Consider the following 57,671-nt stretch of genomic DNA (forward strand, 5'->3'; position numbering starts at 1 on the left):
ATGACTCCTTTCTAAATGATACCAAGCAATTGCAAATTGTTCCATTTTCAAATTATTGCGGTACAACTCTAATTCTTTACTATATGCCTGTCTTAGATGTCTTGGTATTTTAATATTGAACCTCATATCCATTGATTTTGAATAAAAGTAGTTTAATAACTAGTGCAACAGAAGTGCATTTATTGACCACTACATTTATCACATATTCCTTTTACGACCAGATTCACATTTTCTGAAACAAACCCATCAGGCACTTTTATTTGAGGGATTTTATGTTCCGTAAGACACACCGTTTCATTGCAATTATTACAATGAAAATGCAAGTGTAAATCTTGGTCAATCTCACAGTTGCAACCACTTTCGCATAGCGCATATTTTGAAATGCCAGTACCATCATCTATTTGATGAACAATTTTCTTTTCTTCAAAGGTTTTGAGTGTACGATATAGTGTGGTGCGTTCCGCTTTCGCGAAAGCGGACTCAATATCTGTTAGTGCTACTGCAATTTCCTTTTCTGCCAAATATTTATAAATCAAAATGCGCATCGCTGTAGGACGTACTTGATGATTTTCTAATGTTTTTTCTATTTCGGTCATTGTTATTTCAGATTACTTTTTATTTTTTTTGCCTTCGATAAAGCTTCCCATCCTTCTTTTGCTGCGTATGGAACAATCAGCAGCGCAGCAATTGGGTCTGCCCACCACCAGCCTAACCAATTCACAAGTAGTAATCCTAATAAAACTACTACCGTTTGATAAAGGCAAATAAATGTATCCTTTGCATCAGCTTTTAGAGCTGGACTGTCCAATCTGTTACCATATTTCCTTTTGTAATAAATCAAAATGGGATTTACGATTAAGGATATTACTAATATCACAACCCCAATAGTTGACCAAGATGCGGTTTCTTGACTTATTAATTTAGATATGGAATCATAGGATATAAAGGCACAGATGAGCGCAAAAGAGATTGCAATGACATAAAGCGTTATCATTTTTCGCGTTTCTACACGTTTCTCATCTATTCCTTTGATTTCGCCGTGCAACCGCCAGCCCAATGTTCCAGCACTTATTACCTCGATGGTGCTGTCAAGTCCCCAGCCAATTAAGGCAGAGCTGTTTGATGTAAATCCTGCGATAAGCGATACGACCACTTCAATGATGTCATAGATGACGTTCCATATCTGTAGGGTTCTGGCTTCTTTTAAATTTCTCTTCCTCGTTTTTTTCATATCTCCTAATGTGAGTGTTCTGTATCGCCTTTGTTCATTTCTGCCATAAGGTAATAGGAATTATTAAATGCAAAACGTGTTTTTGGACTTGGGGTTTCAAAAAAACGTATCGCTATCCAGTCACCATCTTTTTCGCCAGTCATAACTTCTATGGGTGTAAAACTCCACGCATCGCCTTCCCTTTGCGCTGTAAATACATACGTCTTTCCAGCTTCTGTAACTACGGCACTTTCTGGTAGTGCTATAGTCTGCTGGTTGTCAACTTCAATTTTACCTTTTATATACATTCCAGGTATAAGACCGCCTTCTTTGTTCTCAATTTCAGCGTGAACGTGCACTGCTTTGGGATCTTGTTCGAAGGTCTGGCTGACTGAATAAATTTCGGCTTCCAGTTCTTTTCCTGGACGCGATTGAATACTAAAGCGCACTTTTTGTCCTTTCTTTACTTTATCTACATCTTTTTCAAAAACCATTAAATCTGCGTGTACGTGGTCTGTGTCTACTATTTCCATCAGATTGGTCTGTGGCTCTACATACTGCCCAGTTTTTATAAATACCTTTTCTACAACACCTGCAATGGGACTGCGTAATGCCACACGCTGGTAAATCGTACCATTGCGCACGCCACTTGCATTGATGTTGTACTGTCGCAATTGCGCTTCAAGGCCTTTTACCATTGCCGTAGATGCCTGATAGTCTGCGGTGGCCTTTTGATAATTCATACCAGATGCCACGCCAGCTTCATAAAGTCTTTTTTGACGTTCGTATTCTTGTTTTAAAAAAAGACTGTTGCTGTATGCATTTAGGTAATCACTCTGTATCTGTATAATACTGGGATGTGAGAGGTATGCTACCGCTTGATTTTTTTTAACCTCGTCGCCTTCAATTACTTCTATGGAAGCCACATTTGCTCCCGCAAGCGTGGTAATATTAGCTTCGTTTTGTGGTGGCACTTCAAGCGTTCCGTTTGCTTCTACGTAACCGCTCATATTGCGCTGCGCAAGAGTGTCAATTTCCATTTGTAAGGCTACAAACTGTTCTTGCGTAAGCATTACTTCTTTAGCCTCGCCTTCGGTATGGTTTTCTTCATCAGTTTCACCTTCAGAATGGTTTTTTTCTGTTTCAGAATGGGTGGCTTCATCGTGGCCATCTTCAGTTTTTGAGTCGCCACAACTGGTCAATAATAATGCTAGTAGCATCGTTTTAACAGGTATATATTTTATCGTTTTCATCTTTTTAGTTTTGGAAATATTGTAGTTCAAACAAGGCTTTTAAATAATTATCGAGTGCATCTAGCGCATCCATTTCAGTCTGGATGGCATCCCTGATGATTTGTGTGAATGCCGCATAGTCCAGCGCTCCTTCTTTATATGCCAGCAACGCACCCTTTCGCTGGTCTATGGCAAGCGGCAGCGCTTCGGTTTTATAGAAAAACCAAGTGTCCCGCCATCGCACATAATTTTGCATCGCTTGTGTATATTGAGATTGTAACTCACGCTGTTTATAGGCTGCATCGGTTTCTGCAATCTGTGTATCCAGTTTTGCAGCTTTTGCGCGGCTGCGGTCTGGGCCAGAAAACAGCGGAACGGTAATACCCACTTGATAGGTGTAGAAACCGCTATCGCCATTTACTCGTTGCAGACCACCTTGCAGATTGAACTTGGGCAATAGATTTACCCTTGCTGCATCATAGCTTGCCTGTGCTTCGTCTATACGCTTTCGCGAAAGCGATAATTCGGGATGATCATTCAATATTTCAACTGTCTCTGAAATCGAAATTTCATCAGCTTCCAATTCATCAGTAACGGTGTACATCGTATCTGGTGTCAACCATAGGTTGAGTTTTTGAAGAGCGATCAAATAGTCTGTTTCTGCCTGTTGAAATTTATTATTGACCCGCAAAGCTTGATTGCGCGCAGCATCATATTCCAGCCTTGAAATGGCTTCCACTTCATAATTGAGTTCTACAGATTGTGCAAACTGATTGTAAATACTGTCCAATTCTCGGTACAAGAGGAACTTCTTTTTTGCCTGAAAACCTTCTGACCAGGCTTTTTTAACTTCCCGTTCTACCAGGATTTTAGAAAGGTCAAATGCCGTTTGTGCCAACTCGATCCGTTGTTGTTGTAAACGTTCCTTGGCACCTATTCCCAGTAGATCAATATTCTGCTGTCCGATGCCTATCAAGGTATAAATGCCCTGACCATTGGCTACTTCCTCACCACCAGTAAATACCTGTGTATTTCCGAAATCATAAGCATTGCCTGTGAGTGCATTCTGTCTTTCAATTTCGAGTTGGCTCGTTTTAAGTACAGGGTAATTCTCTTTGGCAATTTCAACCGCTCGTGATAGTGTGATGGGTATGATACTGTCCTGAACAATACTATCCTGCAAAGGTGCTTGTGATTGTTTCGCTTTTTCTTCGACTGCTCTCTGGGCAGATGCCCAAGAGGTACCACCTAACATAAAACCAAGTATCAAAATTGTAGTCAACGCTTGCGTATTAAACGAACCAATCTTTTTCTGGTCTTTGCGCTCGCGTCTCTTTTCTATAAACGTATAGAGCACGGGAAGAACGACCAACGTGAGTAGCGTCGCTGTAAGCATACCACCGATAACCACTGTAGCTAGTGGTTGCTGCACCTCTGCACCAGCAGATGTGGAAAACGCCATAGGTAAAAAGCCAAAGATATCTGTAGTAGCCGTGAGCATAATGGGACGAATACGTTCTTTAGTCCCTTTAAATATTCTATCCTTTATACTTACGACACCTTCTTCTTTTAAAGAATTGAATCGGTTAATAAGTACCAGCCCGTTGAGAACTGCGACACCGAATAGCACAATAAATCCTACACCCGCCGAAATACTAAAAGGCATATCTCTCAACCATAAGGCAAACACACCACCGATGGCCGCCAAGGGTATCGCGATGTAAATCATTAAAGATTGTGAAAAGGATTTTAGAGCAAAGTACAGCAGTATGAATATTAAAAACAGAGCGATAGGCACAACGATTATCAAACGATCCTTTGCACTTTGCAGATTCTCAAATTCGCCACCATAGGTAATATAATAGCCCGATGGCAGATCCAGTTCTTCATCTAATCTTTTCTGAATGTCTTTTACTACAGATTCCACATCCCTTCCTCGAGCATTTACACCTACATAGGTTCTTCTATACGTATTATCACGTGAGATTTGCATAGGTCCAGGCACGTATTCAATCTCGGCTATTTCGATAATGGGCACCTGATTTCCATCCTTAAGATCGATATACATATTGCGCAGGTCATCAATACTTTTTCTATGGCTTTCATCAAATCGTACCACGAGGTCAAATCGTTTCTCGCCCTCAAAAATGACACCAGCCGTACCACCTGCAAATGCAGTACTTATGTAATCATTGACTTTTTGAATATCCAGTCCATATTGCGCCATTTTATCTCGCCTAAATTTTACGGTCATCTGTGGTAATCCAGCTGTACGTTCTGCACTCACATCGCCAGCACCAGGAACAGTCTGTATAATAGCTGCCATTTCCTGAACCTTTTTTGACAATACCTCTAAATCTTCGCCATAAAGCTTTACCGCAATGTCTTCTCTCACACCTTCTAAAAGCTCGTTAAACCGCAGCTCTACAGGTTGAGTAAATACTAAATTCACACCCACGAGTTCTTCATTCAATTTATCTCTAATGGCATCTATCAAACCTTCTTTAGTAGAGGCGGTTGTCCAGTCATCCATATCCTTATTAAGGATGATGTACATATCTGCAATGTCCATAGGCATAGGATCTGTAGGAATATCTGCTACACCTATACGTGCTGTGACTGTTTTAATTTCAGGGAAATTATCTAATAGAATGTTTTCTATTTTTTTGGAAACTTCAATGGATTCTGACAGCGAACTTCCTGGTCTTATGAGGGCCTGCATTGCTAGATCTCCTTCATCGAGCTGCGGCACAAATTCTCCACCCATATTAGAAAAGATAAAACCTGCGATGACAAGTAAAACTGCCGCGGCTGATAAAACGATTAGTTTCAGCTTAAGTGCTCCCTTTAACAATGGCATATATGCACTATGAACAGCACCTATTATTTTATCACTTATTTTTTCGAGCCAGCGCTCAAACCTACCGAACCAGTTTTTGGTATTTTGTACTGGTTTCATAAAAAGCGCAGACATCATAGGCACATAAGTAAGACAAAGAATAATGGCACCTATCATTGCAAACCCAAAGGTGTATGCCATAGGTTTGAACATTTTACCTTCTACACCTGTAAGAAAAAGTATGGGTGTAAAAACTATGAGAATAATGATTTGTCCAAAAAAAGCAGAACCCATCATTGTGCTTCCCGCTTCATAGGCTACTTTATCCATTATGTCTTGATTGAATTTTAACTTGCCAGACCTAATTCGTTTTTGGATCTCATACACCGTTCCTTCTATAATAATCACTGCACCATCTATGATGATTCCAAAATCAATAGCTCCCAAACTCATTAAGTTTGCCCATACATTAAACTGCTTCATCAGGATAAAGGCAAAAAGTAAGGACAGTGGTATGGTCGTGGCTGTTATGATTCCGCCTCTTAAACTACCCAGCAATAAAACAAGGGCAAAAATCACAATCAAGGCACCTTCTAGTAAATTGGTTTTAACCGTATCTGTAGTTCGCGCAATTAGCTCGCTACGATCAATTATTGGGACGATGCTTAGTCCTTCTGGCAGGGATTTTTCAATTTCTGCCATACGATTCTTCACATTTTGAATGACTGCATTAGGATTAGAACCCTTAAGCATCATTATAATACCACCAACAGCTTCCTTACCGTCCTGTGTAAATGCACCATAACGCACTTGATTCCCAAAATGGACACGCGTTGCCACATCTCCAATAGTTATAGGAACATTACCTTCATTAGTAATCGAGATATTCTTAATGTCCTCCAAAGAGCGAATTAGACCTTCGCCTCTTATGAAATTTGACATTTTATTTTTTTCTATATAGGCGCCACCAGTATTGACATTGTTCATAGCAAGAGATTCATACACTTGTGAAATGCTGATGCCCATACTGTTTAACTTCTCTGGATCTACAGCAACCTCGTACTGTTTAATACTACCGCCATAAGAGTTAACTTCTACCACACCTTCCAGCAAAGTAAGTTGTCTTTTGATAACCCAGTCCTGCACGGTGCGCAGTTCCATAGGCGAATACTTAGTTTCAAAACCTTCTTCTGGTTTTATGGTGTATTCATAAATTTGACCTAACCCAGTGGAAATAGGACCCATAGACGGACTTCCAAATTTTTCAGGAATGGATTCGCCCAATTCATTAAGTTTTTCCCCTACCAGCTGTCGAGGAAGATAAGTCCCCATATCGTCTTCAAAAACGATGGTTACTACAGAGAGTCCAAAACGTGAGATAGATCGTATTTCGGTAACGCCTGGCAAATTACCCATAGATAATTCTACCGGATAGGTTACAAACTGCTCGATATCTTCCGTTCCCAGATTGGGCGATTGTGTGATGACCTGTACCTGGTTATTGGTAATATCTGGCACAGATCCAAGATTTACTGTTGCCATAGACCAAATACCGACTCCTATAAGAGTTAAGGTAAACAAGCCAATAATAAATTTATTATTGATTGAAAAATCAATGATTTTATTAATCATTTAATTGTGGTATTAATTCAGTTAATAAATGGGTGTACGCTTTCGCGAAAGCGAAAACAAATAATATCTCCCAAAGGGAAACATTACAACAGGATATAGCTATCCTATAAAAACTGAATTATGCCCGTGGTGGTTGTAATAGGGAAAGGGAAATATCCTTGCCTATACTGTCAAAATAAACCGTAGAAAGTTTATAGTCTGCTGGATGGTAAAGGTCTAAGATATTTAACCCAAAATCCAACGTGTGAACGTGACAGCAGTGACAATGACAAAAAGGAGAACACATATCAAGTAGATTGTGGTCGTGATCGCCTGTATCACTTTGTGAAAATTCTATTTGCGTGCTATCCTCAGAAGAGTCAACATTTGCATCACTGCAAGGCGCAAAATTAAGCGCAAGCAGATAAAATGAGAATATGAGCGTAAAGATTTTCACAATACAAAGATAACAGAATTATAATGCAACTGGTGTGCAAAGGTTTTTATTTGATTTCCTCAATCACACTACCACAAGTAAGCATTGCATCGCCATAATAGGGATTGCGTATATCCTTCTCAGCACTTAGCCAAACTGCGCCTTTATTATTATTTGCCATTGGGCATTTCTGAACATATAGCATCGCATCAGTTCCATTTATATTCATCGCAATGGGCACCATATTTTCATTTAATATCACAAAATGGTCACGTTGATTTTCCAGATTGTCATTCGCTGAAATGGCATCGAGCATTTCGACACTTTTCTTGATATGTGATTGTTCCATACTACCGAGACTTTTAATATCTGCGGACTTTAAGGATACTGATGTCGCTTTCGCGAAAGCGGAAACCTGATTTGCATCGCTCGCTACCAAAGCATCTTTCATCTGTAAATAAGGCTTGAGCGCTTGTTTAAATTGCCTTTGAAAATTCTCTGAAAATTCCATTTCCATTTCAGACATTGGCATCATAGCATCCTCTTTCTTTCCCTGATTCATCATAGAGTTTTTGCCTTGTAGCTGTGCTGCTGCGTCTACCGTAAAGGTTCCGTTGGTCACAATCTCATCGCCATTTTGTAAGCCCTCTGTTACAGCATAATTTTCGCCATTACGATTTCCGATGGTTACTTCACGCATTTCAAAAACGGGTTCGTTGGGATTGGTTTTTATATAGACCAATGAGCGTTCGCCTGTCCACATTACGGCACTTGCAGGAACTGTTATCACTTCGTTAGTCATCATCATTTCCCCTTTGAGCTTACCCGTTACAAACATTCCTGGTTTAAAGAGGTCATCTGTATTTTTTAGTGTTGCTCTTACGGTAACCGTTCTCGTTGCATTGTTTAGTATGGGGTCAATAAAAGAAACCGTGGCGTCAAATTCTTTATTGGCGTAGGCATTGGTTACTACCTTTATTTTCTGACCTACTTTTAAATCTGAAATTTGATTTTCATAGGCATCAAATTCTGCCCAGACCGAATTCAAATTGCTTACTTTCAAAATGGGCTGACCTTGTTTTACATAGTCGCCTTCACGTGCCATCACTTCTGAAACAGTACCTGAAACGCTCGCATAGACAGGAAAGTTATCGCGTACTTTTCCTGAAGTTTCAATCGCATTAATTTGGGCTTCTGAAAGTTTCCATAGTTTCAATTTGTTGCGTACAGCTTTATACAATTCAGGCTGCGATTCTTTCAATGAAGCTGTTGTGAGCAATTCTTGTTGTGCAGCGACCAGATTTGGCGCATAAATGGTGGCTAGCAATTGACCACGATTTACTTTTTGACCTTCATAATTGACATTCAGACGCTCGATACGCCCATCAAAATAGCTTGCTTGTACGGCATTGTTTTCTTCGTTGGTGGCGATTTTGCCAGAAAGCGAAATCATTCCATCGTCTTCAGACATAGTGCCATTACCCACAATAGTAGTTTGAATGTTGGCCAGTGCCATTGCGTTCTCTGTCATTTTAATCTCATTAACTGCAAGACCATCTGCACCAGATTCAGCAGGTATCAAGTCCATTCCACATATAGGGCAGTCGCCTGGTTCGGGCTGCATAATCTGTGGGTGCATTGAGCAGGTCCACATTTGGTTTGGCGACTCGCCAGAATGGTCGTGGGTATCTGACATTTCAGAAACGTCCTTGTTTGCATTTGCTTCACTACCGGAATTACCAAAAATAAGCCAGCCTGCCAGTAGTCCCACGATTACTGCAATTCCTATATATAAAATGTTCTTATTCATACTATTTTTTGTTTTGTAAACGTTCAATCATTGCATTCATCTCTTCAATCTCCTTACGTTGTGCTTTGATAATCTCCTCTGCAAGTTTTTTTACTTCTGGATCTTGTATATCTGCACGCTCACTTGTCAGTATTGCTATTGAATGGTGTGGTATCATTGCTTTCATCCAGAGTATATCGCCTACGGTAGATTTTTGCTCACGCACTAATCCTAAAGCTCCAAGAAACAACACAACACTACCTACTAGAATAGCTATATTCTTCTTCTTATTTTTATACATATTAAGCATAAATAATAGCATTATTACAGCCATAGTAGAAATACCTAAACAGACCATATAAAATCGAGTAAGACTAAATCTTACGTGATCAAATTCATAAGTATTTAAATACATTGTAATGTACATTGCTATAAATGATGCTCCCAGCATCAAGAAAAACTTAGTGTACTGGCTCATTCCTTCTTTGTTGTTGTGTTCGTTTGAATTCATAATAGTTTATTTTAAAGTAATTATTTACGTTTTGTTTTAATGATTTTTTTAATTGTGGGTGAACTTGTGTACCAAAGTAGAAATCCACTTAACACCGTTATCAAGCCTAAAAGCGAAAAAGCCCTTAGCACAATTGTATTAAAATTGTCTCGACCTTGATAGTCCATAGTATGCGTCATCCAAAGAAAATCGAACCAACGCCAATCGCGATGACGTACGGTTTGAAAAGCTCCATTCTCAATCGCCACATAGGCTTTTAAATTTTCATCGGTTTTATATGAAATCTCATAAGCCGGTAATGGTCTTCCACGGTACTCGTGGTGGTCGCCTACAGATTCAATCCGTTGTATTTGGTCAAATTCTAAATCGGCCAACATATAGCGTTCTGCTACTTTGATTGCTTCTTGTTCTGTGAGTTCCTTTTTCTTTGTTCCTGTAAGTGCATTGTAAAGCACAGTCTCATTAATCCAATAATAGGGCGCATCCGCTATTTCAAGTAATTCTAATGATTGAATCGGTTCCTGAATATTTAGTTGAGAACTTCCCAGTAAATCTGAAAATGCAGTTTGTTCAGGAATCTCTTTTTTGAAATGGTCGCCGTGAATCTCATCAATATCTGTCCAGCTGAAATACATTCCACTAATTGTCCACATCAAGAACTGAATACCTAAAAAGATACCCAGATAGCGATGCGCTTTTCTTATTTTAAGTACTGTTTTTCTTTTGACCATTTTATTATACTTCAAAAGGAAATTCAACAAGAACCTTTTCCCAACTCAAGCTAATTGTTCCTGAATCATTGGTAGTCTTTGTTACCTTGTATTCTAAATGTTCCTTGATTTCTTCGGAAATTTTTGGGGTTACTTTAAATCTCATCACATCATCTTTCTCATTATATTCATCTTTACCGTGCTGGTTCCAGTTGGAATTAAAAATAATTGTCCATTCCTCTTGATTCGGAATAACAAAGAACCCGTATTTCCCTGCCTTCAACTCTTTACCATCAATGGTCAAATCCTTATTGGTTTCTATCCAAGTGGCCATATGTGCGCCCGCTTGCCAAACGGTATTATAAGGAAGTAAACCGCCAAAAATGATACGTTTACGAACTCCTGGGGATGAATAATCAATATGAATATGCGCATCGCCCACCATCGCCATTGCGCTTGTATGCGGACTCAATGGTTTTTTCTTAGCAGGTTCTGCACTTGTTGAATTTTGCTCTGTTTTTTCGGTAATGGGCAATTCTTGTGCTTCCTTTGAAGTTTCTTTACAAGAAGCTAAAAGGATAATACATAATAGAATAATACTGTTTTTCATTATATAGGATGGTTTAGTTAATTGATTTTGTTCTGAGTCTAAGTGCGTTTGCTATTACAGAAACTGAACTAAAACTCATTGCCAAAGCCGCAATCATAGGCGATAATAGAATTCCGAAAATTGGGAATAATACACCTGCCGCAATCGGTACACCCAGCGTGTTGTATATCATAGCAAAAAATAGATTTTGTTTTATGTTACGCATAACTTTGTGGCTAAGGTTTCTTGCTTTCACGATACCGTGCAAATCGCCTTTTACAAGCGTAATCATCGCACTTTCAATAGCGACATCGGTTCCTGTACCCATTGCGATACCTACATCACTTTTTGCGAGTGCTGGTGCGTCATTGATACCATCGCCCGCCATTGCGACCACTTTACCCTGTTCCTGTAATTTTTTGACTTCTTCTAACTTGTTTTCCGGTAACATTCCCGCTTTGAAGTCGGCGAGATTGAGTTCGCTGGCTACTGCTTGGGCGGTGTCGTGATTATCTCCAGTGAGCATTATTACTTCAATGCCCTTATCCTGTAACTCTTTGATTGCCTTGGCACTCGTTTCTTTTATTTTATCGCCAATAACCACATAGCCTGAAACTTCGCCATCAATGGATAAATACGAAACCGTTTTTCCCTGTTTCTGAAAAGACTGTGCTTCGCTCTCCATTTCAGATGATAGCTTGGCATTGGCGTACTCCATCATTTTGGCATTTCCTAAATCGAGCTTCTTGCCATCAACTGTTCCTTCCACACCTTTTCCTGTAATTGCACTAAAGTTTTCGGTTTTTGATATTTCGACATTCTGCTCTTTTCCATATTTCACGGTAGCTTCGGCAAGGGGATGCTCACTGGAACTGTTTAGGGATGCGATAAGATGTAGAATTTCGCTTTCGCGAAAGCGAGATTCATCAAACGACCCAACTTTCTCAACCGTAGGTTTTCCTTCGGTAATGGTTCCGGTCTTATCTACGATAAGGGTGTCCACTTTGTCCATTTTCTCTAAGGCTTCGGCATTTTTAATCAAGACACCATTTTGTGCTCCTTTACCAACACCTACCATAACGGACATAGGCGTTGCCAATCCCAATGCGCAAGGACAGGCAATAATCAATACGGCAATGGCATTTACCAACGCATAAACATAAGCTGGCTCTGGACCCCATATTGCCCAGACAATGAAAGTGATGACCGCAATGATAACCACTACAGGTACAAAATATCCTGAAACGGTATCTGCCAATTTCTGGATAGGGGCGCGACTGCGACTGGCATCGTTTACCATATGTATGATTTGGGAAAGCAAGGTGTCGCTACCTACTTTTTCGGCTTCCATCAAGAAAGACTGGTTCCCGTTAATGGTACCGCTACTCACTTTATCATTTACATATTTATTAACTGGAATAGGCTCTCCCGAAATCATTGATTCATCTACTGTAGTTTCTCCTTCGATAATTTTGCCATCCACAGGAATTTTATCTCCTGGCTTCACACGTAGTATATCTCCTTTTTCAATCTGGTCTATGGAAACTTCTTCTTCATTTCCATCAACTACGCGTACAGCTTTGTTGGGTGCAAGTTTTAATAATTCTTTGACTGCTGAATTAGTTTTGCTATGCGCACGGGCTTCCAAAACTTGACCCATCAATACCAGCGTTAGAATAACAGTAGCGGCTTCAAAATACACGTGAACCGCACCAGATTCTGTTTTAAACTGTTCTGGAAAAAAGTCTGGAAACAGCATCCCAAAAACACTAAAGAGCCACGCCACGCCTGCACCTATACCGATTAAGGTGAACATATTGAGATTCCACGTTTTGATACTTCGGTAGGCACGTTCAAAGAACATCCAAGTGGCATAAAACACTACTGGAATGGAAAGGCCAAATTGAATCCAGTTCCACCATTTCTGTTCCATTACATCGTATAGCGGATTGTTTGGAATCATCTCACTCATAGCGATTAAGAAAATAGGAAGCGTAAAAGCTACCGCTATCCAAAATTTCTTAATCAACTTATTATATGTTTTCTCTTCGGCAGATAAATCAGGTTCCATCGGCACTAAATCCATTCCGCAAATTGGACAAGCTCCAGATTCATCCTTGATGACTTCTGGATGCATAGGGCACGTCCATTGCTCTGAAGTCGTTGCTGACAAATTTTGCTCTTCGACTAAATCCATTCCGCAGACTGGGCAGTCGCCTGGCTTGTCGTAGGTTTTATCTCCTTCACAATGCATTGGGCAATAGAAAGTTCCTCTAACTTTCCCATTAGGTTTTTGCATTTTCGCGGAAGCGGAATCATCTTTATGATGATGCTCGCCTGATTTGTGAATACTGTACGTACCGCCATCTTCTTTCAATGCTTTCTGAAATGTTTCGATAGAAATATGAGATTCCATTTCGATGGTCGCCTCTTCTTTTTCTAAATTAACCGAAGCATTGGTCACACCTTTCACTTTTGAAAGTGTCTGCTCAACGTGATTTCGGCAACCGTTGCAGGTCATTCCTTGTATTTGATAGGTGTGTTTCATTTTATCTTAATTTTTTTCGCATTGATTCGGAAATATTTTCTGCATAGACGCCATAGGCATCGACCAATAATCCCTTCATCCCATTTTTTGATGAAATAGCATACAGAACGCTGTTGTCATCAGTACTGCTCATTCCTTCAAAGCGATGCATCTCATCTACATCAAAATCTTCTGGATGTAATTTTAGCTTTAGCGCATTACATTCAATGTGTCCCGAACATAAATTAAAATCATTTGTATAACCTTGCTCTTGCAAATAAGTCATTGTTTCAGAAAGCGTATCAAAAGTTTGCATAAATGCTTTAGAGTTTTAGGGATTTATTAATGCTATATTTAATTCTCAATTCATATAATCATAACAAAAGAGCATTATACTATTGGTTCAATTTTTTAAATGAAGTATGAGAGTGTATGATTTTCCATTCACCATCTATTTTTTCTAAAATAGAAGTCGCAGCTCCTTTACTTCTAATGGTTCGTTCCTTAGTTCCTTTACCTTCGTCTGTTTTTAAAACTATGGTATACAGGTAATTTTCAGTTGTATAAGCATAGGGTAAATTCACATTTACATCAATATTATAATCTGAAAATGTAAAACTTTTAAAGTGACTCAATTCTGGACCCAAATGACCATTTATATACTCTGTATAAGTCCCTTCCACTTTACCTTGTTCAAAAATAGTAGCGTCCTGAGTAAAAAGCTCGAACGTCCCGTCGGTAGTTAGATTATGAATGGCATCTTTATACGATTTCATAACTTTTAAAATCGCTTCCTTTTCTGTATCCGCATTTGTATTTTGACTATAGACTTGACTACTTGCAAATAGCAATAGGGTTAAAAATGTTGTAAGTTTCAATATTTTCATACTTTTAGTTTTTAAGGGTTATTTATTTACTCTTATTCTATTCACATTTGCAATTCCAAATACCAACACGAAAAATCTAAGTAATATCTCAAGCGTTACTAAAATTTTTGCTGGAATCGTAATTGGAACTATATCTCCAAAGCCCACAGATGAAAATGTGACAAGACTGAAATAGGATAAATCGAAAAATTTCGAGAGTCCATTTTCACCGACACTATTATTTATTTTGAAATGTGTAGCATCCAAAAATTGCAATGCTGTAAAATCTATTGCAAACGACAAAATAACTAACAAAATCAAATATCCAAACAAGACCAGTACGTGGCTCAATAGATGGCTCTGACCAATTATCTTCATTAGTTGGCTAAGGGATAAGGCTATAATGAATCCTATCTTTAGTAATGTTAATGACAGAAGGATAATTATAGCATAAGACTCTTCCATAGTAGGTAGCGCATACAGTTTGATTATTGAAGCAATAACAAGCACCAATAGAACATACCTTGAGCTATTGAAAAGCTGCCGATAAAACGCTCCTGTGGTTTCTATGTCTTTTTTTTTATCCATACATTTTCACGTAACTCTAAGTTTTCATTGTAGGTCTCTGCTTCAATAGCATTTTACTATTTCTTTAAGCATATATATTGTGCCTGAAAAGGGAAGGGTTCTAACTAACCAACCATCAATGAAAAAATTCCCTTCCCGTATCAGGACTTTACTCTAAATCATCTTTTAAAGTTTTCATATAGTTCAATACTGTTTCCTTTTCCTCTTTTGAGAAAATAGCGTCCCTATGAATGAGCGTGTAGCTATCTAAGGGCATCTCGCCGTTTTCTATCTGCTTAATGATAGAGCGCAGTTTACTCTTCTTTCTTCTGTCTGAATAGTTGTCCCATTCGTTAAAATTTAATTCTGCTTTTCCTTCTTTAATATGGTCTTCCAAAAACCAAGCTGCTGGCTGAATTTTGCTGTACCAAGGATAAACTGTGTTATTGCTATGGCAATCATAGCAGGACTGCATTAATTGATTCTCAATTTCAGACGGCACTTTATTTACCAAGACAAAATCAGTTTCAGGTGTCGTATAGCTTTCATTTTTATCCGTCGGAAAAAACTGAATTACAACAAGAGCACCTAATGCTATCCACGCTATGATTTTTAAAACTTTCAATTAGTTTATTTCTCGTTGTACTTTACCGCATTTTAACATCTGGCTACCATAATAGGGATTACGCACTTCCTCTTTTGTACTCAACCAAGCTGTACCACCATCATACATTGGGCAAAATTGTTCGTAGAGCTTTTTATCCGTTCCGGTAATGGCTACCATATCGGTAACGTCCTTACTCAAAATCTTAAAATGCTCTCGTTGATGCTTGATATCGCTTTCGCCAATATGCTCTGCGTGCTCTGTGGCATCTTCAATAATGTCTTTCAATTCACTTTGTTCATTATCAGAATAGTTGGATGCATCAAAAGCTTTCAGTGATTTCGCTAATGTGTTACCAAGCTCTTTTGCTTTGCCATTGTCATCGTTTACAAGCGCATCTTTTAAGTTGAAATAATCATTCAGGATTGCTTCTGCTTTTGCGTCTTGGTTGTCACTCATCGCCATATCGTCCTTGTCATCCATAGATTCTTGGTGCATCTCATTGCTCATCGGCGCAGCAGCCTCTTCTTTGTTTCCGTCTTTACAGGAAGCTGTTAAAATCATTGTGACAGCCAGTGCCATTGTACTCATTGTTCTTTTTACTGTTTTCATTTTCTTTGTTTTAAATTATTACTTTTTAAAATCGGGCTAAAAGGCCGCCACCCCAGCCATATCGGTTATTGTAATTTGCCTGTAACGAAAAGTTTCGGGATACGATATATGAGGCTCCCACCAGCCATTGCGTTTCCCCCTGATAGGATGTGTCTCCAATATCGTTCACCCAACCAAAGTCAGCTCGGTATTCGTATTCGCCTTCCAGAAAAATTCTCGGAAAAATCAAGAATTCCCTGTCCAGACGAATTCTTGGCCTTAGTTGGTGGTCCATACTGACATCCACATTAAAACGGTACGGTGTAAAATATTTTACACCCACCAAACCTACTGTATTGAAGGTATCATAAGAATCGGGTGTTGAAGTTTCTGTATTTACCCCTACATACAGGCGCACCCAATCATTCAGGTATCTGTTATAGTTTACTTCTGCTTCAAGATTTTTGTCATAATCAAACTCTGCCCTTAAACCAAAGCCATTTCGGATATTGCTTGACATCAAAAAGAGTTCATTAAAATTTGAGCCTGCACGCAACAATCCCCAAGAATAATAATGGTCTGTCTCATTGATAAGTTTCTGCATTGGATAATCTCTCATTCTTTCGTCCCTTGGTGTATCGTAACTAAACACACGGGCCATACCACCCATCATATGATATAATACGTGGCAATGAAAGAACCAATCGCCATATTCTTCGTTATAGAATTCTATGACCACCTTCTGCATTGGTGGTACATTGACGGTATGTTTTAATGGGGAACGTTCGCCATTTTCATTGATGACTCTAAAGTAATGTCCGTGCAAGTGCATTGGATGGTGCATCATCGTGAGGTTATTAAGTGTAATTCTGGTTACCTCGCCACCTTTTATATTTATCTTGTCGGTTTCTGATAATGGCACGCCGTTCATACTCCAAACATAGCGTTGCATATTGCCGGTTAGATTCAACAGGATGTCGTTTACTGGCAAATCATCTTTATAAGTAGTATTCTCTTTTGCTTTTAAAAAATCATAATTAAAATAGGTTTTACGAGTTTCGTAATCAAATGAGGAAGAATCCTTCTGCATCTTTGACATATCGTGCTGCATATGGTCTTTCATTTTATCTGAATCTCCTCTGTGATTCATTGCCATTGAGTCTTTTTTCATTCCCTTCGTATCATCCATCTTCATCTGATCGTTCATTTTGCTGTCTTTCATTGACATCTTATCTTGCATCCCCATTTTCATCTCGCCGTCTTTCATATTCATCTTCATTCCATACTTCTGCATTAAAACTTCAGGTGTATTCTTTTTTTTGTTTCCTACCATTGCAGGTGCACCCATTTTCATATCCATTTTGGCCATTTGCTTCATCATCGCTACCTTATCAGGTCTATCAATTCTTTTGGCTGGATAGAGAGTGCCATTACCTAATTGTATAGAAGTATGACCAGAGCCATCTTGAGCCGTAGCGGTAACCTCTAAAGTACCTTCGGGAATAGTAACGATAACATCATACGTCTCAGCTATACCAAAGAGAAATCTGCTTTTAGAAACGGGCTGCACATCAACACCGTCACTTGCAACTAACAATGGATTACCACCACCGAAATCTACCCAGTAGTAAGTAGAAGCCGAGGCATTGATAAAGCGAAGACGTACTTTTTCTCCTGGTTTAAATTCTGGATATTCGGCAAGTGATTTACCATTGCTCAAGAATGCGGGATAATAAATGTCTGCTATATCAGCACCTTCCATTCTATCGCGCCAGAACTTAAATTGTGCTCCCAAGGCACCTTCTTTGATGACTCTACTTAATGGAACTGCTGTTCCTTTTTTAACTTGATACCACTCATTCCCCCTTTTAAGGTTTCGCAATACATTCATTGGGTCCTCGTTGGTCCAATCAGATAGAACAACTACCAAATCTTTGTCATAATCCAATGTTTTTTCTTTAGGTTGAATGACTATTGAACCATAAACACCGCTTTGCTCCTGTAGCATCGTATGGGAATGGTACCAATAGGTTCCTGATTGATTAATAGGAATTCTATATTGAAATGTTGTACCGGGCTTTATTGGCGGTGTTGTTAAATACGGTACGCCATCATAAAAGTTGGGAAGTATCAACCCGTGCCAGTGTACTGAGGTTTCTTCATCCATTTTATTGGTTACATTAATGATGGCAAGGTCGCCTTCGTTAAATTCCAAAACCGGTCCAGGAATACTACCATTGATAGTCATTCCTTTAGCGGTTACACCTGCGAGTGTCATTTCATTTTCTTCAATGGTAAGGTTGTACTCTTTAACAGATCTTCCTTCTTCTTTTCTGTCTTGTCCGTTAGTTCCCACTTGGGCAAATACTGTTGAAGAAAATAGCAGTAGTGAAATAATTCTTAGCATTTTCATAGTTTTCTTAATGTTTTTGTTTAACAAAAATATTATTGATATTCAATTTGCTGTGTTATAATTCTGGTTCATATCTATATAATCTTGTCTAAAGGATTTCTAAAATTTTTATGACCATCCTTATATTCGCTTAGGCTCATCCCTGTCTCACCCTTAAATTGTTTGCTTAGATGATTGACGTTGCTGTAATCGAGCAATTGGCTTATTTCTGTGAAATTATAATGGGGTGTTTGGATAAGTTCCTTGACCTTTTCTATCTTCAGTTTGATAAAATATTTTTCAATAGTGATGCCCTCGGTAATGGAAAACACCTTGCTGATTTTTGAATAGTCCTTTTGTAATTTATCCGCAAGAAAATCGGATAGCTTACCATCAATTTCAAGGGGCATTACATTCAATAACTTTATCAACTCAATTTTTACTTGCTCGGTCAATTTATCCTCAGTAGAAGCGATGAGTGCAAATCCATTTCTTTTTAAAATTTCGGTAAGTATGCTCAATTGTTCTTTTTCATTCATATCTAATCGAAGCCTACCCAACTCAATATCCAACAGACTAATGTGAGCCTTAAACAGTTCATCTTTTAAGACCTTGATGCAGCGGTCACACACCATATTTTTTATGTAGTAATCCTTTGCCATCGTTAGTTGATTAGGTAATTAATAATTGACTGCTGTACATAATATTGCTGCACAGAAGCTATTTGTTCCATCTGAAATTTCAATTGCAGTTCCTGTATATCGAGCACATCGTTAAAATCTATCGTTCCCGTTTCATAATTCTTGATAAGAATTTGCTCGGCATCTTTTGCTTGCTTTAAATTCTTAGTTTGGGTATTGAATTTAATTCGCGCCTGGTTGCGTTGGGATATCGCTTTCGCGAAAGCGGATTCCAAAACATTAAATCGTTGCTCTTTTTGGGTTTCGATTTCCTGTTGGCGTATCTCATTTTGCCTTGATATAGACTTGTACCTATTATTAAAAATGGGTATAGAAACTGAAACCATAGGCATCAACACATCTTTACCGTTGTCTATAGGATTCATATCGCTACGTTCTGTAACTGGCAAGTAGTCCACACCAAAGCCAATCATAGGTAGGCTCTCACGTTGATTGAGCAATTCTGATTGTGCTATGGATTCGTAGAGCTTATCGTATTTGAGCAGTTCAGGATTGAGTGATAAAGCTTCCGTACCGTATATAGGGTCACTATCTGGAATTTCCATTGCTGGAACTAAATCAACCGTCCTATTTTCATCCCGATTGAGAAGATTATTGAATGTTGTTTGTTCTGCGCCAAATTCCTCTTCCAATACCTCTCTTTGCTGCTGTAATTCATTTTGACGAATCTGTAATCGCAATACATCTACCGCAGATGCCTTGCCCACTTCTACCGAAGTCAGTGCAAGACGCTCATAAGTTTTTAATAGTTGGATGTTCTCGTCGAGTACCTTTTGCTTTGCTCTTGTTTCATACAACCTGTAATAGGATTGCGCTACTGATAGCGCCAATTTTCGTTTGGCGATTGTGATTTCCACATATTCAGCTTCGGCTATTGAAGTCGCATAATTTTCACGTGCGGTAACGGTACCAAACCAGGGCAACATCTGTTTTACACCTATCCGAGCTCTTTGTGCGCCCACCCTTGTTTCTGGCTCACTTACAAAATAGCCTGCGCTTACTTCCGTATTAGGTAGCCAGTTTGCTTCATTGACCTTTTCTTCGGCAATATTGTAGCGTAGTTCAAAAGCCTGAATTTCTGGATTGTTACTTACGGCTTCTTCAATATAGCTTTGTAGTTGTTGCGCCTGCCCGCTGATTGAAATCAGTCCAATGCTCATTATTAGTAGTGCGTTCAGATGGGCTTTCGCACTTCGTCGTAGTACATATTGAGCGTAGTCGAAATGCTCAGCATAAACTTCAGCGGAAACAAACAAAAGACAGATTATGATTTTAATATTTTTCATTTGTTTGCTCTTTTAAGTTGGTATTCTTTTTTCCAGCTATATAGAACTGGTAAAAGGAAATAAGATGTGACGTCGATTATCATTCCGCCAAAAATGGGGATGGCCATCGGTATCATAATGTCGCTTCCTTTTCCTGTAGATGTGAGTACTGGCAACAATGCCAAAACTGTGGTCACAGTCGTCATCAAACACGGTCTTATGCGTTTTCCTGCCGCTTCCAATGTCGCGAGACGTATGCCTTTTTTACTGTCTGGCTCGTTGCTTTTAAATGATTGGTCTAAATAGGTTGCCATTACAACACCATCATCAGTCGCAATACCGAAAAGGGCAATAAAACCGACCCAAACGGCCACACTTAAATTGATGGTTTTCATATTGAACAAGTCCCGTAGGTTCTCGCCAAAAAAGCTGAAATTGAAAAACCAATCCTGACCGTATAACCATATCATTATAAAACCACCTGCAAAGGCTACGGCGATGGCTGTAAAAACCATAAGCGACGTAGAAACCGACCTGAATTGGAAATACAAAATCAAGAAAATGACCAGTAAACAAAGTGGCACAACTACCGATAACGTTTTTTCTGCTCGCAATTGATTTTCGTACGTTCCCGTAAATCGGTAACTGATTCCTTGTGGCACGACCAAATCGCCATTATCGATTTTCTGTTGAATGAGCGCTTGTGCATTTTCCACCACATCGACTTCGGCAAAGCCATCGAGCTTATCAAACAGCACATACCCAATCAAGAAGGTGTCTTCACTTTTAATGACCTGTGGGCCTTGCTCGTAACGAATATCGACCAGTTCGCCCAAAGGAACCGGACTTCCAGTTGACACAGGAACATAGATACTTTTTAAGTCTTCTGGATTTGCACGCAGCTCACGTGGATAGCGTACACGCACACCATAGCGCTCACGTCCTTCTACTGTTTGGGTAAGTGGCATACCGCCCACAGCAACCTGAAGCACTTCCTGAACATCCATAATGGAAATCCCATAGCGTGCCAGCTGGTCTCGTTTAATATCAATCAGCAAATAAGGTTTACCCACAATGCGGTCTGCAAAAACAGCTTGTTCTTTAACGCCTTCGGCTTGCTTTAAAATATCTTCCAGTTGAAGTCCAAAGTTTTCTATGGTTTTTAAATCTGGTCCTTTTACTTTAATTCCCATCGGTGCTCGCATACCCGTTTGTAACATCACGAGCCTCGTCTCGATGGGCTGCAACTTGGGCGCAGAAGTCACGCCTGGAAACTTGGTCACTTGTACGATTTCATTCCAAATGTCATCAGGACTGCTGATTTCCGGTCGCCAATTTCGATAATATTCGCCATTGTTATCTTCAATCAATTCATTGCGTGTTGCACTTGTTTTGAGTTGTGAAGCTTCATAGTTTGCATCATCATCGATTTCATTATTGGGGTTAATAATGAACTTGTCATTTTTCAGCACAAATAGACCATCATCGTTTACACGGTAGCGTTGTCTCTCGCCATTTTCATTTCGCATATATTCAGACTTGTACTGAATCACGTTTTCATACATTGAGAGTGGTGCAGGGTCGAGGGCAGATTCTGTCCTACCTGCTTTTCCCACTACAGTTTCAATTTCAGGGATGCTTGCCACGGCCATATCCAGCTGTTGCAAGACACGTTTGTTCTCTTCGACACCAGCGTGCGGTAAGGATGTAGGCATCAAAAGAAATGAGCCTTCATTAAGTGCAGGCATAAATTCCTTCCCTGTGTTACGCATTATGACCACACCTAAAATCAGCACCGTTGTTGGAATGATTAAAAACAGGTATCGGTTTTGAAGTGCCCAGCGTAAAATGCTGTCATAGTATCTTCGAAAAACTGTAAACACACCAAGCAGTCCAAAGCAGATAATCGCTACAAAAATCAAATTCATTAGAATACTGCGGTCAAAACCAAGTGGTCGCCAGTATTCGGCGAGTAGGAAAACAATAGCAACACAGGAAATAATAATATGGATGAGATTAGCTCGTTTTTCTGTAATTCTATCCCTTACGCTCAAAAGCGCAACAACACCGTAGGCAATCAAAATGAGACCAAGCCAATAGCCATAAAAGATGGCTGTGATACCAAGGACAATGAGAATACCATTAATAAGGTACTTTGAGCGTTCCATTAGGTTACTTTTCTTAAAAAGAAACGCGGCAAAAGGCGGTATTAAAAACAGCGCGATTACAAGCGATGCAGCAAGTGCCATTGTTTTTGTAAAGGCGAGTGGTCTGAATAGTTTTCCCTCAGCACCTATCATTGTAAACACAGGTAGAAAACTGATAATCGTTGTGAGAACTGCGGTCAAAATTGCACCAGAAACTTCCGCAGTTGCGTTGTAGATAATTTCGTTTGTGGTGTATTCTATTCCGCTTTCGCGAAAGCGTAATTTTTTATCTTCCAGATGCCTAATCATATTCTCGGCGAGTATGACGCCCACGTCAACCATTGTACCGATAGCAATGGCAATTCCTGACAAGGCAACAATGTTAGCATCTACATTAAAGAGCTTCATTGTTATGAAAACCATTAAAACGGCAACAGGCAACAGACCAGAGATTAGAATGGATGCACGTAGGTTAAACACCATTACGATGATGACCAAAATGGTTATCAGGATTTCAAGTGTAAGGGCTTCATTGAGCGTATGAAGTGTTTCCTGAATAAGTTGAGTGCGGTCATAAAAGGGAATGATAGTCACTTGTGAAGTACGACCATCTGCCAAGGTTTTTGTGGGTAGTCCAGATGATAATTCGGCTATTTGATCTTTTACATTATTGATAACTTCCATTGGGTTAGCACCATAACGAGCTACCACGACTCCGCCAACCACTTCGGCACCTTCTTTATCTAAAATACCGCGGCGGGTCTGTGGTCCCAAATGAACATTAGCGATGTCTTTGATTCGTATAGAAGTAAAATTTTCAGAAGCGACTACTGCATTTTCAATATCTGCAACAGATTTTACATACCCTAAACCACGAACAAGGTATTCGGCTTGATTAATTTCCAAAGTCTGCGCACCGATGTCTTGATTACTTTCCTTGACAGCTTTTACAATATCGGTCAAGCCGATGTTGTATTGCCGCATTTTTTCAGGATCAACATCCACTTGGTATTCCTGGACGTACCCACCAATTGAGGCTACTTCGGAAACACCACTTGCCGAAGACAATCCGTATTTCACATAATAATCCTGTATGCTGCGTAACTCCTGTAAATCCCAACCGCCAGTTACGTTGCCATCTTTGTCGCGACCTTCCAGCGTGTACCAAAAAATTTGACCCAAGCCTGTAGCATCAGGACCCAATGCGGGGTTTACACCATCGGGCAATAGATTTGCAGGAAGTGAATTGAGTTTTTCAAGAATACGGCTACGCGACCAATAGAATTCTACATCTTCTTCAAAAATGATATAGATACTTGAAAAACCGAACATTGAAGAGCTTCGGATGGTCTTAACACCAGGAATTCCCAACAATGACGTTGTAAGTGGATAGGTAATCTGGTCTTCGATATCCTGTGGTGAACGCCCTTGCCATTTGGTGAAAACAATTTGCTGGTTTTCGCCGATGTCTGGAATGGCATCAACAGCTACAGGATCAGTTGGTAAAATACCTGTTTCCCAATTGAAGGGTGCGTTAACTACTCCCCAACCTACGAATAGGGCGAGTAATATTACGGCGACAAGTTTGTTTTCTATGAGAAATTTTATGCTTTTATTTAGCATACGATGTGATTATTAAACAGTTATAGAAATATGCTTTGGTTTGCTCTCAGTACAAATGAGAAACAACAAAACGTGCCCAAAACGAATGTATCGCCGGGTTTTCCAGTTACAATTACATTGCTACTGGTACTGTTTAATAAATCAAATTAAGAATGTCTGGTGCAATACCTGCAAGTCCCGCCTTACGAATGGGGGCGAGTGATCTGAGAAAGAGATCTCTTGTGATTCAGTTCCTTCAAAGAGACTGATATATGAGTAAGCAAAAGAGGCAACGAATATTTGTTGCTCAAACGTAAGTTGTGAAAAATCCTGTTTTAAATCGTCTTGACCTTCAATAATTAATTGTTCATTTGAGCAACAAGATTTTTTAGAAATCATTGAGTTAGAGCAACTCTTAGCAGGTTCAGCTTTTTCCATTCCACAAGTCTGAACATCTTGGATGAATGAAAAATCTACTAACGTATCCCCACAATAGTGCATATCCACACTAAATGACATTGTGGTCAGTAGAACCACAACAGCCATTACAATTGCCATTGATTTGTGGATAATTTGTTTCATTTATTGCAAAATTAGCAAATATTTTAACATAAATGTTTGTTTTAACGAAATGTTGTGTAATGGTGAAAAATCACATTTTCGATAAATAAGAGTAAATCACAATCAAATTCTTTTATTTTAGTGAGCTTAAACAATTAAATATTAGCACGCTATAGACTTCAATTTAACAGACATAAACGCATCATATTCAAGTCTTATCCCTAAAAAGACTGATGGTATAACCGTTTATATGCTCCATAAAAAAATCATAAATAAACAGATTAACAAGCACTTTACCTATAAAGATATTGAAAGGTGTATTAAGGATGTGGCTTTAATGGAAAGCAGTAGCATACCTCATACTGATCCTATTGTAGATGGTTTGTTGAAGTACTATTTAGAACATCCAAGAGAAGAACGCTTTAAATATGCGCTTACCGACTTTGCACTTAAGTTCGTTAAGCTAATAGATAATAAACTATATAGCCCGTATGCAAAGTTTCCACTACGTGACACTTTCAAAAAACTTGCAGACTTTACAGCTTCAGATATTAAAAGTATAGATGATTTTAATAGATGGTATGAGTTTAATTTTGAAGGTAATAGCGGTACTGTAATTATAGATCATTTAGAGTCCTTAAAAGATTACGTTAATAAAGCTATTGACGAACTCAATATTTATATCAATCAAGACCAAGATTCGGCATTAAAAACAGCTGAGAATGTTTCCATATTATTTGAAAAAATTACTGCAAAAAGCGACGAGATTAAAGACACTTTACTAATAAGTAATAGCCTTGACGAAGAAATAGAACAGGTCGTTGACTATTTTTTAAAAAGAAAAAACAGCCTTCCTGACACTAAAACGCCTGAACAGAAAGAAACTCATAAAAAATTAAGAGAAGAATACGATAGAGCCGTTCAAATTAAAAAGAAGGTAGATGAGTTTTTTGTTGAAGTAGAATATAAATTAGGACAATTATTAGATAGGTCAGCTTACGCAAGCACTCAATTAATAACGGTACAAGATAATTTTAAAAATAAATCGGCAGTTAGAATAAATGTAAAGCGTTTTTTAAAATTCACATTAGAACAAGCATCCTTCTCAAAAAAAGATGGTATTACATTGTCTGAAAAATTCCCTTTGAAATCTATTGTTTCTGAACGTTTTAAACACGTCGGTTTGGTTTATTATGAAGAGTTTGGTATTCAGAAGAGCTATGTTATTGAACCTAAAGTTAATGAAGCACACCTAAAGTCACAAATCTCAAAATTAGATACCGAACTAACTCGTCAAGAGAATACCGCCAAATGGGTAAATCACTTTAAAAATCAGTTAAGCAACGATGGGGAAATTGATTTTAGCAATCATTTTTACGAAATAGCATTAAAAGAAAATGATGCCTTAATAGCACTTAAAGTAGGATTTGAACTTGTAGAGTTTGCTAGACATAATAACGGTTACGAAATTAAAATAGACAGAGAAATCCCCAAGTCATCTCTGTCTCAAAATATTGCATTATGGAAAATGAAAATAATAAAGAAGTAAGTCAAAATTTTTCGTTTTTTAAAAACGCAGATGTTCAAGAATATTTTGCAGATTTAAATATTGAACTACTATCTGGTAGACATATTCAAAACGATAGATTTTATCTCTATAAACTACTTAAGGACTATTTGAACGAGCTTTCATATTATTATGAAAAGGTATATGGTTTAGAACTAATAATGGAAAGTAGAGAAGACTCAAAATACTATTACGTAGATTATCCTGATGCATCCAAAGGAGCACTTGCTAACCCATCCCGACACAAAAAGCTAACGCAAAAACAAACCTTGATAGGTATTATACTACTTAATATGTATTATGAGCGATATTTTGAAAGTAAAAAAGAAGTACGCTTTGCAGATATAAAAAAGGAGATTAAAGAAAGTGACAATAATATTTTGTACAAAAAATTATTTTTTAACAAAGTACAAGACGATTACTTGGAAGGCGACTGGTCATTAAAGGTTATTAAGCCATTTAAGAGTGTACTACGAGAATTTAATAAGTTGGGATGGATTACAAATTTAGCTGTAGAAGATGGCGAAGATATACACTTTGTATTACGAGAACCAATTATTAGATTTCAAAAATTGTATGAAAAAGAAATTACAAACTTCACAGAGTTTAGTGAAAAATACCTTAGCCAATTATAATGATAGAATATCCAAGAATTTTTTCGCTATCCACAGTTGGTGTGAGAAAGCACTATAATCAAGACTACTTATTACATCAAGTAAGGACTGATTTTACCGGCAACAATGGTATCGGTAAATCGCTTATAGCAGACTTATTTCAACTCATATTTATTGGTCAAAAGAGCAAAATAAGTTTTGGCACCGAGAGCTTCAAAAATAAAGACAGACATATACATACTATACCTTATAATACTGATGATGCTTATGTTTTTATACATATAGAATTTAAGAAAAATGAATTTATAACTATTGGCACTAATATAGGTAATAAGCGTAGCAGGCCGTTAAAGTCATTCTGGATATTAAATCAAGCCTATAATGATAATGACAGAAAAGACCTTGAAACTTTAGCACTTCACGCAGATCAGTTAGCATATAGTAAAGATTTTTTAAAAGATGGTCAATTTTTGCCCATTAACCAGCTTGCAAGGCATCTTAAAAAGAATAAAAAAGGCTTTCTAAAATCCTTCACAGATTTAGAAGATAAAAAAGAATACTATGAGTTTTTATATACTAATGAGCTTTTGCCTATAAATCTTGCGATTGATGAAAATATGGACGCTTTCGCGAAAGTGATACAATCCTTTTCAAAAGCAAACTCATTAGATACGGAGAGCGATAAAATTTTAAAGGATTTTCTTTTTGAGAATAGTTTGGATAAGCTTGAGACCAAATACAAATCAAACAAGGAGAAGCTTGAAAAACTTATAAATGAATACAATGAGCTGGACGAAGAAATACATACTATTGAGTTAAAACAAGAAGTATTAGGTAATCTTAAAGAGTTAGAGCAATTAAAAAACGATGCGCAACAAAATTATCTAACAGCTGAATACCATAGTAATTATTCGCAATACGAAACTGTTGCAAATAAATGCATAGGAACTTCTAATAAAATTGAAAAAGAGACAGATATCATTAGTAACCTAAAATCAGATCTACCAAAAATTTCTAAACAAATTGAAATTACAAAGTCAGATTATGACACCTATTTTAAAGCTCAAGAATCCTTTACAAACTATAAAAATCTCTTTAATGCAAGAGCAGAAAAATTAGCAAGTCTTGATCAGCTTCAAAAAATGAAGCTACCTGAAATAGATCAAGCAAATTTAGTTAAGATAAATATTGATGAATACAATCACCAGTCAATCATTGATAGGGTAAATAAACTTAATTCTGATTTAAAAAGATACGGTACGATTGATAAAATAAATGAGAAGACATCATCACAGCTAAAAATTATTGCAGACTACAAAGCAGTCAAGAGCTCAGAGCTTGCTGACTTAGAAGCACTCAATCGTATTCTATCTGCTGGAGAAGATGGTTCCTTAATCGCACAGATTTTAAAAGACGGTAACAATCTTACTAAAGAACAGGAAACTGTACTGTTCGGATTGCTTAAAAATGTGGATTGCGGAAAACCAGATAATCCTACTAAAGGAAGTCAATACACTAAAGATAGTTCTCTCTTAAAATCTGAAAATATTGAAGAAGATAAGGTGAATTCCGGTTATTGGTTTGCAATAGGTGCTTTACGAACCTTTGTACCTTACTCTAATGATAAACAGATATTTGCTGATACTGCTAAAATGAATGATGCTAAGAAAAAAAAGCAGAATGCAATTAACGAGCAAGTAAAGTCTATCAATAATGAACTTGGCGAAATTTTAAAATTTGAGAAAGGAGATCCTTACGATTTGTCAGCGGTTGATGAGCTGAAAAATCTTAATAAAGATTTTAAAGACTTTTCCTTATACGAAAGGTCAAAAATAGCAATGAGTATTGCCGAAAGTCTTTCTACTAAAATTACTCAAGACCAGAAAGACTTGGAGCTATCGTTGCGAGAATTAGAAGCACTTGAAAAGAAAATTCCAATTGAAATTACATATGAAAAAATAGACGATCAGTTAACATCTTATATTCAAAAAGTAGCTGCTAAAAAGTCTGTCCATACAGATTTGCAAAACAAACTTGAGACTTCAAAATCAACCATAACCCAAAAGGAAGAAAATTTAGTCACACTTAAAGCGTTGCTTGACTCACAGGAGAAAGAACGCGATGAGCTAAAGAAAAAGTATGAGGGTGCGCTTATTATCTTTAAAACACGTTTTAGTCAGTTGCATATTCAGGATTTTGTGCCTACTAATATCAATCAAGTGAATGTAGAAAATCTTCAAAAATTATATAACACAAATAAGGACAATTACATAAACGCTTATGGTAAAGCATCATCCCGATTCGATACGACCAAAGATGATTTAGAAGTAAAAAACCAAATGGATGATCAGAATTATTCATTTGCGGTTTTAGAATTAGTGTTATTAGGACCAAAAATAAAACACACTGAAAATCTTGCCCCAGCACTTAAAAAATCTAATCAAAACAGAACTAAAGTAATGCAGGCCATTACGCAGGCGATGCTTCGTATATTCAAATTGACAAAAACAAAGTATCAAGACTTTGAAAAGACAGTCGAAGATTTGAATGATTTTTTTAACGAGCGACTAATTAGTGACAAGTACCATTTCAAAATAGATTTTACGCCAAATGAAACATTCAAAATAGATTGGATGAAGAATCTACAGTCGTCCACTCAAGCCGCTTACTCGGAAGGAGAATTACAATTTTCAGACTCAGTAGAGAGTTTTGTTGAAAAGATATTTGCAGAAACAACCTCCTACAATGAGAAGATAAAATTTTCAGACCTATTAGACCCAAAAACTTATTTCGATTTAAGTACCAGATTATTAGACAAAGACGGCATTGACCAGACAGGAAGTACAGGACAAAGCTATACAGCGATTGTATTATTAGGTATTGGCAGACTTTCAATTGTGCAAAAAGAAGATAGAAAAGGTGTCAAATTTTTAATACTTGAAGAAGTCTCTAATATGGATAAGGGTAACTTTAACACCTTTCCAAATATTGCAAAAGAGTTTGGATATCAAATGTTGACAATGACACCAGAACCTTATGGCTCTAACGAAGACGAAGGCTGGTATTTACATCACTTAATTGAAGGTTACGAAGATGTTAATATCAATTATGCACCGCCAAGTAGCTATTTTAAAACTAATGAAGCCAGACAAGATCTGTCAGATTACTTAAATAATGTAAATGACCAATGAATTGGGTAACATTAAAATCATTAAATGAACTTTACAGAAATAAAGAAACCAAGATTAAGGAAACTTTAATCAAAGATTCATTATTTCAACACTTGCTGAATGATACCCAAGAAATCAAAGAAGGCTATAAGGTTTATTATTCTGATGATGAAGATTTTTTTGAGATGTATGAAGAAGAGTATCTAGAGAAGTTTAATCAGTACTACGCATTTTTAGAAAACAATCAACTTTTAAAACCTCAAACCAGATTTGAAGAAGCAGATATCATAGAGCTAATGGATATGAAACGTCGTATGGACAGCGGCGAACTTTTGCCAATTAGAAATCAAATAATGCAAAATGAGGAAACCGTCAGGAATGTGTCTTCTATGTTTTTCAAAAATGAAAAATATTTAATTGGTAAGAAAGCTTTAATTGATGCCGTTAAACAGATGCTTCAAATTGATGAGCTTGCTGATGATAGAGATCAGCAATATATGTATCGTTTAGAATGTGAAGATCCTAAGTTAATTATTCTCTGTGAAAATTTAGACTTTTTAAAGAGACCTTCATTACCTAGAAAATACGGTTATGAACTTTGGTATGCTGGAGGGAAAAACATTGAAAAACTAAAATATTCCTATGACAGGAACTTGCCTATCTACTATTCCGGCGATTGGGATTATGATGGTCTACTTATTTTCAATATGGTTTGTAAACTTATTCCACAAATTAAGCTTCTTTATCCAACAGCTAGTTCTAAAAGCATCCTGAAATCAGAACACAAAAGTCTTTGGATGGACAGGGATAACCCTTCTAAATACTCCAATCTTAGTGTGAAGAATTTAGATAATAGGCACAAAGATATTCTAGTTAATTTAATAAAGAAAAATCACTGGATAACTGAAGAGGACAATCATCTTAAAGAAATGGTTACTTTGATTCAAGATTAGAATGATGTCACTTTACCAAAGTCATCAATAAGCTCTTCTGGCTATTACACAAAAGGATTAACCGCCGCAGCAGTTCCACTAGGATAACCCCAAGCCACATATTGTGATTTACCTTCATCTACATCAAGATGAACAAATGTATTGCCTACACCTATGCGTTTAAAACCCACATCACGCGCGGCCATAACCAGATTGTTGCGAATTGTTCTAGAAGAAGCTCTTATATCTACAGCTTTACAAGTAGGCATTTTATGAGAAGAGTTGCGCACGCCACCTACTTTACGATTGTGAGCGTCACTACGTGCTCCAGAGTTTATCCAACTGAAGATAGGATAACCGGTCTTTACCGAGAGATTGTGCAGCATCGCTATAAGACGTCTATCCATACAATTTCCAGAACCAGGTAAATCTGGACTGTCAAAGACTGAGAAATCCACAGCGATTCCGTTTGGCTTATATAGTCTAGATTTTGAACGCGACTTGCTAAATTTATAAGCCAAAAAAGCGCCACCCATAAGTAGCGCCATTGTGCCTAATCCTATATAAATATGGCGGTTGTCTTTAATTGCCATTAAGCCTTGTCTTTACAGTTGCAGGGCTTCTTTGTCTGCTGACTTTCTTTATATCTCAAATAAAGATCAGAACCTATTTTAATAGCACTTAGCAAGGTAAATGCGGCAAAAATGTAATTGAGTGTATTACTTCCTTTATCTACATTCATAAAATCTTCTTTTTATTGTAAATCTGAATTTCGGCTTCCAGCTGTTCGATGTATTTTTCTAGCTCCGTGATACGATCACGCTGTTTAGTAATCGTGCGTGACATTGCGGTATTCTTATTCTCGAGCTGGCTGATGCGTTTTTCCATTTTTTCAGACCATTGCACCCAGTTGGTCACAATGCTGTCGTTAGCCTGAGCATTAATGTGCCGTATCTCAGCATTTTTCAGTTTGCGCTGGATATTATAGTGCATCAATAACTCTATGAGCTTCCAGAAGCCCGTAGCACCTAATACAATCGCAACAATTTCATAAACATTCATAATTTGGTTTTTTACGCTTTCGCGAAAGCGTACTCTAATTAAAATTCATCCCTTGGTCTTGGCTCGTCTGGTGGTAAAATCAACTCTCCACCACGAATTCCAAAATCCACATAGCGTAATGGAAGCTCCGCTAAATAAGGGTTCACATTGAGTATCACGTGATCTTCACTATCTACAAAAGTCCCGTAGAGAAACAATCTACCATCTGCATCTATCGCGTAGTTAAAGGTGTTTCCCTTTTCGGTCTGGCAGAGTCCGTAGTAATCAGATTGATCTGTTACTAAGGGTGCTGGTAAACTTACCTGCCAGCCTGCTATCTCAAGTTGTTTGGCATCTCTAGCACGTAGGCGAATATCCTTCCCGACAACTAGATTTGCATTAATAACCGAGTACCGATTGCGTACTGGCGAGTGTAGCAAACTTGGCCCTAAATGCTCTGGCTTTACTTCTAAAATCTCTTGTGTATTTTCTATCGATTTTGTCTCTTTTGAAACACTATCACTTTGATATCCCATAATTAGTTGGCTATTAATATTCCTGAAAGGATCAACAAGCCACCACCCAAAAGGATCTTGTGCAACTTGCCTTGTTTCAGTTTTTGATTTTTAAATTTTAGTTGGTTTTCTAAATACAGAATTTGCTCATTGCTATTCTCGGAAACTGCTGTCAGATTGAAATTTTGCAATCTCAATCTCGAGACCACAGAGTCTTTCTTTACGAGTAAACTGTCCTTGAGCCTAATCGAAAAATCCAATCGTCTCACGATGGAATCCTGATACCTGCCACGCTCTAATCGCAATGCAATCTCACGAGACTGTTCCAAGTTAAAACAGAAGTATTTCTCATTTTTTATAAGCTGTACTATCGGTTTTAAATCTTGAGAAATACAGCAATAGCTCTGCATCGCTATAACTAGAAATAGTAGTAATTTTTTCATTGAGACTCGTTTTTAGATGGCCGATTGTGACGGTATTCTTACTTACCAAAGCCGTAAGGCTATCCACCTGCTTTTCCAGATCTTCAATCTCCAGGTCTAGCGATTGATTTTTTATAAGCAGATTTTGATTTTGTTCTTTCCAGTCGCTAGGCGTTCTTAGCTCATATCCATTCTCTTGTGGAATGATGATCTGCGTAAGCACAAGGACGACCACCGCAAAAAAGAAAATGGCGAAAATGACTTTCCACTTATTCACGTTTATCTTCGTTTTCAGGTTTAAAAAGTCTGTTCAACACACTTTCTAAAATCAGCTTGTGGAAGACGAGCGCAAACACAAATGACTGCAACAGCATTTCTATCTTGTGCAGCATCGTATCTCTTATAAAATAGACGATGATACCGTAAAGAATTCCTACGATAAGCACGCGATAGCGTGTCTTGATCTTTATGCCAGTAAAATCTGCTAACCAATCTGTGACTGGTTTTTGATTAAGACCGAAGGCAATAATGATGAACGTAAAAATATATGCCCAATCTAGGCTAGATAAGTAGTGAACTAAGTGTTTTAGGATGTCTGTCATTTCAATTGATTTTTAAGGGTTTCTTTTATGATTTTGATGTCTGCGGTAAGCAGGGATATTTGATGATTTGGGAACATATTTTTGGTCAAATGTGCAACCAGAACAATCGTTGCTCCAGATGCCAATAGAGCGATGATGATCTTTGTAAGCGTCTGGTTAGTCATTGTGAGCGTGACTTCGGTTTTAATGCCGTCATCATCTACAAGGCTTGACACGATATCTTTAATGCTTTTACCCATAATTAGTTGGATTGGTTTTTAATGGATTCGTTCATTTCTAAGGCATTGAATAGTGATTCTGTTACCGTCTCAACTTTTAGATATTTCTCTACACGCTCTTGTACTTTTTCGTCAAAAACGCCAGTCACGATTCCAGCCCAACCGTAATTTCTTAGCAAATACACTTGCAAACGTTCCACATTTTTTCCCTTGCTTCCCAGTTGCAAAGGGAATTCATCAGCGACAGGTTTTTTAGGTACTGTTTTGGGTTTTGGTGCGCTGGACTTTTCTTCAGGTGCAGGTGGTTTTGACTTGACCACTTGCATTGAAGGTTTAAAGTCTTTCTGTTTTGGTCTTAAAATCTCCTTTTTCAAGACCGCCGCTACAGCTTGCTTTTGCTCTTCAGTATCTTCTCTTTTGCTTTTCAGCAATTGATGGGCAATGATCCCGACACCGAGTAAACCGCCAGTAATACAAACTACTTTTACGATGTTTTCTCGTTTCATTTCCCTACCATTTTTAGCGCTTTCCGCATTCCTGCGATGTCCTTTTCTGTAAATTCAGCTTTGCCCAATCGCTTTTTGGCAGCCTTTAACGTGAGCGGTCCAAAAACGCCATCAACTCCATCACGCTTTGAACCAGACTTACCTAGATTCTCTTTGTAAATCTTTAGATAGGCCTGTAAAATTTTTACATCTTGATGACGTGTTCTATATTTTAGCGGATAGCCAGTCTTCACGTATTTAATGCGTGGTGTAGATGAAGAGCTGGACGATGATCCTGAACTACTTGAAACAGGAATGGTCGTGTTTATAGGAATTATCTGTGGTGTGTTCTCCTGGTTTTGAGCCAGGTCGACTTCTTTTTGATCCTTCTTTTTCTTGTAGTACATATAGGCAACTGCGCCACCTGCGAGTACAACGATCACACTACCCACAACAATGAGATCTTTGTTTTGTTCAAAAAAGGTTTTCTTAGGTTTGGTTACGATTTTCTTCATAGTTATTGGGTTTGATAATTAGGTAATTGGCGCACAGGATTATGCACGTATTGTTTCATCTCCGATGCACTTAAAAAGCTGGACAAGTGTTTCCACAAATCCTGCTTGTACAGTTGCCAGTACGATTTTGAGAGACTTGCTACTTGGGTTTTATCTCGTAAGCGTTTCGCAAAAACGTCCTTGACTGCATCTTCATCATCGTTAAAAGTGCCTTTGGCATTCTTGAGCTTTTTTGCCAAATTTCTGGCTGTAGCATCATCGAGTATTTTAATCTTTCGTGGTGCGATCCATTGCTGCACATTGGTCAGATAATTCATATCAAAAGGCTTGTCCCAGTTGGGTTCTCGTTTAATCGTGCCTTGATTTCCTGTGGACACTTGGATTCCAGATCCTATATCTTTGCCGATGACCTGTTGGGCTTGTTGTTTTTCCTTTTTACGCTTTCGCGAAAGCGTAACAAACACACCTACTGTAACTGCCGCCATTGTAGCGCCACCTATCATCCACCATCCTGTTTTTGTTATTTTCATTCTCTCTTTTTTAAGCTGTTCTATAGTTGGGTATTTGTCCTATGATGCTCAGAATGATCTTGATTTCATCCTCCGAAAGTCGATTCTTAATGGTATCGATCAAGTTCTTGTTGTAAGTGCTTTGATACGCCTTAGCCACTTGCGAGACCTGGACTTTATCCTTTAATTTTCTAAACACGGCATACACCGCATCTTCATCATCTCCACCTTCATACCACGCGCCCCAAGACTTATGGATCTGCTTTGCAAAACTGGTTGCGCTGCTCTCACTCATTGCGATCACTTGACCATTTACATTCTGCAAAACTTTTGTGAGATAGTAAATGTCAAAGGCATTTTCCGCATCGAGATTATTTGCCGTGGTTGCCAGTTGTTTCTTTATATGCGTCAATAGTTCGCTTGTTTTTTTATCGCGTTTACGCTGGCGTATAGATAGAAATGAGCTTCCAACAATGAGAATTCCCACAGCACCGCCACTTACTTTATAGATGAGCTGTCTGTTCATTTGCCTAATAATTTAGTAGCACGTCCTGCTGGCGTGAGCATCGCCAGGTCTGTAATGTCTGCATCTTTTGCAGAGTTGCGTAAAACCACCACAATAAGAATGAGTGTGATCGTGAGAATTACCGGAACTCCGATAGCTAAGATCTTCGTAAGGCTCTTGCCCAAACCAAAAATATTACCGCCTATTTCCGAAATATCTGCAATAGTTCTGGTTGCCATATTGCTAACATCCAGCTCGTTCTTGAGTAACCATTTGTTAAATGATGGACTTGTGGTGCATATCGCAGACCCATTGGTTTTCCAAGTGACCAGCCACAGCATTTTTGCGTTATCCTGTCCCACTTCTTTTTTTAATTTGGCATAATAGCTCGTCCAGAAGTCGCAAGGGTCGTCGGCTTCTGGAATGAGAAAGGATGTGTTCTTTATAGTTACTTGCTGTGCCATTTAATTGCCTAAAAGTTGATTGGCTTGTTTTTCAATTTGGGTTTGATTGGGATCTTTCTCTTTAAGAAAAGCTATTAGGCGTTGCTTTAGTTTTGCTTCTCTGGCTCTCGCAACTCGCTTATCGTGATTGATGTATAGCTGTCGTCCCATCCAGAATCCTATGCCCAATGTGATGATGGTTCTCATATCAAAATCCTTGATAAATATTACACTTGGGAATCTCCAGTTCTTCCAGCCATTTCTTGACACTAAAACCAGGTTTATCACTATCCTGTTTTGTGGCGATCTCATTAAAACCCACAATGATGATTTCTGGAAACCTAATAGTATAAAATCGAATCACGGCTTCTAGTGTGGCGGTTTGTTCTTCGGTACGTGTGTCTTTCCACCACGCTTCTTTAAGTGTTCTGCCACCTACGTACGCAAGGTTTTTTACATTGCCAGTAATACCATATCTGCCTTGTGAGATGCCCCAAAGATCTACTTCGGTCGGGCTGTTTTCAGGGATAATGGTTTCCAAAGTGCCATCCTGCAATACGAGATAATCAAATCCAGGACGGTTCCAACCAAAACCACCATTGCGTTTGTCGTTGGTGTGTTTTTCGATGATCGTTCTTGCATCAAGATCTAAGGCTTCGCTGGTATCGGTACTGTGTATGACTAAAAAATCTACGTCTTTCATTTTGTTGAATTTTGAGTGATGGAATTATTGAGTTTTCTAAAGCCGAGTAATCGGTAAACTGGATATGCCTTGATATTTACTTGATTGTTCTGGTTGCCACCCAGACAGTAGATGTATTTCTTGTCTTCAGAATAGCCGATGAAGAATGCCACGTGACCTTTCCAGCTGTTTTTCTTGCTACGCCAGAAGACTACTATGTCGCCAATAGCTGGTTGCTTTGTTTCTGTTCCCACTCTCAGCCAAGAGCGTGCTGTGAGTTGATTGCTCATTTCCTTTCCACATTCTAGGGCAACCCAGTTTGTGAAAGCAGAGCACCAAGCGGTTTCATCGGTAGTGACCCAAGTATGACCTATCTTTTCAAAATAATCTAGTATTACAGGATTATGCTGTTGACCTACCAATTCCGTAACTCCATATTGGCTCAAAGCCGTGTTGATGATTGACTTCATAAAATGGATTTGAAGGGATTCTTAGGAACTCGTTTGGGAACGCCTTTACTCATTTGCACGCCATAGGCAAGCGACGCCTTTTCTGGAAGTAGATTGTACATTTCCAGCTTTTTGTAATACAAAATGAATGTGATGGTCTGCAAACCACCAATCTTAAAGCACCAACTGTTCTGGCCATCGAGCATCACACCATCGACACCAAAAACTTCTGATACATTCTGAAAACTCTGCGGACTTTGGTAATTACCAAGCGAAAGTGTTTTGCAGATCTCTTTTCCTGCAATGCTCTTTTGTAGCAGTTGCAAGGCATTTACACAACGTTCTCCAGAGGCGACGATTTTAAGGTGCTTCAACATTCCTGGACTAAACTTAAAATCTTCGCGCTCTTCGTGATATTCATCATTGATGGTTACCGTTGGACTTTTGGAAGAATTAAAAATGCTCAAAAGATTGAGTTGTGTAGTGACTTTAGCAATTTTAGATGTTGATTCACTATCCACCAATCGAAACTGGTCTTGTATATCCCAAGGTGTTTCCGTTTGGGCCTGCGTTTCGGCATTGATGCGCGTCGTACTTTTAGAAACTATGTTTTTGATTATAAGTTCATTTGTCTCGTTATCAAAGCGTATTTCCGTAGGTCGTTTTCCAGTCCTATTAGCATCTACCACTTTGTGATTTAAACCGATGTGATACATCATATTATTTACTGAACCTATGACATACACCATTCCGTAGAAATAGCCAGAATTTGTATTTATGGCCAGCGCTACTGGCGAAACCGTTCCAGGCATCGCATTCTCCGTCAATGGAATTGTAGCAATTACAGTCCCATCACGAGCAACTACCGAAACAGAATCCGAAAGCTGATTGGCCACATACAATAAATCATTTGCAGGGTTAAGCACTACTTGCTGTGGATGCGTACCTACCAAAACATCTATTTTTTCGGCGTTCTCAATAAATAAAGGGTCTGTGATAGGCTTATCGCTATTACCACCCCAAAGACAAACATTTCTGGTGTCTGGCGTGTGATTTTTGACAGTTACCTGCATTACATCAAACTCATCGTGCAGGTATTTTTGATACTGTTTAAAACCTTCCTTTTGTTTTTGGTCTTTTATGAGATTACGCTTTCGCGAAAGCGGACTTCTACCAGAACCACAATCAGAAATTTCCATAACACCTTCATCGGTCGCATAGAAAACAGCATCTCTTGAAGGGTCGCAATTTCTCTTTCTTGTTTCTGGAAAAGCAACGTGCATCACGCCAGATCGTGTACCCCATTTTTTTAAATCGGTTGTGTATTTTGCAGAATTATCTTTCATATAAGCATCTTCGTTAGAATGGATTGTCCTTTTAATAACCGCAGGATCTTCGCAACTTTCACAGGCGAAAGTTTCTGTGTTTTTGGACGTTAATTTTATCGTTGCGCCCATTGTAAATACTGCCATTGTGATAAGAAATAGTTTATGCATTTGCTCTATAATTTTCTATGAAGGCAACCACGTCCTTGGTGCGCTGTACCTGTGATGCGCCCACGTGATGTGGATTATTGCCAAAAACCTTGGTCACGGCATAAATGGCTTCAATCGTCGGGAAACCGTAGTCCAGATATTTCTTAATGCCACAGAGATCTGCTGTTTTTTGACTTCTAGTATTAAGGAACCAATGGCATCCTTCGTGGGCAAGAATTGCCACGCGGATAGGAATGGTATAGCCAATGAATAAGCGCTGTGAGATCTGTACACGTGGCATCTTGCGATGTGTGCGCGCCGGTGTGATTAATTCCTTTCCAAAAGCATCTGTTATCGTAGGTAAGTATTGAAATAGAAACTCGTGGTTTTTGGAATCGTAAAAGCCTGTAGGCGTGTGTCCCGCTTTTTGGGCAAAGTCTATGGCAAAATCCATAAAGCGATGTTGCTCGGTAGTTGCCCAGACTTCGGCAGGTTTCATTTTTTCTACCTTGAAGTAGCTCATATCAAACTGATAGTCTTCTCCAGAAACTTTGTCAAACAGCTCCATTTCCAGTACTTCTGGCGTTACGGGAAGCGAGATCACAAATTCTCGTTTCTCATCGCCTTCATAGAACTGCGCTTTTCTCCTGAAATAATACGTATTAGGATATCGCGGATCGTACACGCGTATGCCCAACTGCACTGGCATTTTGGACTTGATACCCAGTCGTATTTTGAAACGCTCTTTATTTGATGGAATCGGGATAATCATTGGCTATACAGTTGCTTGTTCTTTCTATTCTTAATAACCACTAATCCCACAACGCCAACTACGACCACGCCACCTAGAACAAAAACTATGGTGGGAATACCTTTCTTTTCTTCTTCAGGAACATCTGCCGTACCGATTGAAAAATCAAAATCTGATGCAGGTTCATTAGCACCGCCAAATCCTGTGGGAGATGTTGGTTTTGTAATCGTATCGATAGCAGCACCTATAGCCGTTGCTCCGCCCATATCCTGAACGGCGTTACCCAGTTTAGAAAAGAAGGCTTTGCTTTTAGCGCGTCGTGCAATGCGCTTCGGTGCGCTGCGTCTTGCCGCTCTTCGCGCTTTTCGTTTGGCACGACGCGCACGACGTTTCTTTTTGTTGCCAAAGAAATCGTCATAATTATCGTCTAGAATGTATTCTGTTTCTCCTGTAATCATACGTTATAGTACTTCCAGAACACGCAAGGTGCTTCCGTTGGGTTCGTAGTTTATTTTGTGGTAACCTTTACCTACAAATGGATAGCTTTTGGCTTCGCCTGGAAGAAGGGAAACGCCATTTACTTGAGCCGTTTTTTCTCCTATATTCTTGACAGACCCATACAGAAATCCTTCCTGGAAACTTCCATCGTCAGATACTTCACTTTCCTTTATTTGCGCCAGTATGTCCATTGCTTTTCTTTTTGATTTGAATGTATTTATAGATGCCAAAACCTACAGCGCCAGTAACTCCGACGATAGCAATGATCTTAACCACCTTCGCTGTTTTACCGTCCGACTTCATTGCCTTTTCTGCTGCTGCTTTCTCCACTGTTGCAGGAACTTGAAGGCTTGCTATTTGCGCTTTTGTAACCTTTTGATCTTTACTGATAGGCTTGCCCTTTTTTATCAAGGTGGGCTTGAATATAGGTTTGCTAGGTAGCTTGGTTTTTATAGGTGTTCCTTTGGGAATTAAGATGCTTACTGGGACTTTAGATGGCAGCTTTTTACGAACTACTTTCTTTTTCCTAATAGGTCTTGGTCTTCCTTTTACAATAGGTGGTCGTCGCAAGATTTTCCGTCTAGGTGCGATTTTGATACGTCTATTTGGGGCACGTCTTGCGATTCTTCTTGCCTTTCTGCGCTGTCTACGTATTTTCCTGCGACCACGTCTAAAGTTGTCGTAATCTCCATCGTCGTACACGTCATAATCTGTTAATCCGAATGTGTTTGTCATAGCTGTTGTGGCATTTGCGCACGTTGACCGCCATACGGCATCGGTGGCTGTTTGGACTTCATTAATATCGCTGCACCTATGCCCAGAACCACCACACCGCCGCCTATCATCAGCATCATATTGGTTTTCTTTTTTGCTTCGGCTTCCTTGCGTTTTTGTTCTTCTCGACGGCGTTCTTCTGCCTGTCGTCGCTCTTCATCACGGCGGCGTTGTTCTTCACGCATCTGTTGCATACGGCGCTCCATATCTCTTTTGGCCGCAGCTGCCTGAGCTGCCGCTGCGGCTGCTGCATTAGTATTGCCACCAGAACTACGGCGTTTTTTCTTTTTGAAGAGACCGCCCAGGATTCCCACGGCACCTTTGGCCACGGCTCCCCAAAACTCGTCCTCGCGACCTGCAAGTCTGGATATGAGTTCTGCAAGCGCTTTCGCGAAAGCGGAATTATCATCCTTCATCAGTTCTACAGTCTCATTAATGAGTGCCTTGTGTGATGGCCTGTCACGGAAAGTGATCCCATAGACACGCAAGAGCTGTTGCAGTTCTAAGGGATAGTGCAGGATCAGGTATGAGATATCATCTATCGCCTGATTGTATTTCAATTGTTTGGTTTTATTTGCCATTTTTTAAGTCAAATTTTATGCTCGCACCTACCAGAACACCTGCGATAAATACGACGCCAAAAAGCAACATCTCATCTTTTGTGATATGGATGCCTTTGGGTTTCTCGGCAGCTACTTCTGGTTTGGATTCTGGTTTGCTTTCCTTGCGTTTGCGCAGTTCGTTCCAGACCATTTGAACTTCCTGTGCTAGGTTTTTGTCTTCCAGATCTTCATTGGATCGCTTTACGATGTCCTGATAATACTTCTCTAGGGCTTTATCATCATAGGAATTGAACTGATCCAGAAAACTGTCTTCATCTCCAGAACCTGCATAGTTGGAATGACCGCAGGATTTACAATAGTTTTCCGCTTTCGTACTTCGGCTACGCTCAGTATGAACTACAGCGTTTTCACCACAGGCAGCACATTTGGAATTTTCAACAGTATTTACCTGAAGTATCGCTGCCTTGTCTGGATGAATTTCTAAAAGATCCTTGATGACCTTTCTCCCTTTGTTCTTTACAAGTTCTTTGACCGCCTGGGACAGATGTTGCTGGTTATCAATTTTTTCAAAACCGTAATCAAACAAGATGTCATTTGCGGCATCTGTGTTATGAAAGACGATATAGTCTATCCTGTTCTGTGCGAGATTTTTGGGGTTATTGTTGCGTTTCATAGGGTGTCGTTAAAAAAGAACAGCCAGAGCTAGGTTTGGGGGAAACCGTGACTCTGGCTGTCTCAATTAGGGAAAGAGTCAAGACTCAAGTCGGAGCTCCAACTATCGTCTCTTACGTCTTACAAGGCGTGACTTAGACCGTCTCGCCACCGGTTTTCTGACATATCGACGACGGCTTACAGGTCTCCTGCGAGAACGTCTCACTCTACGTCTGGGACGCCCTAATGGTCTGGGTTTTCTACGACTGCGTATCAGGTCCAGTTGTGGAAGTCCAGTCGTACGTGGTGCACGAGAGAGTTCTGCAACGTTCTGACCTTTAAGCAAGTTGCCCAGATTTGCTCTTGCTTTAATGGTAAATGTGAATACGGCTGTAACGCCATCCTCTACCATAATCTGTAGGGAATCCTGTCCCGTCACGTCCATCTCGAAGTTGTCATCGTCAATGAGCGTTTGGGTAAAGTTTTGTGGCGAAGTCGCATTACGCGGTTGATACACTCTGGTCGTTTTTGAACCTGAAGCTGTTCTACGCTCCACGCGCAGTACATTATCAAACTGTAGCGGATTGCTCACAGAGTACTTCATTCCCGATATTTTAAAAGGGTTTGCCTTACTCTCTTCACGTACTTCCTTGTGACTGGATTCTTCTATCTCTACGGTCACACCATTAGGCTGTGCTGCCTCACGGTTACCGCCAAAAACATTTGCCTCTGCCGCTGCGCCAGATTTGTTTGTGATCACTACCGTTAGGGTACGGTCGTTAGGATCAATCTTGCCTACTGTGGCTGCGGTGTAATCGTCATAATCATCTTCGTACTCAACTTCATCTGCATAATCGTCATAGTCGTCGTACTCGTCTTCAAACTCATCATCATAACCATCTTCTAGGCCTTCAAAGCCTGTATCGAAGTCGTCCTCATCGTCATAGTCATCGTAGTCTTCTTCGTGGTCGTAATCGTCGTATTGGTTTTCTGCGTCTTCTTCGTAGCGCATTAACTCGTCGTTATAATCTTTCATTAGTCTGGGATTTGTCCATTGAAACAATGGAGTTTTTCATCTCAAGAATATGTTGTCCCTTATGGCGCATCTCTAAATGCTATGCCTTTTTGGTAGGGACAGCCGCAGTCTTCTTGTTTTTTTCTGCGAGCTTTTTTGCCTTCATCTTTTGAACCATAGGTGCTACCAGTAAGGTTCCTATTGCGATGCCGGCGATTCCTGCTCCTACGCAATACATTATAGGTTGCCAGGCGATGTCATTTTTCTGTGCCATTTTGGGTTGTTTTTGTAAAACTGTTTGTAATAATGGGCAGGTCTCTAAACCTTGTGAGCACAAAGATGAAGGGAAGAAGAAGGTTTACAGTGGTAGGGTTTGGGACTTTGGGACGGAGATAGAGATGCTGGAGCTATAGAACGAGCTATAAATAAAGAAACTGATAAAGGAATAGATATTGCTATATATGTCAAGTAAATAGATGTAAAAACTTGACATTATAAAGAATTAAACTATCTTTGTAATGCTTAAACTATGAATATAACAGCATACATAAAAGATAAGATAGCTCGTATAGATGCAGGAGATGCATTTACATACGATGATCTGGCTATACCTCAAGGTGAGTTTACAGCTGCTTCTAAGTCTTTAAGTAGACTAGTTACTGCTGGTACTATAAAGAGATATAGAAAAGGTGTTTATTATAAGCCTAAACAAACAGACTTTGGCGAATTAAGACCTAGTGATACAGAACTGCTCAATATCTATCTTTTTGAAGATAACAAACAGGTGGCCTACATTACTGGAGTGCGATTGTACAATCAATTCAGGCTGACCACTCAGGTTCCTAACGTGGTAAGAGTTGCGAGTTCTTCAAAGCAAGTACGTGGTAAGGTAGGAAACACAATGGTGCGGCCTGCAAAGAGCTATGTTACCGTTTCTAAAAAGAATATTCCATTACTACAGGTGCTCGATGTTGCAAAAGACTTTAAAAATATTCCTGATGGCGACAGCTCCCAGATTCTTTCGTTTCTTAAAAACAGAATAGCTCAATTTTCGGCAAAAGATCTGGAACGTTTTACCGCTTTCGCGAAAGCGTACCCACCTAAAGTTGCTGCCTTAATAGGTGCCATCTACGAGTTTATGGGATTAGAAAAACAGAGCAACGCATTGCGTGAGAACATCAATGCCTTAAGTACCTACACCTTTGGGATTTCCAAGGATATACTACCAACTATTAACAACTGGAACATCGCTTAATGAGATTACACGAATATCAAGAACCCTTCAGAAATGCGATACGTGCTGCCGCAGATCATTTCGGCATTGCCGAAATATTTATTGAAAAAGATTACTGGGTCACTTTTGCGCTCAAGCAAATATTTACAAATCCTGCATCAAAGGATATTACTGTGTTTAAAGGTGGAACGTCTTTATCAAAATGTCATAAGATTATCGAGCGCTTTTCGGAAGATATAGATCTCGTCATCATCACTGACGAAGAAGAAGGAAGTAACGCCATCAAGAAGAAACTTAAGCTTGTCACAGAAGCTGTGGCTGAACCCTTGACTTATGTACCTGGTCACTTAATCGAGAACAAAAAGGGTAAGATCAGAAAACTGGTATATAGCTACGATAAAAGCGGAATGGATGGAGCCTTTGGCCACGTGCGTGATGAGATAGTGGTAGAAGTGTCCAGCTATGGAAGCCCGCATCCCAGCAGTGCGGTTGAAATACACTCGATGATTACCGGTTTAATTGCCAGTACAGGAAATGTGGATCTGATAATCAAATACGAGCTCGAACCTTTTAAAGTTGTTGCGCTAGATATTGAGCGTACCTTTTGTGAGAAAGTGATAAGCCTCGTGCGATTTTCATATACCGAAACCCCTTTGAAAGACTTGGCAGATAAAGTAAGGCACACCTATGATTTGCACCAATTACTAAAGTTAGAGCGAATACAAGATTTTCTAGCAAGTGAAGACTTTTCTGCAATGCTCAATCAGGTAGGTAAAGATGATGACAAAGCGATTCCCAATGACAAGGAATGGCTCTCACAACACCCAAACAAAGCACTCATATTTGAAGATATTGAAGGCGTTTGGAGCAAAATAAAATTAACCTACAACAGCTCTTTCAAAGAGTTGCTTACTGGGGATTTACCTAATGACGAAGAAGTCTTGAAATCTCTTAAAGCTATTAAGAATCGTTTGGGAGAAATTAAATGGGAGATGTCATAAGTAACAACAAACTTAATATCAATATGAACCCATTAGATCAATTTAAAAATATAAATGCAAGCCAAAAAGCAATAGAAGCAGCGATGGGTAGTATTGCGAAATTAGATTGGGTAAATGAAATGACTAAACGCATTCAGTATCCTACAAATATTGCAGCATTTGGTGGTGCTTTAGATATCCTTAAATCAATGCACCAACATCCTGGAATTGAATCGATGAATTCTATTTCTAAAGTGACATCTGGAATCGTACCGCTATTAGATTGGTATAAAGACAATCCACTTAAAAATCAGATGGATGGCATTATAACCAATCACGCCTTGCTCAATCAGCGCTTGTCATCTTTATCATCTTTATCATCAATGTATGCTGAAAATTATGTGAAGCCATTGAATGCTATAGAAGTTGCACTGAGAGGTATTTCTACAGATTTTTTGAAGAATATATCATTTGATGATCTTGATGTAGCTGAAGAGGAATATGATCTTGTTGAGGAGGCTACCGAAGCAATAGTGACTCAAGCAGAATCGCTACAAACTTTCTCAGATAAGTATGTGACTCAGGAAAGTTTTGAAAAATTTCAGATACAGTTATTTGATGAATTGCAACTGATAAGTTCAAAGTCTAAATCAGAAAAAGCTAAAGCCTTTATTTTTCAAATAATGCAAATCATTTCATTTGTTGTGATGATTTTTTCATTACACAGCGATTCCCATAAAATGACAAACAAAGAGCTTTCTGAAATCATAGACGATAAATTTAAATCGCATCAAGAGCACACTAATATAAAGTTAGATAGCATTTTAAGTCAAATCACGAAACAAAGGCTTGCAACTACTGACGTAAATCTGAGAGTGAACAATAAGAAAAGAGCTGCAATAAAGGGTATCGTTAAAAAAGGACAGTTGATAAGCGTTATTGAGACTCGACATAAGTACTTATTAATCTATTATATTGATCAAGAAACTGGTGAGCCTAAATCCGGTTTTGTTTTCAAAAAATACTTTGAAAAGATTGATTAAAATCACATAGGCCCAACCATCCCATCTTCGTGATACCGTAACTTATCTGAAATCAATTTTACGATGGCATCGTTCTTTGTTTTGTAGGTGTTGTTGCCGTCAAAATCTTCTTCATTCAGTAGCATTTTCACTTTACGGCTTTCTTCCTGGTCAATAAATTTTTTACAGGCACGTATAAACGCTGCACGGCTACATCCACGGATGCGTTGCTCTCGCATATTGATATAAACAAAGAAACTTTTCTGGATTTTATATTCTTGTTCTGTGATCTTGCCCATAGCAAAGGCATTGGAACATAATTCATATTGTTCATCGACAATAAGCTGACCGATACGAACCATTTGATATTTTGGGATGCGCTCGCGATAGCGCGTCACATCATCCACCTGATGATGCAAACGCAACCACGTACAGTTTTGCCATTCCGAAGTAGTGATTTTTGCTACAGACTGGTGCGTGAGCACAATGTCGATTCCCTTATGACGCACAGTACAGAGTGCACCGATCATCGATTGTCCTTTGGCGCCAGTCATATAATGATCGATATCGTCCAGAACGACCAAGCCATTTTTGAAGTGTTTCATTATTTTGGTAATGACCTCTTTCTTTTCGTCATTGTCCATAGGTGATCCGTCGGGATTAAAAGGCCTGATTCTGCGTGAAGTTACTTTGGTCAATGCTTTCAAATGATTTGGACTTACCGTACGGAACTGTGGGTAATCATCATCGTTAGTATCAAAAGCCAATACCTTACGACCTTTCTTGCCTACCGCAAGATGATCCATCATATAGCGTTTAATCTCTTGCTTGTTCCTATAGGTTTTCCCAACACCAGTCTCGCCACAGACCAGTAAAATCATTGGCTGGCGTTCCAGGTCTTCTTTGAGATAGCTTATGGGTTTTCTTCCGCGATTAGAATGTACAGACATAGCTATTCTGTTTTGGGTTCGTCCTCGGCTATTTCAAGGATTGTAGCTTCTGGAATATTGTTATCTACATCTTCAAAATCGACTTCTTCAGTTGAGTGAAGCGTTTCTTTTTCTGCTTTCGTACTTTGACGTGGCGCAGCATAAACTTCATCATAATCCTGAACATCTTCTTCCTCATCAAAATCTAACTCTTCCTGAAAATCTTGATTAGCATAGTCATCTTCTTGCGCTGTGAAATCTTCCTGTTCCTCTTCGAGAGCAGAAGCTTTTTCATCTCGGATGATATCAAGAATACGCTCTTCCAGAATATTATTTTCTGCTCTCACTTCCATTACGACCTGTGCTTTCTTCATTAAGATAGATAAGACTGCACCCATCAATTGCTGTTCTGGTGTGAGTTTTTTGGCTTTCTTACGAAGGATTTGAGCAAGTAACGGACGCAATAGCGCCTTGTCTTCCTTGTCTAGTTTTACACGAGCAACATTCTTATCGTTCTGCTGATCGATAACGGTAATGATCTCATCAAACTCATAAAATTCCTTGTGCTTGCTGATTTTTACAAAGTAACCGCCACCCACTTCCAGAACATTATTAGACATTCCCAAAAGTGCATCAGCAGCTTGATTAGCTTGGCTTAAAGGCAACTCAAAATCTTCATCCGTAGGTTGTGGCTCATCATCGTCATAGTTACCACCATTTATTTCTTGTTCTGGTGCATCTAGTGGTTGCTCGCTTTTTTCTTGTGCTACATTTTCTTCTACAGTTTTGCGGAATTCTGGTTGCTCACTAGTTGGCGCTTCAGGTTCTTCTGGCATCTGGTGCGGTCGGTCTGGTTTCCACACGTTCCAGCTTTTTTGCTTTTCGGGATTATGTTCTACTGGTCGCTCGCCACCGATGTCTTTTTCTATCACAGGCTGGTTGAGCGGACTACTATCTTCGCCCTGAATACTTTCAAACATGATTTCTTCTGGTGCTGTGGTAAGAACATCCTTTACTTCTTGAGCTATTTCTTCTTTCATAAATTCTAATTGAGTTTTGCGATAAAGTTGACCACATTGTTTTCCAGAACTTGAAACTTAGCTACAAAAGGTTTGTAGAAGCTTGGGATGGAAAGGATCTCATCACACTTATGGTAGTTGTACATTACGGCTCGTTTAGACTGCTTAAAACTCTCGCCTATCTTGGCATAACTGGTATCGGTATATTTCTTAAGCAAGAAATAACACGCCATTCTGGCGTCACGATACTCTTGAATCGTACTGGTGTAAAATTCTGGCTCCTGAAGATCAAAAATCTGGATGCTCTGCGAGATGATATACACAACAAGCAGTTTGACTTTTTGGGTGTCGCTGGATTTAAGTTGTGCGTTTCCAGAAAGATTATTGATGACTTCTATGGTCTTAGCGAGTCCAAATTTTCCTATAATCGTATCTACACTCTGCTGTAAGTCGCTATAATCGGGCAGTTCTTTTTTCATCTGGCTGTGAATTGATTCTCACGTGCCAAACTACTAAAAGAGAGTTTTCAGAAGATTGTTAATTGTATCCTAGTAAATTATGGAGATTTTACTATAATGTTGCTGTTTGACAAACCTATCCAATTAAATCGCCAAAAAATGAAGTTAGAAACCATTGAAGAACTTAAACAAGAAATAAACTCATACGAAATGGTTGCTTTATTAAAGGCTTGTTACAACTATTTTGATATTGAAATCGAAAAGCCCAAAGCTTTATGGGTTCCACTCACCATAATGAAATGGACTTATTTGTACGGTACTAGAACTAAACCGGTAAAACCATTAACTGTCACAGCTTTTCGAACACTTTTTGACGCTATAATGGAATTTGATCCCGATCATATTTCAAACTATATGAAATCTCAAGGAATTCATCGAGCCTTTGCGATACTACATTATCAGCAGTTTTATCTTCAAACCGCAGTACATAAAGAGCGTTTTAGCACACAATTAAAGTTATATGAAAATCTAAAATCGCGGTATGACATTTCAGCCTCTTTTAAAAAGAAAACTGGCCTGTCTATTACTGAATTTTTAAGAATACTACAATGTATGTGGTTGTACGCTCAAATGAAACAATCAGAATTTCCTAACACAAAAATTACGGGCTACGTAAGCCAACCTATACTTGATAGTATGTCTGATATATTTGGGAAGATACAAACCGAACGATTCATAAACCTCTTAATGATAACGCCATTGACCGCAGCAAAAGAAGCTAAAAAATGGAAAGGAACTAATGCCACAAAATATGAGATAATGGAACATTCATTTCTTACATTATTTCCATTTCAATGGTTTGAAAATTCTGTGCGTATTGTGCATCCATCAGTTTTCAATTATACTGCAAACTATTACATCTACGATTATATGAAAATCAATGATCCAAAGTTTACAACAGAATTTGGAGCAAGGTTTGAAAAATATATTCAGTTAGGCTTGGACGAAATAAATATTAATTACAAAATTGAGAGTGAGGTAAAACGATCTCTTTCCGCGAAGCACAAAGTCGTAGATTTTTTGATTGATGATAATATCTTACTAGAATGCAAAGCTATTGAACCTAAGCCATTAGCATCGATCAACCCAACAGACGATTATGTGTACTCATCTTATAAAGACTCACTTTTAAAGGCTTATTATGATCAAATGCTACCTGTATCAAAATTTTTGAATCCCAATCAAGAGAATTGGGGAATCGTAATAACGCATAAGAATATTTTCTGGTCAGATTACAGAGAACTTTATCAGATTACAAAAGACAGGTACGCAAATAGCACTGACAATAGCCAGTTACCACCAGAGAATGTATTCATTATGGATATTCATACCTGGGACTTGGTTATTAATGTAATTGCAACTGGTCAAACTACGTTGCCAGATCTACTGAAAAAAGCTAGAAATGCTAACGCAAATCATCTTACAAGAAAAGCCCAATTTGATATGCAACTGGACGATTTCGATCTTAGACAATTTCAACTCTCATATTTAGCTAAAGAGACAGAATTATTAAAATTATAGTGTTTCAAATGAACAATGCACTCAGTTTTATTCCGCTTTCGCGAAAGCGTAATGAAAACAAAATGAGAAATAAAGATGAATAGCTTGTAAACTTTGTTAATTTTAGGAGCTGAACAACTTTGTAAAGCACTAAATGGCATTATTCCAGACATCTGTACTCAAAAAATATCTCGCACAACAGGACACAAACGCAGTAGATAAAGCATATCGCAAGTACACAAAATTCTTTCTCAACCTTGAGATACAGAAAAATATAGACAAGAGTAACGAGGAGCAAATACAGGCTACTTTTCTTACAGAACTCTTTGTAAACGTGCTCGATTATACGATTAACCCTAAGCCCAAATACAATCTTACTACAGAATATAAAAACGAGAAAAATAATCGCAAGGCAGACGGTGCCATTATCACAGAAGAAAAGACGGTAGCCGTTGTAGAACTTAAGGGTACAAATACAAAGGATCTGGAAAGCATACGACGTCAGGCTTTTGATTATAAAGTAAATCACAAAGGATGTAGGTTTGTCATTACCTCTAATTTTGAAAAACTGCGTTTCTATATAGACGACACGACAGAGTTACTGGATTTTGACCTGTTTAACCTTACACGAGATGACTTTGGATTGCTGTATTTGTGTTTGTACAAAGACAATTTGCTCAAGGAATTACCGCTTCAGATAAAGCAGGATTCACTCATTGTAGAGGAGCAGATTACCAAAGAGTTTTATAAGGATTATTCGCTTTTTAAACGTGAGCTATATCGTGATCTGGTAAAGAAAAACGGTAAAGTCTTAAAGGTCGCGATACAAGAAGAGACTGGTATTACAGATAATGCAGAACACCAGTCGGATCTTGAACGCCTGGAGAAAAACGTAAAACTCACGCTTTTTAAAAAGTCGCAGAAACTTATAGATCGTTTTCTCTTTATCTTTTTTGCAGAAGATCGCGGACTCTTACAACCCAATTATACCATAAAACGTCTGGCAGAATGGGACACCATACGCAAGTTGGATGTAGATGAACCGTTGTATGATCGTTTTAAAAAGCACTTTAATTATCTGGATAAAGGCCGTAAGGGCGATGCAGAAAATAAAGAGATTTTTGCCTACAATGGTGGTCTTTTTAAACCAGATTCTATACTGGATCGTGTGATAATAGATGATGATTTACTTTACCATCACACTAAAAAGCTGGCAACTTATGATTTTGAAAGCCAAGTTGACGTCAATATCCTCGGTCACATTTTTGAAAACTCTCTCAACGAGATTGAAAGCATTAATGCCGAAATAGAAGGTGGCAACTTTGACAAACAAAAAAGCAAGCGTAAGAAGGATGGCGTTTTTTACACGCCTAAGTACATCACAAAATACATTGTAGAAAATACGGTTGGCAAACTATGCGATGAGAAAAAAGCCGAACTCGGTTTTAAAGAAGAAGAGTATTTTAAAGGTCGTGGTACTGGTAGAAAGAAGCGAAACGACAAGACCATACAAAAGCTAGTTGATACGCTAGACACTTACCGCGTCTGGTTGTTGCAGATCACTATTTGTGATCCTGCCTGTGGCTCTGGTGCATTTCTTAACCAGGCGCTGGATTTTCTCATCAAAGAACATCAGTACATAGACGAGCTTAAGACCAAAATTCTAGGTGGTGGCTTACAGTTTCCAGATATAGAAAACACCGTACTAGAGAACAATATTTATGGTGTAGATCTTAACGAGGAGTCTGTAGAGATTGCAAAGCTTTCACTCTGGCTACGCACCGCACAACCACGACGTAAGCTCAACGATTTAAGCAGTAATATAAAATGTGGAAATAGTTTAATAGACAGTAAAACCATAGCAGGAGACAAAGCCTTTAATTGGGAGACCGCTTTCGCGAAAGTGTTTGCAAACGGAGGTTTTGATGTTGTGATTGGGAATCCGCCTTATGTACGACACGAGCTGTTTTCAGACATCAAACCATACCTACATAAAAACTTCAGTTGTTATAATAGTTCTGCCGACTTGTACACTTATTTTTTTGAAAAAAGCATTAAAGATTTAATCAAACAAGATGGTCTTTACAGCATTATTGTAGCTAATAAATGGATGAGAGCAAATTATGGTTACGAGCTTAGAAAGTGGCTTAAAAGTCAAAATATAATTGAGATTATAGATTTTAAGGATTTACCTGTCTTTGCAGATGCTACAGCGTATCCTTGTATAATTACAATTGGTGGACCTCTCAAAATGAGCAAATTTAAAGGCATAGAGGTCGATACTTTGGATTTTCCAAGTTTGGATCAATACGTAAGAGATCACTATAATACTGTTGATAAAACTTTATTAAGCGATAATGCGTGGTCACTTGCTGATGAAAGTGTAGCCAAAATTGTTTCGCAATTAGGCAGTAAATATCCGACCTTAAAAGATTTCATAAATAATAGAATGTTCGTTGGGCTGAAAACAGGTCTGAACGATGCTTTTATTGTTGATGAAGAATTCTATAAATCTTTAAAATCACAATCCGAAAAATACGACTCTATTGTAAAACCTTATGGTGTAGGAAGAGATTTGTCACGTTATGGGGAACCTAAAATCAGTAAATACATAATTGCTATACCTAGCAAGTGGACAAATACGAATGGTAAGTTTCAAAACGAGGCTGATGCCTGGCAATGGTTCAGTAACGAATATCCGTTAATAGCAAATCATTTGAAGGAATATGAGTCTAGAGCTAGAAAAAGAAGTGATCAGGGTAATTATTGGTGGGAACTTCGTGCCTGTGATTACTATAATGAATTCGAGATTCCTAAAATAGTTTATCCTGAAATAGCGACTGAAGGAAGATTTACCATAGATACAAAAAACACTTATTTTGATATGACCAGTTTTATTATTGGTTCTGAGTCAAAAGAATTACTAGGAATATTAAACTCAAAATTGATAAGCTTCATTTTTAAAGAAATAAGTTCTGAAATTAGAGGTGGTTTTTTAAGGTGGAAAAGACAATATGTTTACAATCTACCAATACCAGAGGAGATTGAAAACTTGAAATTAGAAACTCTAGTTTCAGAGGTTTTAGATTTAAAATCTAGCTATAACAGAGCGTTAGATAAATTTATCTATTTCTTCCAGAGCCAAAACAAACTATTCAAGCTCTCAAAAAAACTCGAAAACTGGCAAGATTTAGATTTTGACGAGTTTATAAAAGAACTCAACAAAGCCATTAAAGCCACCAACAAATTGCGAGAAAAGCAAGGTCAAGAACCTGTTGCCGTACTTACCAGATCAGACGAGTTTGAATGGTTAGATCTCTTTGAGCAAAACAAGAAAAAAGCACAAGACCTACAATCACAAATCAACACCCTAGAACAACAAATAGACGCATTGGTCTATGGGCTGTATGGATTGAGTGATGAGGAGATAAGGATTGTGGAGAATGGGTAAGATGGAAGGAACTTGCGCATTATATAAAACTGTAGGAGAATTAAGGGAAAGCCACATCATCCCTAAGTTTGTTATTAAGCATTCTAAAAAAACAGGCTCAAAATTTCAACGACGTGTTATAGCGCCCAATGTTAGAATGCAGGACGGCATCAAAATACCATTGCTGAGTCCAAAAGCAGAACAAGAATTTGGTAAACGTGAGAAATGGTTTGCAGAGAATATTTTTCATCCCTATTTAAAATCCCGATACTATCTACCGTATAACGAGGAGCTTTATTATTTCGCTATTTCTCTACTATGGAGAACGATTCATTTAGAAATGAAAATGGATGAAGAGCTTTCTGAAAAATGGTTCTATCAACTCTTACTAGATTGTGAAATGGAATGGAGAGGCTTTCTTGCTAGTTCCGTTTTTCCAAGAAAATTTTCTAACTGCTATTTATGGTTTACGGACAGAGTTGAGTTTCATACCACTGAGCTTGAAGGTGTAGATTACTATATGACGCGAATGAATGATCTCACAATTATCAGCAATCCTGAAAAGACATATTTAGCCATTTATGCAAAATTCAACAGGTTTATGTTTTTTTCGGTATTGAAGTCTCCAGGTGGCGAAGATGGATTGGCAGACCTAGCGATCAATCCTATTCAAGGAACCTATAATATACCACAACAGTTTGAGTATTGGGCGATATCAGAATTCTTAACTAATAGAATTCACGGAATTAGTAAGCACAAGCGAGCAAGTGAGGATCAACAAGATAAAATTTATGAAGAAATAGCTAAAGATCCCGAGGCATTTTGGAAATCAGATGCCGGAAGGTCTATTTATAATGATCACTTCAATTTAAAGAAATAGAAATATGGAAACTAGAGCAATTAAAAGTGAACTTACAAAATTTGTAAAGGCAACGATGGGAAGCAAGAATCCTAGATTTAACGGATGGTACGCAGGCATTACAAATAATGAAAAACGTCGCAAAGGAGAACATTCGGTAAGAAACGGTAAAATTCTGCACTGGAAGTGCATTAATGCCGACACAATGGCCAAGGCAAATGAAGTTGAGGCTTTTTTCTCTGCAAAAGGAACTCAAAATATGCCTCAACCGCAAGGCGCAAATATTGCGTCGAAATGGGTGTATATTTTTAAACTAGCTAAGAAACCACAAGGAATGAACGGGCTTGCTGGTCCATTAGACAGAAAGACTGTTTACGAATATGTTTTTAACGAATAATAATTTACAGTATGAGAATAGATTTTTTACACATACAAAACTTCAGAAAACTGAAGAACTGCCGCATTGATGTTTCTTCACGAGAAACACTTTTAGTCGGTGCGAATAATAGCGGAAAGACATCTGCTATGGACGCCTTAATTCTATTTCTCACTAAAAACCGATCCTTTGATCTCAAAGATTTCACCTTATCTAATTGGGCTACCATTAATAAAATTGGAGATACTTGGCTTCAAGAGAAAGATCCTGAGAAAATAGACCTAAGTAGTAGTCCTTGGGAAACAGAAATACCAACACTAGATTTGTGGCTGCAAGTTGAAAACACAGAATTACAACACGTGAGTCACATAATTCCGTCACTTGATTGGAAAGGAGGCTTACTTGGTGTACGATTACGTTACGAACCGACTGACATAGAATCACTTTATGCAGAGTTTATAAAAAGCATTGAAAATTCTAAGAATATTTATGATGCTAAAAAGGGTAAATCTGCAACGTTCAATTTGTGGCCTAAAAATCTACGGGATTTTTTAGACAAAAGACTCGGCACTTATTTCAAAGTACAAACCTATTTATTAGACCCTGCGCAAAACGAAAAACCACAATTATTAACAGAAAAAGATATTCCGGTTCAAAACGAAGTCTTGAACAAATTGATCAACGTAGACATAATAAACGCCCAGCGAGGTTTTACTGATGTAAATACAGATGCTGTTGAAGGTAGTAACACTAAAAATCTATCATCACAACTACGAAATTATTATGAAAAACATCTTAATCCTAGTATCAATCCAACTGAAGCCGACGTTGATGCATTGGTCCAATTGCATCAGGCTAAAGAAGCCTTTAATACAAATTTAGAAAGTAGCTTTAAAGATGCCTTAAATGAACTCGAAGATCTCAACTATCCAGGCTTTGGAAACCCACAAATAAAATTAAGCAGTGAAATAAATACAGCGAGTAGTTTACAACACGACTCAGCAGTACAATATGCTCTTAATGACGGAAAGACAGAATTGTCTCTACCAGAAAAATATAATGGATTGGGTTATCAAAATCTAATTTCGATGATTTTCAAGCTCATAAGTTTTAGAGATAAATGGATGAAGAAGGGTAAAAGTTTAGATCCAAATGATCCAGAAATTATTTTTCAACCCATTCATTTAGTTTTAGTTGAAGAACCAGAAGCACATTTACACGCACAAGTACAGCAAGTTTTTATACGAAAAGCATATAGTGTTTTACGAAAACACGATAACCTTGGAGATGATACGGCTTTTACTACACAGTTGATAATAAGTACCCATTCTAATCACGTCGCGCACGAAATTGATTTTACAGCTTTACGTTATTTCAGAAGAAATATTTCAGAGAAAGGTTCAATCAATACATCCTCAGTAGTCAACTTGTCAAAAACTTTTGGAACTGATGATGAAACTACAAGATTTGCAAAACGTTATTTAAAAACAACTCATAGTAACCTATTCTTTTCTGATGCGGCAATACTGGTTGAAGGACCAGCAGAGCGTATGTTGCTACCATATTTTATCACTCATCACACGCAATTGAGCAGTTGTTATGTTTCAATTTTAGAAATAGGTGGTAGCCACGCACATACCCTTCAACCGCTTATTGAAGCTTTAGGATTAATAACCTTAGTGATTACCGACTTAGATTCTGTGATTAAAGATTCAAGAGGCAAGAAAACACAGCCAGCGTTGGGCAAAAATTATGAAACTGGAAATTCTACTCTCAAAGGATGGATTCCTGCTGAAAAAGATTTAGATAAACTTTTATCTACAGCATTTGAAAACAAAGAGGATAAAAAGAACCCTATTAGGATTGCATATCAAACTCCTGTCAAAATAGATGAAAACAAAAAAGAAACCATAGTTTACCCATACACATTTGAAGATTCGCTGGTTTTAGAGAACGCATCAATTTTTAAGAGTTTGACTGATGCCAAAGGCTTACTTAAAAAAATGGTGGAGGCTACTAATGAAACTTCAGTTCAAAAATCAGCAGATGAGATGTATAAAATAATTACGGACCCATCATCAAAAAAAGCTGAATTTGCTTTAGAACTATTTTACTTTAAAGAACCAGATGTACTAAAAACACCCAAATATATTGAAGAAGGCCTTCTATGGATTGAAGACAAATTGAAGATTGAAAAGACAGGTTTACAAATTAAAACTGTAGAAAAATGATCTTAGCTGATGAGAACAATATAGATGATAACGTTGATATTCAAATATCAGAATGTTTAAATCCAAATAATCCAAAGAGTTTTTTCTTATTTGCAGGAGCTGGTTCAGGTAAAACGAGATCATTAGTGAAAGCTTTAACCGAATTTAAAAAGAATCACGGCGATAATTTTATTCTTAATAATCAAAAAATTGCGATCATAACCTATACAAATGCCGCCGCCGATGAGATTAAACAACGATTAAAGTTCGATCCAATTTTTTATGTGAGTACCATACATAGCTATGCTTGGGAACTTATACAACTATTCACTTCAGATATAAAATCTTACGTAAAAGCTAGGTTATTAAAGGATATAGAAGATCTTGAATTAGCCCAATCAAAAGCTAGAAGTTTGCAAAATAAGTCCTCAATTGATCGTGCACGAAA

At 38.3% G+C, this 57,671-nt stretch carries 61 protein-coding genes (2 of these 61 cut by a window edge); 13 read left to right on the forward strand and 48 right to left on the reverse strand.

All coding sequences use genetic code 11. The features are described from left to right. The 21 genes from ACVC43_RS06785 to ACVC43_RS06885 form a co-directional block, all read right to left on the reverse strand. Nucleotides 1–126 carry the 5' portion of a DUF3703 domain-containing protein gene (locus ACVC43_RS06785; RefSeq protein WP_105018940.1) on the reverse strand. The gene continues 237 nt to the left of window position 1, outside the view, so the window shows 126 of its 363 coding nt (coding positions 1–126); it begins with the start codon at nt 124–126; its stop codon lies off the left edge, out of view. A gap of 53 nt (nt 127–179) precedes the next feature. Continuing rightward, nucleotides 180–596 (reverse strand): Fur family transcriptional regulator, encoded by a 417-nt coding sequence (locus ACVC43_RS06790; RefSeq protein WP_159259737.1) that lies wholly within the window; start codon nt 594–596, stop codon nt 180–182. Between the two features lie 2 nt (nt 597–598). Then, nucleotides 599–1,231, reverse strand: a complete 633-nt coding sequence (locus ACVC43_RS06795) for a cation diffusion facilitator family transporter (protein WP_126448541.1) — start codon at nt 1,229–1,231, stop codon at nt 599–601. Nucleotides 1,232–1,236: 5 nt separating this feature from the next. Next, complete coding sequence (locus tag ACVC43_RS06800) at nt 1,237–2,463, reverse strand: efflux RND transporter periplasmic adaptor subunit (protein ID WP_126448542.1); 1,227 nt, start codon at nt 2,461–2,463, stop codon at nt 1,237–1,239. A 4-nt stretch (nt 2,464–2,467) separates the two neighbouring features. Beyond that, nucleotides 2,468–6,913 carry a CusA/CzcA family heavy metal efflux RND transporter gene (locus ACVC43_RS06805; protein ID WP_144665616.1) on the reverse strand — a complete coding sequence of 1,482 codons (4,446 nt, stop codon included), beginning with the start codon at nt 6,911–6,913 and terminating at the stop codon, nt 2,468–2,470. Nucleotides 6,914–7,031: 118 nt separating this feature from the next. Beyond that, nucleotides 7,032–7,349 carry a DUF6660 family protein gene (locus tag ACVC43_RS06810; RefSeq protein WP_144665618.1) on the reverse strand — a complete coding sequence of 106 codons (318 nt, stop codon included), beginning with the start codon at nt 7,347–7,349 and terminating at the stop codon, nt 7,032–7,034. 46 nt (nt 7,350–7,395) lie between these two features. Beyond that, a complete protein-coding gene (locus ACVC43_RS06815) occupies nt 7,396–9,138 on the reverse strand; it encodes an efflux RND transporter periplasmic adaptor subunit (protein WP_144665620.1) in 1,743 nt (580 codons plus the stop codon). Nucleotide 9,139: 1 nt separating this feature from the next. Next, nucleotides 9,140–9,628 carry a DUF305 domain-containing protein gene (locus ACVC43_RS06820; protein ID WP_144665622.1) on the reverse strand — a complete coding sequence of 163 codons (489 nt, stop codon included), beginning with the start codon at nt 9,626–9,628 and terminating at the stop codon, nt 9,140–9,142. A 20-nt stretch (nt 9,629–9,648) separates the two neighbouring features. Beyond that, a complete protein-coding gene (locus ACVC43_RS06825) occupies nt 9,649–10,359 on the reverse strand; it encodes a PepSY domain-containing protein (protein ID WP_452223818.1) in 711 nt (236 codons plus the stop codon). Between the two features lie 4 nt (nt 10,360–10,363). Then, complete coding sequence (locus ACVC43_RS06830; protein WP_144665626.1) at nt 10,364–10,948, reverse strand: DUF2911 domain-containing protein; 585 nt, start codon at nt 10,946–10,948, stop codon at nt 10,364–10,366. Nucleotides 10,949–10,961: 13 nt separating this feature from the next. Further along, nucleotides 10,962–13,475 (reverse strand): heavy metal translocating P-type ATPase, encoded by a 2,514-nt coding sequence (locus tag ACVC43_RS06835; RefSeq protein WP_144665628.1) that lies wholly within the window; start codon nt 13,473–13,475, stop codon nt 10,962–10,964. A gap of 1 nt (nt 13,476) precedes the next feature. Further along, nucleotides 13,477–13,770, reverse strand: a complete 294-nt coding sequence (locus tag ACVC43_RS06840; protein ID WP_144665630.1) for a phosphoribosylpyrophosphate synthetase — start codon at nt 13,768–13,770, stop codon at nt 13,477–13,479. A gap of 79 nt (nt 13,771–13,849) precedes the next feature. After that, on the reverse strand, nt 13,850–14,341 hold the full coding sequence (locus ACVC43_RS06845) for a YybH family protein (RefSeq protein ID WP_144665632.1): 492 nt from the start codon (nt 14,339–14,341) through the stop codon (nt 13,850–13,852). Nucleotides 14,342–14,359: 18 nt separating this feature from the next. Further along, nucleotides 14,360–14,908: a potassium channel family protein gene (locus ACVC43_RS06850; RefSeq protein WP_144665634.1), complete on the reverse strand. Its 549-nt coding sequence runs from the start codon at nt 14,906–14,908 to the stop codon at nt 14,360–14,362. 148 nt (nt 14,909–15,056) lie between these two features. Further along, nucleotides 15,057–15,512: a heme-binding domain-containing protein gene (locus ACVC43_RS06855; RefSeq protein ID WP_144665636.1), complete on the reverse strand. Its 456-nt coding sequence runs from the start codon at nt 15,510–15,512 to the stop codon at nt 15,057–15,059. Next, the gene (locus tag ACVC43_RS06860; protein WP_144665638.1) at nt 15,513–16,103 is read right to left on the reverse strand and encodes a DUF3347 domain-containing protein; all 591 of its coding nucleotides are present in this window, start codon (nt 16,101–16,103) and stop codon (nt 15,513–15,515) included. A gap of 25 nt (nt 16,104–16,128) precedes the next feature. Then, on the reverse strand, nt 16,129–18,495 hold the full coding sequence (locus tag ACVC43_RS06865; RefSeq protein WP_144665640.1) for a multicopper oxidase domain-containing protein: 2,367 nt from the start codon (nt 18,493–18,495) through the stop codon (nt 16,129–16,131). Nucleotides 18,496–18,569: 74 nt separating this feature from the next. Continuing rightward, the gene (locus ACVC43_RS06870) at nt 18,570–19,136 is read right to left on the reverse strand and encodes a helix-turn-helix domain-containing protein (RefSeq protein WP_144665642.1); all 567 of its coding nucleotides are present in this window, start codon (nt 19,134–19,136) and stop codon (nt 18,570–18,572) included. A 2-nt stretch (nt 19,137–19,138) separates the two neighbouring features. Continuing rightward, nucleotides 19,139–20,335 carry a TolC family protein gene (locus ACVC43_RS06875; protein ID WP_144665644.1) on the reverse strand — a complete coding sequence of 399 codons (1,197 nt, stop codon included), beginning with the start codon at nt 20,333–20,335 and terminating at the stop codon, nt 19,139–19,141. A 122-nt stretch (nt 20,336–20,457) separates the two neighbouring features. After that, a complete protein-coding gene (locus tag ACVC43_RS06880; RefSeq protein ID WP_219360335.1) occupies nt 20,458–24,210 on the reverse strand; it encodes an efflux RND transporter permease subunit in 3,753 nt (1,250 codons plus the stop codon). Nucleotides 24,211–24,351: 141 nt separating this feature from the next. Continuing rightward, nucleotides 24,352–24,771, reverse strand: a complete 420-nt coding sequence (locus ACVC43_RS06885; protein ID WP_144665648.1) for an HYC_CC_PP family protein — start codon at nt 24,769–24,771, stop codon at nt 24,352–24,354. Nucleotides 24,772–25,000: 229 nt separating this feature from the next. On the opposite strand from ACVC43_RS06885, the gene ACVC43_RS06890 reads away from it, so the two are divergent. Genes ACVC43_RS06890 through ACVC43_RS06905 form a run of 4 tightly spaced genes read left to right on the forward strand, consistent with a single transcriptional unit; the run spans nt 25,001 to nt 31,054 of the window. Continuing rightward, the gene (locus ACVC43_RS06890) at nt 25,001–26,299 is read left to right on the forward strand and encodes a hypothetical protein (protein WP_144665650.1); all 1,299 of its coding nucleotides are present in this window, start codon (nt 25,001–25,003) and stop codon (nt 26,297–26,299) included. Beyond that, entirely contained in the window at nt 26,272–26,952 is a 681-nt protein-coding gene (locus ACVC43_RS06895; RefSeq protein WP_452223819.1) for a condensin complex protein MksE, read from the forward strand. Before ACVC43_RS06890 ends, ACVC43_RS06895 begins: the two co-directional genes overlap by 28 nt. Further along, nucleotides 26,952–30,122 (forward strand): hypothetical protein, encoded by a 3,171-nt coding sequence (locus tag ACVC43_RS06900; RefSeq protein WP_144665654.1) that lies wholly within the window; start codon nt 26,952–26,954, stop codon nt 30,120–30,122. Before ACVC43_RS06895 ends, ACVC43_RS06900 begins: the two co-directional genes overlap by 1 nt. Beyond that, a complete protein-coding gene (locus tag ACVC43_RS06905) occupies nt 30,119–31,054 on the forward strand; it encodes a hypothetical protein (protein ID WP_159259736.1) in 936 nt (311 codons plus the stop codon). The genes ACVC43_RS06900 and ACVC43_RS06905 overlap by 4 nt, the downstream gene beginning before the upstream one ends. A 44-nt stretch (nt 31,055–31,098) precedes the next feature. Here the strand turns inward: ACVC43_RS06905 and ACVC43_RS06910 are convergent, their stop codons facing one another. From ACVC43_RS06910 to ACVC43_RS07025, 24 genes are all read right to left on the reverse strand, one after another. Then, nucleotides 31,099–31,626 carry a D-Ala-D-Ala carboxypeptidase family metallohydrolase gene (locus tag ACVC43_RS06910; protein ID WP_144665658.1) on the reverse strand — a complete coding sequence of 176 codons (528 nt, stop codon included), beginning with the start codon at nt 31,624–31,626 and terminating at the stop codon, nt 31,099–31,101. A 145-nt stretch (nt 31,627–31,771) separates the two neighbouring features. Then, complete coding sequence (locus ACVC43_RS06915; protein WP_144665660.1) at nt 31,772–32,095, reverse strand: hypothetical protein; 324 nt, start codon at nt 32,093–32,095, stop codon at nt 31,772–31,774. A gap of 38 nt (nt 32,096–32,133) precedes the next feature. Beyond that, nucleotides 32,134–32,610, reverse strand: a complete 477-nt coding sequence (locus ACVC43_RS06920) for a hypothetical protein (RefSeq protein WP_144665662.1) — start codon at nt 32,608–32,610, stop codon at nt 32,134–32,136. Between the two features lie 327 nt (nt 32,611–32,937). Further along, nucleotides 32,938–33,288, reverse strand: a complete 351-nt coding sequence (locus ACVC43_RS06925; protein ID WP_144665665.1) for a hypothetical protein — start codon at nt 33,286–33,288, stop codon at nt 32,938–32,940. Then, nucleotides 33,281–33,613, reverse strand: coding sequence for a hypothetical protein (locus tag ACVC43_RS06930; RefSeq protein WP_144665667.1), 333 nt, complete (start codon nt 33,611–33,613; stop codon nt 33,281–33,283). Before ACVC43_RS06930 ends, ACVC43_RS06925 begins: the two co-directional genes overlap by 8 nt. Continuing rightward, complete coding sequence (locus ACVC43_RS06935; RefSeq protein ID WP_144665669.1) at nt 33,610–33,852, reverse strand: hypothetical protein; 243 nt, start codon at nt 33,850–33,852, stop codon at nt 33,610–33,612. The genes ACVC43_RS06930 and ACVC43_RS06935 overlap by 4 nt, the downstream gene beginning before the upstream one ends. A gap of 2 nt (nt 33,853–33,854) precedes the next feature. Beyond that, on the reverse strand, nt 33,855–34,337 hold the full coding sequence (locus tag ACVC43_RS06940; RefSeq protein WP_144665671.1) for a peptidoglycan-binding domain-containing protein: 483 nt from the start codon (nt 34,335–34,337) through the stop codon (nt 33,855–33,857). Beyond that, entirely contained in the window at nt 34,334–34,759 is a 426-nt protein-coding gene (locus ACVC43_RS06945; RefSeq protein WP_452223820.1) for a peptidoglycan-binding domain-containing protein, read from the reverse strand. The genes ACVC43_RS06940 and ACVC43_RS06945 overlap by 4 nt, the downstream gene beginning before the upstream one ends. 74 nt (nt 34,760–34,833) lie before the next feature. Then, entirely contained in the window at nt 34,834–35,316 is a 483-nt protein-coding gene (locus ACVC43_RS06950; RefSeq protein ID WP_452223821.1) for a hypothetical protein, read from the reverse strand. Nucleotides 35,317–35,371: 55 nt separating this feature from the next. After that, a complete protein-coding gene (locus ACVC43_RS06955; RefSeq protein WP_144665677.1) occupies nt 35,372–35,866 on the reverse strand; it encodes a hypothetical protein in 495 nt (164 codons plus the stop codon). Further along, the gene (locus tag ACVC43_RS06960; RefSeq protein WP_144665679.1) at nt 35,863–36,309 is read right to left on the reverse strand and encodes a hypothetical protein; all 447 of its coding nucleotides are present in this window, start codon (nt 36,307–36,309) and stop codon (nt 35,863–35,865) included. Before ACVC43_RS06960 ends, ACVC43_RS06955 begins: the two co-directional genes overlap by 4 nt. Continuing rightward, on the reverse strand, nt 36,310–36,495 hold the full coding sequence (locus ACVC43_RS06965) for a hypothetical protein (RefSeq protein WP_144665681.1): 186 nt from the start codon (nt 36,493–36,495) through the stop codon (nt 36,310–36,312). It abuts the gene before it with no gap. Nucleotide 36,496: 1 nt separating this feature from the next. Then, nucleotides 36,497–36,991 carry a peptidoglycan recognition protein family protein gene (locus tag ACVC43_RS06970; RefSeq protein WP_144665683.1) on the reverse strand — a complete coding sequence of 165 codons (495 nt, stop codon included), beginning with the start codon at nt 36,989–36,991 and terminating at the stop codon, nt 36,497–36,499. Next, nucleotides 36,988–37,440 (reverse strand): TIGR02594 family protein, encoded by a 453-nt coding sequence (locus tag ACVC43_RS06975; protein ID WP_144665685.1) that lies wholly within the window; start codon nt 37,438–37,440, stop codon nt 36,988–36,990. The genes ACVC43_RS06970 and ACVC43_RS06975 overlap by 4 nt, the downstream gene beginning before the upstream one ends. Beyond that, nucleotides 37,437–38,891 (reverse strand): YncE family protein, encoded by a 1,455-nt coding sequence (locus ACVC43_RS06980; protein WP_159259734.1) that lies wholly within the window; start codon nt 38,889–38,891, stop codon nt 37,437–37,439. The genes ACVC43_RS06975 and ACVC43_RS06980 overlap by 4 nt, the downstream gene beginning before the upstream one ends. A 16-nt stretch (nt 38,892–38,907) precedes the next feature. After that, nucleotides 38,908–39,666, reverse strand: a complete 759-nt coding sequence (locus tag ACVC43_RS06985) for a hypothetical protein (protein ID WP_144665689.1) — start codon at nt 39,664–39,666, stop codon at nt 38,908–38,910. Then, on the reverse strand, nt 39,663–40,103 hold the full coding sequence (locus ACVC43_RS06990) for a hypothetical protein (protein WP_144665691.1): 441 nt from the start codon (nt 40,101–40,103) through the stop codon (nt 39,663–39,665). Before ACVC43_RS06990 ends, ACVC43_RS06985 begins: the two co-directional genes overlap by 4 nt. Nucleotides 40,104–40,106: 3 nt before the next feature. After that, nucleotides 40,107–40,334 carry a hypothetical protein gene (locus tag ACVC43_RS06995; protein ID WP_144665693.1) on the reverse strand — a complete coding sequence of 76 codons (228 nt, stop codon included), beginning with the start codon at nt 40,332–40,334 and terminating at the stop codon, nt 40,107–40,109. After that, the gene (locus tag ACVC43_RS07000; RefSeq protein ID WP_452223822.1) at nt 40,303–40,713 is read right to left on the reverse strand and encodes a hypothetical protein; all 411 of its coding nucleotides are present in this window, start codon (nt 40,711–40,713) and stop codon (nt 40,303–40,305) included. The genes ACVC43_RS06995 and ACVC43_RS07000 overlap by 32 nt, the downstream gene beginning before the upstream one ends. Continuing rightward, complete coding sequence (locus tag ACVC43_RS07005) at nt 40,692–40,850, reverse strand: hypothetical protein (protein WP_452223823.1); 159 nt, start codon at nt 40,848–40,850, stop codon at nt 40,692–40,694. Before ACVC43_RS07005 ends, ACVC43_RS07000 begins: the two co-directional genes overlap by 22 nt. Before the next feature lie 24 nt (nt 40,851–40,874). Continuing rightward, entirely contained in the window at nt 40,875–41,498 is a 624-nt protein-coding gene (locus ACVC43_RS07010; protein WP_144665697.1) for a hypothetical protein, read from the reverse strand. Continuing rightward, nucleotides 41,488–42,153, reverse strand: a complete 666-nt coding sequence (locus tag ACVC43_RS07015; protein WP_144665699.1) for a hypothetical protein — start codon at nt 42,151–42,153, stop codon at nt 41,488–41,490. The genes ACVC43_RS07010 and ACVC43_RS07015 overlap by 11 nt, the downstream gene beginning before the upstream one ends. Nucleotides 42,154–42,255: 102 nt before the next feature. Beyond that, nucleotides 42,256–43,167 carry a hypothetical protein gene (locus ACVC43_RS07020; RefSeq protein WP_144665701.1) on the reverse strand — a complete coding sequence of 304 codons (912 nt, stop codon included), beginning with the start codon at nt 43,165–43,167 and terminating at the stop codon, nt 42,256–42,258. A 79-nt stretch (nt 43,168–43,246) separates the two neighbouring features. Then, on the reverse strand, nt 43,247–43,483 hold the full coding sequence (locus ACVC43_RS07025) for a hypothetical protein (protein WP_159259732.1): 237 nt from the start codon (nt 43,481–43,483) through the stop codon (nt 43,247–43,249). A gap of 192 nt (nt 43,484–43,675) precedes the next feature. Between ACVC43_RS07025 and ACVC43_RS07030 the strand changes: the two genes are divergently transcribed. Genes ACVC43_RS07030 through ACVC43_RS07040 form a run of 3 tightly spaced genes read left to right on the forward strand, consistent with a single transcriptional unit; the run spans nt 43,676 to nt 46,403 of the window. Beyond that, on the forward strand, nt 43,676–44,401 hold the full coding sequence (locus ACVC43_RS07030; protein WP_144665703.1) for a DUF6088 family protein: 726 nt from the start codon (nt 43,676–43,678) through the stop codon (nt 44,399–44,401). Beyond that, nucleotides 44,401–45,381, forward strand: coding sequence for a nucleotidyl transferase AbiEii/AbiGii toxin family protein (locus tag ACVC43_RS07035; protein WP_159259731.1), 981 nt, complete (start codon nt 44,401–44,403; stop codon nt 45,379–45,381). The genes ACVC43_RS07030 and ACVC43_RS07035 overlap by 1 nt, the downstream gene beginning before the upstream one ends. A 23-nt stretch (nt 45,382–45,404) precedes the next feature. Then, nucleotides 45,405–46,403, forward strand: a complete 999-nt coding sequence (locus ACVC43_RS07040; protein ID WP_159259730.1) for a hypothetical protein — start codon at nt 45,405–45,407, stop codon at nt 46,401–46,403. A gap of 2 nt (nt 46,404–46,405) precedes the next feature. Here ACVC43_RS07040 and ACVC43_RS07045 read toward each other — a convergent pair whose 3' ends face one another. Genes ACVC43_RS07045 through ACVC43_RS07055 form a run of 3 tightly spaced genes read right to left on the reverse strand, consistent with a single transcriptional unit; the run spans nt 46,406 to nt 48,809 of the window. After that, complete coding sequence (locus tag ACVC43_RS07045; RefSeq protein WP_159259729.1) at nt 46,406–47,332, reverse strand: zonular occludens toxin domain-containing protein; 927 nt, start codon at nt 47,330–47,332, stop codon at nt 46,406–46,408. 2 nt (nt 47,333–47,334) lie between these two features. Next, nucleotides 47,335–48,351, reverse strand: a complete 1,017-nt coding sequence (locus ACVC43_RS07050; protein ID WP_159259728.1) for a hypothetical protein — start codon at nt 48,349–48,351, stop codon at nt 47,335–47,337. Between the two features lie 5 nt (nt 48,352–48,356). Next, nucleotides 48,357–48,809 (reverse strand): hypothetical protein, encoded by a 453-nt coding sequence (locus tag ACVC43_RS07055; protein WP_159259727.1) that lies wholly within the window; start codon nt 48,807–48,809, stop codon nt 48,357–48,359. A 138-nt stretch (nt 48,810–48,947) separates the two neighbouring features. On the opposite strand from ACVC43_RS07055, the gene ACVC43_RS07060 reads away from it, so the two are divergent. From ACVC43_RS07060 to ACVC43_RS07085, 6 genes are all read left to right on the forward strand, one after another. Beyond that, the gene (locus tag ACVC43_RS07060) at nt 48,948–50,369 is read left to right on the forward strand and encodes a hypothetical protein (protein ID WP_452223824.1); all 1,422 of its coding nucleotides are present in this window, start codon (nt 48,948–48,950) and stop codon (nt 50,367–50,369) included. A 133-nt stretch (nt 50,370–50,502) separates the two neighbouring features. Continuing rightward, on the forward strand, nt 50,503–53,799 hold the full coding sequence (locus ACVC43_RS07065) for an Eco57I restriction-modification methylase domain-containing protein (protein ID WP_159259725.1): 3,297 nt from the start codon (nt 50,503–50,505) through the stop codon (nt 53,797–53,799). Continuing rightward, on the forward strand, nt 53,792–54,658 hold the full coding sequence (locus ACVC43_RS07070; RefSeq protein WP_159259724.1) for a hypothetical protein: 867 nt from the start codon (nt 53,792–53,794) through the stop codon (nt 54,656–54,658). The genes ACVC43_RS07065 and ACVC43_RS07070 overlap by 8 nt, the downstream gene beginning before the upstream one ends. A 4-nt stretch (nt 54,659–54,662) precedes the next feature. Then, a complete protein-coding gene (locus ACVC43_RS07075; RefSeq protein ID WP_159259723.1) occupies nt 54,663–55,034 on the forward strand; it encodes a hypothetical protein in 372 nt (123 codons plus the stop codon). An 11-nt stretch (nt 55,035–55,045) separates the two neighbouring features. After that, nucleotides 55,046–57,244 (forward strand): ATP-dependent endonuclease, encoded by a 2,199-nt coding sequence (locus ACVC43_RS07080; RefSeq protein ID WP_159259722.1) that lies wholly within the window; start codon nt 55,046–55,048, stop codon nt 57,242–57,244. Beyond that, a protein-coding gene (locus ACVC43_RS07085; protein WP_159259721.1) for a UvrD-helicase domain-containing protein crosses the window boundary here: on the forward strand, nt 57,241–57,671 show its 5' end (the start). Its footprint extends 1,456 nt past the window's final position; only the first 431 of its 1,887 coding nucleotides appear in the window; the start codon lies at nt 57,241–57,243; its stop codon lies off the right edge, out of view. Before ACVC43_RS07080 ends, ACVC43_RS07085 begins: the two co-directional genes overlap by 4 nt.

It is taken from the genome of Lacinutrix chionoecetis (assembly GCF_053604665.1).

What these genes read in the sequence shown, in the direction of transcription:
- ACVC43_RS06790 (WP_159259737.1), bottom strand. Translation starts at nt 596, where the DNA reads ATGACCGAAATAGAAAAAACATTAGAAAATCATCAAGTACGTCCTACA.
- ACVC43_RS06795 (WP_126448541.1), bottom strand. Translation starts at nt 1,231, where the DNA reads ATGAAAAAAACGAGGAAGAGAAATTTAAAAGAAGCCAGAACCCTACAG.
- ACVC43_RS06800 (WP_126448542.1), bottom strand. Translation starts at nt 2,463, where the DNA reads ATGAAAACGATAAAATATATACCTGTTAAAACGATGCTACTAGCATTA.
- ACVC43_RS06805 (WP_144665616.1), bottom strand. Translation starts at nt 6,913, where the DNA reads ATGATTAATAAAATCATTGATTTTTCAATCAATAATAAATTTATTATT.
- ACVC43_RS06815 (WP_144665620.1), bottom strand. Translation starts at nt 9,138, where the DNA reads ATGAATAAGAACATTTTATATATAGGAATTGCAGTAATCGTGGGACTA.
- ACVC43_RS06820 (WP_144665622.1), bottom strand. Translation starts at nt 9,628, where the DNA reads ATGAATTCAAACGAACACAACAACAAAGAAGGAATGAGCCAGTACACT.
- ACVC43_RS06825 (WP_452223818.1), bottom strand. Translation starts at nt 10,359, where the DNA reads ATGGTCAAAAGAAAAACAGTACTTAAAATAAGAAAAGCGCATCGCTAT.
- ACVC43_RS06830 (WP_144665626.1), bottom strand. Translation starts at nt 10,948, where the DNA reads ATGAAAAACAGTATTATTCTATTATGTATTATCCTTTTAGCTTCTTGT.
- ACVC43_RS06835 (WP_144665628.1), bottom strand. Translation starts at nt 13,475, where the DNA reads ATGAAACACACCTATCAAATACAAGGAATGACCTGCAACGGTTGCCGA.
- ACVC43_RS06840 (WP_144665630.1), bottom strand. Translation starts at nt 13,770, where the DNA reads ATGCAAACTTTTGATACGCTTTCTGAAACAATGACTTATTTGCAAGAG.
- ACVC43_RS06845 (WP_144665632.1), bottom strand. Translation starts at nt 14,341, where the DNA reads ATGAAAATATTGAAACTTACAACATTTTTAACCCTATTGCTATTTGCA.
- ACVC43_RS06850 (WP_144665634.1), bottom strand. Translation starts at nt 14,908, where the DNA reads ATGGATAAAAAAAAAGACATAGAAACCACAGGAGCGTTTTATCGGCAG.
- ACVC43_RS06860 (WP_144665638.1), bottom strand. Translation starts at nt 16,103, where the DNA reads ATGAAAACAGTAAAAAGAACAATGAGTACAATGGCACTGGCTGTCACA.
- ACVC43_RS06865 (WP_144665640.1), bottom strand. Translation starts at nt 18,495, where the DNA reads ATGAAAATGCTAAGAATTATTTCACTACTGCTATTTTCTTCAACAGTA.
- ACVC43_RS06870 (WP_144665642.1), bottom strand. Translation starts at nt 19,136, where the DNA reads ATGGCAAAGGATTACTACATAAAAAATATGGTGTGTGACCGCTGCATC.
- ACVC43_RS06875 (WP_144665644.1), bottom strand. Translation starts at nt 20,335, where the DNA reads ATGAGCATTGGACTGATTTCAATCAGCGGGCAGGCGCAACAACTACAA.
- ACVC43_RS06880 (WP_219360335.1), bottom strand. Translation starts at nt 24,210, where the DNA reads ATGCTAAATAAAAGCATAAAATTTCTCATAGAAAACAAACTTGTCGCC.
- ACVC43_RS06885 (WP_144665648.1), bottom strand. Translation starts at nt 24,771, where the DNA reads ATGAAACAAATTATCCACAAATCAATGGCAATTGTAATGGCTGTTGTG.
- ACVC43_RS06890 (WP_144665650.1), top strand. Translation starts at nt 25,001, where the DNA reads ATGCTCCATAAAAAAATCATAAATAAACAGATTAACAAGCACTTTACC.
- ACVC43_RS06895 (WP_452223819.1), top strand. Translation starts at nt 26,272, where the DNA reads ATGGAAAATGAAAATAATAAAGAAGTAAGTCAAAATTTTTCGTTTTTT.
- ACVC43_RS06900 (WP_144665654.1), top strand. Translation starts at nt 26,952, where the DNA reads ATGATAGAATATCCAAGAATTTTTTCGCTATCCACAGTTGGTGTGAGA.
- ACVC43_RS06905 (WP_159259736.1), top strand. Translation starts at nt 30,119, where the DNA reads ATGAATTGGGTAACATTAAAATCATTAAATGAACTTTACAGAAATAAA.
- ACVC43_RS06910 (WP_144665658.1), bottom strand. Translation starts at nt 31,626, where the DNA reads ATGGCAATTAAAGACAACCGCCATATTTATATAGGATTAGGCACAATG.
- ACVC43_RS06915 (WP_144665660.1), bottom strand. Translation starts at nt 32,095, where the DNA reads ATGAATGTTTATGAAATTGTTGCGATTGTATTAGGTGCTACGGGCTTC.
- ACVC43_RS06920 (WP_144665662.1), bottom strand. Translation starts at nt 32,610, where the DNA reads ATGGGATATCAAAGTGATAGTGTTTCAAAAGAGACAAAATCGATAGAA.
- ACVC43_RS06930 (WP_144665667.1), bottom strand. Translation starts at nt 33,613, where the DNA reads ATGACAGACATCCTAAAACACTTAGTTCACTACTTATCTAGCCTAGAT.
- ACVC43_RS06935 (WP_144665669.1), bottom strand. Translation starts at nt 33,852, where the DNA reads ATGGGTAAAAGCATTAAAGATATCGTGTCAAGCCTTGTAGATGATGAC.
- ACVC43_RS06940 (WP_144665671.1), bottom strand. Translation starts at nt 34,337, where the DNA reads ATGAAACGAGAAAACATCGTAAAAGTAGTTTGTATTACTGGCGGTTTA.
- ACVC43_RS06950 (WP_452223821.1), bottom strand. Translation starts at nt 35,316, where the DNA reads ATGGCGGCAGTTACAGTAGGTGTGTTTGTTACGCTTTCGCGAAAGCGT.
- ACVC43_RS06955 (WP_144665677.1), bottom strand. Translation starts at nt 35,866, where the DNA reads ATGAACAGACAGCTCATCTATAAAGTAAGTGGCGGTGCTGTGGGAATT.
- ACVC43_RS06960 (WP_144665679.1), bottom strand. Translation starts at nt 36,309, where the DNA reads ATGGCACAGCAAGTAACTATAAAGAACACATCCTTTCTCATTCCAGAA.
- ACVC43_RS06965 (WP_144665681.1), bottom strand. Translation starts at nt 36,495, where the DNA reads ATGAGAACCATCATCACATTGGGCATAGGATTCTGGATGGGACGACAG.
- ACVC43_RS06970 (WP_144665683.1), bottom strand. Translation starts at nt 36,991, where the DNA reads ATGAAAGACGTAGATTTTTTAGTCATACACAGTACCGATACCAGCGAA.
- ACVC43_RS06975 (WP_144665685.1), bottom strand. Translation starts at nt 37,440, where the DNA reads ATGAAGTCAATCATCAACACGGCTTTGAGCCAATATGGAGTTACGGAA.
- ACVC43_RS06980 (WP_159259734.1), bottom strand. Translation starts at nt 38,891, where the DNA reads ATGGCAGTATTTACAATGGGCGCAACGATAAAATTAACGTCCAAAAAC.
- ACVC43_RS06985 (WP_144665689.1), bottom strand. Translation starts at nt 39,666, where the DNA reads ATGATTATCCCGATTCCATCAAATAAAGAGCGTTTCAAAATACGACTG.
- ACVC43_RS06990 (WP_144665691.1), bottom strand. Translation starts at nt 40,103, where the DNA reads ATGATTACAGGAGAAACAGAATACATTCTAGACGATAATTATGACGAT.
- ACVC43_RS06995 (WP_144665693.1), bottom strand. Translation starts at nt 40,334, where the DNA reads ATGGACATACTGGCGCAAATAAAGGAAAGTGAAGTATCTGACGATGGA.
- ACVC43_RS07005 (WP_452223823.1), bottom strand. Translation starts at nt 40,850, where the DNA reads ATGACGTGTACGACGATGGAGATTACGACAACTTTAGACGTGGTCGCA.
- ACVC43_RS07010 (WP_144665697.1), bottom strand. Translation starts at nt 41,498, where the DNA reads ATGGCAAATAAAACCAAACAATTGAAATACAATCAGGCGATAGATGAT.
- ACVC43_RS07015 (WP_144665699.1), bottom strand. Translation starts at nt 42,153, where the DNA reads ATGAAACGCAACAATAACCCCAAAAATCTCGCACAGAACAGGATAGAC.
- ACVC43_RS07020 (WP_144665701.1), bottom strand. Translation starts at nt 43,167, where the DNA reads ATGAAAGATTATAACGACGAGTTAATGCGCTACGAAGAAGACGCAGAA.
- ACVC43_RS07030 (WP_144665703.1), top strand. Translation starts at nt 43,676, where the DNA reads ATGAATATAACAGCATACATAAAAGATAAGATAGCTCGTATAGATGCA.
- ACVC43_RS07035 (WP_159259731.1), top strand. Translation starts at nt 44,401, where the DNA reads ATGAGATTACACGAATATCAAGAACCCTTCAGAAATGCGATACGTGCT.
- ACVC43_RS07040 (WP_159259730.1), top strand. Translation starts at nt 45,405, where the DNA reads ATGAACCCATTAGATCAATTTAAAAATATAAATGCAAGCCAAAAAGCA.
- ACVC43_RS07045 (WP_159259729.1), bottom strand. Translation starts at nt 47,332, where the DNA reads ATGTCTGTACATTCTAATCGCGGAAGAAAACCCATAAGCTATCTCAAA.
- ACVC43_RS07050 (WP_159259728.1), bottom strand. Translation starts at nt 48,351, where the DNA reads ATGAAAGAAGAAATAGCTCAAGAAGTAAAGGATGTTCTTACCACAGCA.
- ACVC43_RS07055 (WP_159259727.1), bottom strand. Translation starts at nt 48,809, where the DNA reads ATGAAAAAAGAACTGCCCGATTATAGCGACTTACAGCAGAGTGTAGAT.
- ACVC43_RS07060 (WP_452223824.1), top strand. Translation starts at nt 48,948, where the DNA reads ATGAAGTTAGAAACCATTGAAGAACTTAAACAAGAAATAAACTCATAC.
- ACVC43_RS07065 (WP_159259725.1), top strand. Translation starts at nt 50,503, where the DNA reads ATGGCATTATTCCAGACATCTGTACTCAAAAAATATCTCGCACAACAG.
- ACVC43_RS07070 (WP_159259724.1), top strand. Translation starts at nt 53,792, where the DNA reads ATGGGTAAGATGGAAGGAACTTGCGCATTATATAAAACTGTAGGAGAA.
- ACVC43_RS07075 (WP_159259723.1), top strand. Translation starts at nt 54,663, where the DNA reads ATGGAAACTAGAGCAATTAAAAGTGAACTTACAAAATTTGTAAAGGCA.
- ACVC43_RS07080 (WP_159259722.1), top strand. Translation starts at nt 55,046, where the DNA reads ATGAGAATAGATTTTTTACACATACAAAACTTCAGAAAACTGAAGAAC.